Here is a 55098-nt window from a genome sequence, read left to right as displayed (position 1 = left end):
AAGATGGCGTCGAACAGGTCCAGCGAGGGATGGCGCATGTAGTGCGCCTCGAGCTTCTCCAGCCCTTCGTTGGCCGTACCGCGCGCCTCGTGATTGGCAAGGAACTGCTCGGCCACCAGGCCCGCGTATTCGGGATGCGCGGACAGCACGGACTCCAGGTGCAGGCGCTGCGCCCGCAAGTCGCCTTCGCGACTGGCCAGGTCGGCCCGCATCATGGCGACGCGCACGTGGGGGGCCGTGCCGCCGCCCCGCTGGGCCTGGACCGAGGCATGCGTGGCCGCGTCCAGCGCCGCATGGGCCGCGTCGGTGTTGCCGGCGGCCAGGGCGGCCGCGGCTTCCTCGCAATGGAAATGCACGGCCTGCGGCACCGGTTCGTCGATCAGCCCTTGCAGGGCCTGCACGGCCTGGATGGCATGCGGCCAGTCGCGCTCGGTCTCGTGGATGCGGATCAGCGCGCGCAGCGCGTCGGGCGCGAATCGCGTTCCCTTCAACTGGTCGAAGGCCGCCTCGGCCCGGTCCAGCATGCCGGCGCGCAGATAGTCCTGCGCCAGCTCGTGCAAGGCCTGTTCACGCTGGTTGTCAGGCAGATCGGCGCGCTGCAGCAGGTTCTGATGCACCCGTATGGCACGCTCGATCTCGCCCCGGCGCCGGAACAGGCTGCCCAGGGCGAAGTGCAACTCGGTGGTCTCGGGATCGAGCTTGGCCACTTCGATGAAGGCATCGATGGCGCGATCGTGCTGCTCGTTCAGCAGGAAATTCAGTCCACGAAAATAGGAATCGGGCACGCTGCGATGTTCGGACAACATCTGCCGGATATCCACGCGCGCGGCTACCCAGCCCAGTCCGAACAACAAGGGTATGGCAATCAGCCACCAGGGTTCGAAATCCACATCGCTCCCTTACAACGGGGTCACGGGCAGGATGACGTCGGGCGACGGCGGCGCATCCGCGGACGACCCGCCCTTCGCCACGGCCCGGGTCTGGTCCAGCTCGCGCCGCAGCGAGGCGATCTCGCGGCGGCGGCGCATCACGCCCGGCACGGTCAGCAACAGGCCGAACACCGCGCCGACCACGAAACTGGCCAGCATGACCACGATCAGCGGCACTTCGCTGATCAGGTGATCGGCGAAGAAATACACGTTCACCCGGTCGGTATTCTTGAGCGCGAACAGCAGGACGACCACGAATATGACCAGTCTCAGCGCCCAGACGAGATATCGCATGGTTTGCTCCAGGTGAGGAAAAAACAAATTGTATCGCCCCCCTACGCGCTTCGCGCCCTCCCGGGCGGCGATGCGGGGAGACTGGCGATTCTAACTACTTGCACTGCTGCCAGGTAACTGGAAGCCGGCTCCCGGAAAAAGAAAACCCCGGCAGCCGGAGACTGTCGGGGTTGTTCGGGCTTGCTGCGACCGGAGGTCCGGCCGAGTCAGTTCCCGGAAGGCTTTTGCACGGGGGCGTCGACCCGCTCGCGCAACTCCTTGCCGGCCTTGAAGTGCGGGACCCGTTTTTCGGGAACCAGCACCTTTTCACCGGACTTGGGATTGCGCCCGATACGCGGCGGACGTTTGGACAACGAAAAACTGCCGAAACCACGGATCTCGATGCGCTGCCCTTCCGAGAGGGACTGAGCCATCGCATCGAGGATGGTCTTGACGGCGTAATCGGCGTCCTTGGCGACCAGCTGCGGATACCGGGCGGCCAATCGGGCGATCAACTCGGACTTCGTCATTGAGTTCATGAAACCTCTTAGAACGCCGTACCGGGCTATACCGGACTACCAGGTAACTCCCCCCTGGGCACAGCGGATCCGGCTTTGCCGGTCCCGCCAGTGCCGCCGGGGCGCGCGTGAGCGCGTAGGGGGTGGGCCTATCAGCCGTTCTGCTGGTCGAGCTTGGCCTTCAACAGGGCGCCCAGGTTGGTGGTACCCGACGAAGCGCTGGCATCGGACATGCGCTGGATGGCCTCGGCCGTCTCGGCGCTGTCCTTGGCCTTGATCGAGAGCTGGATCGAACGCGTCTTGCGGTCGATGTTCAGGATCATGGCGTCGATGTTGTCGCCGGCCTTCAGCACCGTGGTGGCGTCTTCCACGCGGCCCGAAGAGATCTCGGAAGCGCGCAGGTAGCCTTCGACGTCGACCGACAGGGTCACGACAGCGCCCTTGGCCTCGACCGACTTCACGGTGCCCTGGACGACGGCGCCCTTGTCATGGGTGCCCACGAAGTTGTTGAACGGATCGCCTTCCAGCTGCTTGATGCCCAGCGAGATGCGTTCCTTCTCGGTGTCGATGCCCAGCACCACGGCCTCGACTTCGTCGCCCTTCTTGAAGTTGCGCACGGCTTCTTCGCCGGACTCGCTCCAGGACAGGTCGGACAGATGGACCAGGCCATCGATGCCGCCGGGCAGGCCGACGAACACGCCGAAGTCGGTGATCGACTTGATGGCGCCGCGGACCTTGTCGCCACGCTTGTGGTTGATCGAGAACTCTTCCCACGGGTTGGGACGGCACTGCTTCATGCCCAGCGAGATGCGGCGACGGTCTTCGTCGATCTCGAGAACCATGACTTCCACTTCGTCACCCAGGGTGACGACCTTCTTGGGGTCGACGTTCTTGTTGGTCCAGTCCATTTCGGACACGTGGACCAGGCCCTCGATGCCGGCTTCGACTTCGACGAACGCGCCGTAGTCGGTCAGGTTGGTAACCTTGCCGAACAGGCGGGTGCCTTGCGGGTAGCGGCGAGCCAGACCCACCCACGGATCTTCGCCCAGCTGCTTGACGCCCAGCGAGACGCGGTTCTTTTCCTGGTCGAACTTGAGGACCTTGGCCTGGATTTCCTGGCCGACGGACAGGACTTCCGAGGGGTGACGCACACGGCGCCATGCCAGGTCGGTGATGTGCAGCAGGCCGTCGATGCCGCCGAGGTCGACGAACGCACCGTAGTCGGTGATGTTCTTGACGACGCCGTTGACGATCGCGCCTTCGTGCAGGGTCTCGAGCAGCTTCTGGCGCTCTTCGCCCATGTTGGCCTCGAGCACGGCACGGCGCGACAGCACGACGTTGTTGCGCTTGCGATCGAGCTTGATGACCTTGAATTCGAGGGTCTTGCCTTCGTACGGGGTAGTGTCCTTGACGGGACGCAGGTCGACCAGCGAACCCGGCAGGAAGGCACGGATCGCATTGGTCATGACGGTCAGCCCACCCTTGACCTTGCCGGTGATGGTGCCGGTGACGAGATCGCCGGATTCCAGGGCCTTCTCGAGCTGCAGCCAGGCAGCCAGGCGCTTGGCGCGGTCGCGCGACAGCACGGTGTCGCCGTAGCCGTTTTCAAGCGCGTCGATGGCCACCGAGACGAAATCGCCTTCGGAGACTTCGAGCTCACCCTTGTCGTCGAGGAATTCCTCGAGCGGGATCAAGGCCTCTGACTTCAGGCCGGCATTGACCACGACGAAGTTATGGTCGATGCGCACCACCTCGGCGGTGATGACTTCGCCGGATTTCATTTCCTGGCGCTTGATGCTTTCTTCGAACAGGGCGGCAAAGCTTTCTTCGCCGGCAGGGGCTTGGGAAACCGAAGACATTGTTGAGTGTTACCGGGTTACGCACTTCATGGGGGCGGTCGAGACATTCGACCTGACACCGCACCAATCGGTGGAGTTGCAATACCTCATTGCTGAGGGCCTTTACTACGTGCTGCTAAGAATCGCTGCTGCGCTTTCAGGCACGCGATGCGCCCGAACGCTCGCTCCACCAGCTCATCACCTGTTCGACCGTCTGGTCGATGGTGAGGTGGGAGGAATCGAGCACCAGGGCATCGTGGGCGGCGGCCAGTGGCGCATTCGCCCGTTGCGTATCGCGCGCATCGCGCGCTTCCAGATCGCGCAAAAGGGTTAAGAGGTTAGCCGAAAAACCCTTTTCGATCAACTGTTTATAGCGTCGCTGGGCCCTCGCCTCGGCGCTGGCCACCAGGAATATCTTGAGGTCGGCGTCCGGAAAAACAACCGTCCCCATGTCCCGGCCGTCGGCCACCAGCCCCGGCGCGCACCGGAAGGCGCGCTGGCGGTCGAGCAGCGCGGCCCGCACCGGCGCCAACACCGCCACCTGCGAGGCCATGTTGCCGACTTCCTCGCGGCGGATGTCGGCGGTGACGTCGCGCCCGCCCATGGAGACCCCGTCGGCGACGAAGCGCACGTCCAGCGCCGCCGCCGCGGCCGCTGCGCCCTGGGCGTCAGTCGCGGCGATGCCCTGTTCCAGGCAGGCCAGCGCGGTCAGGCGGTACAACGCCCCGCTGTCCAGCAGGTGCCAGCCCAATTGGGCCGCCACTCGCGCCGCGATGGTGCCCTTGCCCGAGGCCGTCGGCCCATCGATGGCGATCATGGGAACCGTGGAACCATTCATTTACGAAACCTATCGTTTTTATCGCATCGATCAATTGGCGTCTCACCCCCGGGTCGGCGCACAATTCGAAAACGATTCTCATTACCAATCAAGGAAGACGGTGATGGCCAAGACCCTTGCCTTCGGCGGCCTGCACATCGTGACCTCGTTCAGCGTCACCTACATTATTACCGGCAGCGTGGCGCTGAGCGGCGCGGTCACCTTCATCGAACCCGCCGTCAACACGGTCGTGCACTATTTCTTCGACAGGTTCTGGGACCGGGGCCGGCGCGCCGGGGATCTGGCCGCCGCGGCTCAAGCCCCCACCAGTCCCGCGTAGACATCGAAATACGTGGGGAAGGTCTTGCTTACGCAACCCGGATCGAGGATGCGCACTCCCACGGGACCGAACGCGGCCAGCGAGAAGCACATGGCCATGCGATGGTCGTCCCAGGTGCCGATCTCGGCCGGCGTCCAGGTGGCGGGAGGCGTCACGGTCAGGCTGTCCGGCGTGGCCGCCACGGTCGCGCCCAGCTTGGCCAGCTCGGTCTGCATCGCGTGGATGCGATCGGTTTCCTTGACCCGCCAGCTCGCGATGTTGCGCAGGCGGCACGGTCCGTCCGCATACAAGGCCAGCACCGCCGCCGTCATCGCGGCATCCGGGATCAGGTTGAAATCGGCGTCGAAGGCCTTCAGGCGCCCCCCCTCGGCCACGTTGACGCCCCGCGTCTCTATCCAGTCCGGCCCCATCTCGACCTCGGCGCCCATCGCCGCCAGGGTGTCGGCGAACGCCACGTCGCCCTGGATGCTGTCGCGGCCGACGCCGGTCACGCGCACCGGCCCGCCGCCTATCGCACCCAGGGCCAGGAAATAGGAAGCCGACGAGGCGTCCCCCTCGACCAGCATGTGGCCCGGCGACCGGTAGGCGGCCTGGGCAGGCACGGTGAAGCGCCGCCAGCCATCGCGCCCGACCGTCACGCCGAAGCGGCGCATCAGGTTCAGCGTCATCTCGACGTAGGGCTTGGAAATCAGCTCGCCCTCGACCTCGATCACGAACTCCCGGCCGGTGGCCTGGGTAGCCAGCGGAGCGGCCAGCAACAGCGCGGTCAGGAACTGGCTGGAAACCGACCCGTTGACCTTGACCGGCCTGGACAGGTCCAGTTCGCCCCAGCCCAGCGACAGCGGCGGATAGCCCTCGCGGCCCTGGTAAGCCACGCGCGCGCCCAGCATGCGCAACGCGTCCACCAGGTCGCCGATGGGCCGCTCGTGCATGCGCGGCACGCCGTGCAGCACATAGTGGCCGCCCATCATCGCCAGCGCCGCGGTCAGCGGGCGGATGGCCGTGCCGGCGTTGCCCATGAACAGGTCGGCCTGGCCGACCGGAAAGCGCCGCGCGCCCTGGACCAGCACTTCGTCGGGACGCGGGCCCGCCGTGATCGTTATGCCCAGCTTGCGCAAGGCCGCCAGCATGACCTGGGTGTCGTCCGAATCGAGCAGGCCGGTCAGGCGGGTCGTGCCCTCGGCCAATGCCGACAACAGCAGCACGCGGTTGGAAATGCTCTTGGAGCCGGGAAGGTCGATGGCGCCCCGCGCGCGGCGCGCCGGAGCCAGGTCGAGGTACGGTGGATGGCGGGGGGAATCGGTCATGGCGGTCATTCGTTCGTATCGGGAGATGGCTGCCCTGCCCGCCAGGCGCGCCGGGACTTCGACACGGCTTCCAGCATGGCTTGCAGGCCCGCCGCGTCGCCCTCGCTCATGGCCCGCTCGAAGGCATCCAGGGCCCGCCGCACGGCGGCGGTCTCCTGCATCATGGCTTCGCGATTTGCCAGGAAGATGTCACGCCACATATCGGGCGAGCCGCCGGCGATGCGGGTGAAGTCGCGAAAGCCGCTGCCGGCCAGGTCCAGCCGCAGGCCCGCATCGGCGGCTTCCAGAACCTGCGTCATGTAGGCGAAGGCCAGCAGGTGCGGCACGTGGCTGACCGAGGCGAGCACGGTGTCGTGTTCGCCCGGGCGCATCGTCCGGATCTCGGCGCCGCAGGTGGCCCACGCCCGTTCGACCAGGCCGACGGCCGCGGGCGGGTTCTCGTCCAGCGGAGTCAGGATCACCGTGCGCCCGCGGTACAGGTCGGCAAAGGCGGCGGCCGGGCCGCTTTGTTCGCTGCCGGCGATCGGATGGCCCGGCACGAACTGGCCGATGCGGGCGCCCAACGCCTCGCGCGCAGCGCGCACCACGTCCATCTTGGTACTGCCGGCATCGGTAACGACGGTGCCGGGCCCCAGATGCGGCGCCAGGCCGTCCAGGGTCGCGCGCGTCGCGCCCACCGGCACGGCCATCAGGACCAGGTCGGCCCGCGCGGCTTCTTCCAGCGAGACCGCCCGGTCGATCAGGCCCAGCTTGCGCGCCTGCTCGAGCGTCCCGGCCTGGCGGCCGACGCCCCAGACCTCGCCGACCTGCCCCGCGCGCCGCAGCGCGGCGGCGAACGAACCGCCGATCAGCCCCACGCCCACCACCGCGAGTACCGGCACCAGGGGCTGCGGGGAACCAGGGGCTTCCCGAGCCGAATCCGGATGCGACATGGGTACGTCTCCGCTCAAGCAGATACCGGGTACGACCCCAGCACCTTGAGGAACGCCACGCGCGCCTGCAGCGCGGCCAGCGCCTTGGCGACCTTGGGGTCCTGGCGATGGCCTTCGATATCGACGTAGAAATAGTATTCCCACTGGCCGGTGCGGGCCGGGCGGGACTCGAAGCGCGTCATGGACACGTCGTTCTCGGCCAGCGGGGCCAGCATCTGGTAGACCGCGCCCGCTTCGTTGGGCACGGCCAGGATCAGGCTGGTCTTGTCGCGGCCCGAGGGCGTGGTCTCGAGATGGCCGATGGCCAGGAAACGGGTGCGGTTGTGCGGATCGTCCTGGATGCCCGAGGCCACGATCTTGAGCCCCCAGCGCTGCGCCGCCTGCTCGCTGGCGATGGCCGCCACGGCAGGGTCCTCGGACGCCAGGCGGGCCGCCTCGGCATTGCTGGCCGCCGACGCCCGGGCCAGCTCGGGATGATGGTCGGACAGCCAGCCCTGGCACTGCGCCAGCGACTGCGGATGCGAGCGGATGACGCTCACGCCGTCCAGCGTGCCGCTTTGGGTCATCAGGCACTGCACCACGGCGACCGAACGCTCGCCCAGCACCTTCACCGGCGAGGACAGCAGCAGGTCCAGCGTGCGGTTGACCGCGCCTTCGTTGGAGTTTTCCAGCGGGACGATGCCGAAGTCCGCGCGGCGGGTTTCCACCGAGCGGAACACTTCGTCGATCGTGCCGCACGAAATGGCCTCGACCGCGTGGCCGAAATGCGCCAGCACGGCCTGCTCGGAATAGGTGCCCTGTGGCCCCAGATAGGCGACGCGGGCGGGCTGCTCCAGCGCGCGGCACGCCGACATGATCTCCATCCAGATGGCCGACAGCGCCTGGCCGGGCAGCGGCCCGGCGTTGAGCTCCTGCAGCCGCCGGATGACCTGGGCCTCGCGTTCGGGCCGGAACACGGCCCCGGCGTGGTGCTCCTTGGCCATGCCCACCGCCTGCGCCGTGCGCGCGCGCTCGGACAGGAGTTCGAGCACCTGGGCGTCGATGGCGTCGATGCGCTGGCGCAGCGGCCCCAGCTTCTTTTGCAGATCGTCATCCATGGCTGCGCTCGAATTCCTTCATGAAGTCGACCAGGGCGCGCACGCCCTCGATGGACATCGCGTTGTAGATGGACGCGCGCATGCCGCCCACGCTCTTGTGCCCCTTGAGCTGCAGCAGATGCGCGGCTTCGGCCGCCTTCAGGAACGGCGCGTTCAGCGCATCGTCGCGCAGCATGAACGGCACGTTCATGCGCGAGCGGACGGGCCGGTGCACCGGATTGCGGTAGAACGAGGTGCTGTCGAGGTAGTCGTACAGCAGTCGGGCCTTGGCCACGTTGGCGGTTTCCATGCCCGCCACGCCCCCGCGCTGCTTGAGCCACTTGAACACCAGGCCGGCGATGTAGATCGCGTAGGTGGGCGGCGTGTTGAAGCGCGAGCGCTCTTTCGCCACGATGGCGTAGTCGAACGCCGACGGACAGATGGGCAGCGCCTGGCCCAGCAGGTCCTTGCGGACGATGACGATGGTCAGGCCGGCCGGCCCGATGTTCTTCTGCGCGCCGGCGTAGATCAGCCCCGCGCGGCGCACGTCCATCGGCCGCGACAGGATGTGCGAGGACGCGTCCACGGTCAGCGCGGTATCGGGCGCGCCCAGCGCGGCCAGGTCCGGCCAGTCCATGAACTCCACGCCGCCGATGGTCTCGTTGCTGCACAGGTGAAGGTAGCTCGCCTGCGGACGCACGCGCCAGGAGCCGGGGTCCGGCATATAGGTCCATGGGCCTTGCTGCGCACCGTCCACGACGGCGGCCTGCTCGGACGTGGCGGCCACGGCCACGTCGCCGTAGCGGCGCGCTTCCGCGCAGGACTTGACCGACCACGAACCGCTTACCACGTAGTCGGCCGCATGCGCCTCGCGGCGGCCGATCAGGTTCATCGGCGCGATGGCGTTCTCGCCCAGTCCGCCGCCCTGCAGGAACAGCACGGCGTAGTCGTCCGGAACCGAGAGCAGTTCGCGCAGGTCGGCCTCGGCCTCGTCGCAGATCTGCTCGAAGTGCTTGCCGCGATGGCTCATCTCCATCACCGACATGCCGCTGCCGTGCCAATCCAGCATTTCGGCCGCCGCCTGTTGCAGCACGGCCTCGGGAAGGACGGCCGGACCGGCCGAGAAGTTGTAGGGTCGATTCATGGCAGCCGCCTTATTCGGCCTCGCTGGAAGACGGGGCCTGCGGTTCGGCGTCGGCGCCGTCGCCTTCGGGCTCCTCGGTATCGGACTCGACCACGCGCTGCACGCCCGACAGGTGCGTGCCCTCGTCGATGTTGATGAGCGTGACACCCTGCGTGGCCCGGCCCATTTCACGGATCTCGCTGACACGCGTGCGCACCAGCACGCCGCCGGTGGTGATCAGCATGATCTCGTCGGTCGGATCCACCAGCACGGCGCCCACGACCTTGCCGTTGCGCTCGGACGTCTGGATGGCGATCATGCCCTTGGTGCCCCGGCCATGGCGGGTGTATTCGCCGATGGGCGTGCGCTTGCCGTAGCCGTGCTCGGTCGCGGTCAGCACGCTCTGGATTTCGTTCTCGGCCACCAGCAGCGAAATCACCGTGTGCGAGTCCTCCAGCATCATGCCGCGCACGCCGCGCGCGGTGCGGCCCATGGGACGCACGTCGTTCTCGTCGAAGCGCACGGCCTTGCCGGCATCGGAGAACAGCATCACGTCATGCTTGCCGTCGGTCAGCGAGGCGCCGATCAGGTAGTCGCCGTCGTCCAGGTCCACCGCGATGATCCCGGCCTTGCGCGGATTGGAGAAGTCGGACAGCGGCGTCTTCTTGACCGTGCCCTTGGCCGTGGCCATGAAGACGTAGTGGTCCTCGCTGTATGCCTTGACGGTCAGCACCACCGTGATCTTCTCGCCTTCCGACAACGGGAACATGTTGACGATGGGCCGGCCGCGCGAGTTGCGGGTGCCCTGCGGCACTTCCCAGACCTTCAGCCAGTACACGCGGCCGCGGTTGCTGAAGCACAGGATGGAGTCGTGCGTGTTGGCGATGAAGAGCTGGTCGATCCAGTCGTCTTCCTTCGTGGCCGTGGCCTGCTTGCCCCGTCCGCCGCGCTTCTGCGCGCGGTACTCGGACAGCGGCTGGCTCTTGATGTAGCCCGAATGGGACAGCGTCACCACCATGTCGGTCGGGGTGATGAGGTCCTCGGTGTCGAGCTCGGTGGCGTTCAGCTCGATGTGCGAACGGCGGATGTCCTTCGTGTCGGTGCCGAACTCGGCCTTGATGGCCGACAGTTCGTCGCCGATGATGGTGGTCACGCGCTCGGGCTTGGCCAGGATGTCGAGCAGGTCGGCGATGTTGGCCATCACGTCCTTGTACTCGCCCACGATCTTGTCCTGCTCCAGGCCGGTCAGGCGCTGCAGGCGCATGTTCAGGATTTCCTGGGCCTGCGTATCGCTCAGGCGGTACAGGCCGTCGGCCTGCATGCCGAAGTCCTCGGGCAGGCCCTCGGGACGGTAGGCGCTGCGGCCGCCGGCCGTATCGGTCTCGGCGCGCGTCAGCATCTCGCGCACCAGCGACGAGTCCCAGGTGCGGGCCATCAATTCCTGGCGGGCGATGGGCGGCGTCGGGGCCGCCTTGATGATGGCGATGAAATCGTCGATGTTGGCCAGCGCCACGGCCAGGCCTTCGAGCACGTGGCCGCGCTCGCGCGCCTTGCGCAGCTGGAACACCGTGCGGCGGGTCACGACCTCGCGGCGGTGCGCAAGGAAATACTCCACCATCTGCTTCAGGTTCAACAGGCGCGGCTGGCCTTCCACCAGCGCCACCAGGTTCATCCCGAAGGTGTCCTGCAGCTGGGTGTTCTTATAGAGGTTGTTGAGCACAACCTCGGGCACTTCGCCACGCTTGAGCTCGATCACGACACGCATGCCGTCCTTGTCGGACTCGTCGCGGATGTCGGAGATGCCCTCGACCTTCTTCTCGTTGACCAGTTCGGCGATGCGCTCGAGCAGCGAACGCTTGTTGACCTGATACGGGATCTCGTCGACCACGATGGCCTGGCGGCCACCCTTCTCGACGTCCTCGAAATGGGTCTTGGCCCGCATCACCACGCGGCCACGGCCGGTGCGATAGCCTTCGCGCACGCCGGACATGCCATAGATGATGCCGCCCGTGGGGAAGTCGGGGGCGGGAATGATCTCGATCAGCTCGTCCACCGTGCACTCGGGATTGCGCAGGCAGTACAGGCAGCCGTCGACGACTTCGGCCAGGTTGTGCGGCGGGATGTTGGTGGCCATGCCCACGGCGATGCCGGAGCTGCCGTTGACCAGCAGGTTGGGCAGGCGTGCCGGCAGCAACAGCGGTTCTTTCTCGCTGCCGTCGTAGTTGGGCCCGAAATCCACCGTTTCCTGGTCGATGTCGGCCAGCAGCTCGTGCGCGATCTTGGCCAGGCGGATTTCCGTGTACCGCATGGCCGCCGCGCCGTCGCCGTCGACCGAACCGAAGTTGCCCTGGCCGTCGACCAGCATGTAGCGCAGCGAGAAGGGCTGGGCCATGCGCACGATCGTGTCGTAGACCGCCTGGTCGCCGTGCGGGTGGTACTTACCGATGACATCGCCGACGATACGGGCCGATTTCTTGTAGGCCCGGTTCCAGTCGTTGTTCAGTTCGTGCATCGCGTACAGCACGCGCCGGTGCACCGGCTTCAGACCGTCTCTGACGTCGGGAAGGGCGCGGCCGACGATCACGCTCATCGCGTAATCCAGGTAGCTGCGGCGCATTTCCTCTTCAAGAGAGATCGGTAGTGTTTCCTTGGCGAAGGAATCCATGGGCAAGCTGCATCAAGAGGTGTTGTCCATCCCGCTCGCAAGGCATTTCGCGAGGGCAAAACAGCTTGCGAACGAACGGCGGGCGAAGCTTGGGAGTTTATCACCCCGGCCTGGCGTTATGCTTAGGGCCCCGCCCCCACCCGCCCCGTCCATGGCCTCGACCACCCTGCTGCTTCCCGACTGGCTGATTCCCGTCGAACCCGACCAGGCCGTCCTGGCCGGCCACGGCATTGCCGTCCGCGACGGCCGGATCGCCGACATCGCACCGCACGCCGTCCTGCGCAGCCGGCATCCGGACGCCGCCGAACAGGCCTTGTCCGGCTGCGCCCTGCTGCCCGGCTTCGTCAACCTGCATACGCACGCGGCCATGAGCCTGTTGCGCGGCGCCGGCGACGACCTGCCGCTCATGACCTGGCTGCAGGAACGCATCTGGCCCATGGAACGCAAGCTGATGTCCGCCGATTTCGTCTACGACGGCAGCGTCCTCGCCTTCGCCGAGATGCTGGCCGGCGGCACCACCTGCTGCGCCGACATGTACTTCTACCCCGAAGAGGTCGCGCGCGCCGCGCTGTCGATGGGGATCCGCGCGGCCGTGGGCGGCACGGTGTTCGAGATTCCCGACGCGCCCCCCGCCGAGCAGATGCTCGCCCAGGCCCTGGCGGCCCACGAAAAGTACCGCGGCGAACCCGGGCTGCGCTTCATGCTGGCCCCCCACGCCCCCTACACCGTGGGCGACGACATGCTGCGGCACCTGGCCGCCGTGGCCGAAGAGGCCGACCTGACCATCGCCATCCACCTGCACGAGACCCGCCAGGAAGTGGACGAGGCGCTGGCCATGCACGGCATGCGCCCCACCGAGCGCCTGGCCCACCTCGGGCTGCTGTCCCCCCGCCTGGTGGCCGTGCATGGCGTCCACCTGGACGCCGACGACATCGCGCTGCTGGCCGCCCATGGCGCCAGCCTGGCCCATTGCCCGGCATCGAACCTCAAGCTGGCCAGCGGCCTCGCCCCCGTCGCCCGCCTGCTCGAGGCCGGCGTCAACCTCGGCATAGGCACCGACGGCGCCGCCAGCAACAACCGCCTGGACATGCTGTCGGAACTGCGCCTGGCGGCCCTGCTGGCCAAGGGCGCGAGCGGCGACGCGCGCGCGCTGCCCGCCCACCGGGCGCTGCATGCGGCCACCCTGGGCGGCGCGAAGGCGCTGGGATGGGACCGCGAGATCGGCTCGATAACGCTGGGCAAATACGCCGACCTGGTGGCGATCCGGCTCGATTCCGCCCGGCTGGCGCCGGTGTTCGACCCGGTTTCCCACGTGGTCTACGCGGCCGGCAGGGAGGACGTGGAAGAGGTCTGGGTAGGCGGCCAATCAGTTGCGAAAAAGCTACAACTCACCAATTCACCATCAAAAAGCGATCTCGAAAGGATAATGTCCCGGTTATCGCAGTGGCGCTTGCGTGCAGCCGGTGTGATTTCTGGCACAAACACTTACTTATCCCAGGAGTGAGTGGCATGAGAGAACAACCGCAATGCTATACTGGGCATGTATATCCATGTTGCGGCGGGGGTTCGCTGCGAGTTTCATTTCAAGCTAAGAGGAGAAACATGAACAAACGCTCCAAAATTGGAATCTCTCTGGCGCTCGCCTTCGCTGCCGTGACGGCCTCGGGCGTGGCCTCTGCTCAAGCCGGTAAGGTCAACGACAACTGGCAATCCGCGTTCGGCGTGCAAGTCAAAAGCGCTGACGGCCTGTGCTGGCGCAATGGGTTCTGGACCCCCGCCACCGCTGATCCGTCCTGCGATGGCGCGCTGAAGGTCGCTGCGCCTGCCGCTGCCCCGGCTCCCGCCCCCGCTCCCCGCCCGGCACCGGCCCCCGTGCCCGTTCCGGTCAGCCAGAAGGTCACCTACTCGGCTGACGCCTTCTTCGACTTCGACAAGTCCGTCGTCAAGCCCGAAGCCAAGGTCAAGCTGGACGAGCTGGTCAACCAGATCCGCGGCATCAACCTGGAAGTCGTGATCGCCGTCGGCCACACCGACTCGATCGGTACCGACGCCTACAACCAGCGCCTGTCGGTCCGTCGTGCCGAAGCTGTCAAGGCTTACCTGGTCAGCAAGGGCATCGAAGCCAACCGCGTCTACACCGAAGGCAAGGGCGAGAAGCAGCCCATCGCCGACAACAAGACCGCCGCCGGCCGCGCCAAGAACCGCCGCGTGGAAGTCGAAGTCGTGGGTACGCGCAACAAGTAATCCACTGCCTGCCAGCTGGATTCCGGCGGTATCCTTCGGGGTACCGCCGGCTGAAACCCCGCTCTGCGGGGTTTGTTTTTTTGCCGCCGGGCCGCCCCAAGGCAAAAAGCGCCCCCTCGGGGGGCAGCCCCGCCGCGCAGCGGCAAGCGTGGGGGGCATTCTTGTGCCGTCACATGGAGTCCGTCATGACGACCACCGCCCAGGAGTCCCGGCCCGTCAATGCCGATGCGGCCGAATTGGCCAAGTTCAGTGCCCTGGCCTCGCGCTGGTGGGACCCGGAAAGCGAATTCAAGCCGCTGCACGCCATCAACCCCCTGCGCCTGGAGTGGATCAGCCAGATGGCGGGCGGGCTGGGAAACAAATCCGTGCTGGACGTCGGATGCGGCGGCGGAATACTGGCCGAAAGCATGGCCGCGCGCGGGGCAACGGTTACCGGCATCGACCTGGCCGAGAAATCGCTGAAAGTCGCGAAGCTGCACAGCCTGGAAAGCGGCGTGAAAGTGGAATACCGCAATATCAGCGTGGAACAGCTGGCCGCCGACCAGCCCGCCGCTTTCGACATCGTGACGTGCATGGAACTGCTGGAACACGTGCCCGATCCGGAATCCGTGATTCATGCGTGCGCCTCGCTGGTCAAACCCGGGGGCCGTGTCTTTTTCTCCACACTGAATCGCAATTTGAAATCGTTTACCTTCGCCATACTGGGCGCCGAATACATATTGGGCCTGGTACCGCGGGGCACGCACAGCTACGACCACTTCATCCGCCCCAGCGAGCTGCTGGGCGCCGCCCGGCAGGCGGGGCTCGAGGCGGTGGCCATCAAGGGGCTGGAATACAACCCCCTGACGAAGATCTACCGGCTGAGCGGCGACAGCAGTGTCAATTACATGGTGGCAACGATACGTTCATGAAACCGCTGGTTCTCTTCGACTTCGACGGCACCCTGGCCGATACCGCTCCCGATCTTGCCGCGGCCGCCAACCAGCAGCGCCTGCGCCGCGGCCTGCCCGCCCTGCCCTACGAGCAACTGCGCCCCATGGCCTCGCACGGCGCGCGCGGCCTGCTGGGCGTGGCCCTCGGGCTCACGCCCGACGCCCCCGAATACGAGGCGTGCAAGCAACAATTCCTGAACGACTACGCCGCCAACATCGCCGTGCACACGGTGCTTTTCCCCGGCGTGGAAGACCTGCTGGCCAACCTCGTCCAGGAAGGCTGGGCGTGGGGCATCGTCACCAACAAGGTCACCCGCTTCACCACGCCGCTGGTGCGCCATCTGGCGCTCGAGCAGCACAGCGCCGTGGTCGTCTGCGGCGACACCACGGCCTACTCCAAGCCCCATCCCGAGCCGCTGCTGCACGCCGCCCGGGAAGTCGGCGTCGCGCCGCAGCACTGCCTGTACGTGGGCGACGACCAGCGCGACATCATCGCCGGCCAGGCCGCGGGCATGAAGACCATCGCCACCGCGTACGGCTATTGCGGCAACGACGTGCCGGTCGAGTCCTGGGGAGCGGACACCGTGGTCGACTCGGTCCCGGCCCTGCTGCCCGCGATACGGCGCCTGCTGGCCGCGTAACGGTCCCCGGCTGGGGCGGCCCTCTTGAAAACCCGCCTCATGCCTCCATATGGGATACAATCCTCCTCAAGGGGCCGTACCGGTTTCGACGGGGGTCGCGAAGCAGCACAGGGCATGTCGAGCACCAGTAAGCTCGTTAAACCACTGGAAACGCAAATAAACGCCAACGACGAGCGTTTCGCTCTCGCCGCTTAAGCGGTGAGCCGCTGCACCGATCTGTCCTTGGGTCGGGCGGAGGAAGGGCAACTTTCCTAAGAATCCCTGTCTAGGGCCATAACCCCCGAAGCAGCTGATTCTGAACCGCAGCAGTGTCATTTTCAGGGAATCGGTATGGACTGGGGTCACACGGTTCATGCTTAAACTACGTGAATCGCTGTGTGCCGGCCTGTCGGTTGGCTAAGCACACGGTTAAATCCAAATAAATCGACTACACATGTAGAACTGTCTGTAGAGGGCTTCCGGACGCGGGTTCAATTCCCGCCGGCTCCACCAACTCCCCTGACAAACCCCGTAGATTCCCGTCTGCGGGGTTTTCTTTTGCGCGCCCACGCGGTTTCGGCGGCCAATGGCGAGAATCAAAAACTATCCTCGCGAATCGAAAACACCTCCCACACCGCCCCATGGGTTTTTCTTGATTATCTTGATGATTATTATCGGACCAGCATGCACCGCGGCGCCGCGCCGTTCGCGGTACGCCCAAACGGATTGATCCCGGGCCCCCTGCTCGAACAGCCAGCGGGGACGACGTTCCCCTGGAAGGCTCATATACTATCCGGCATGCCACGGCGGGCCGCAACGCGGCGGCCGCCTTCCCCAGGATCGCGCCCCCTCTTGCAGCCATGACGCCCATCCCGACACTCGCCCTGATCGCCGCCGGCCTGCTTACCGCGCACAATGCCCTGGCGGCATGCGCGCCGCGCGCCGACGATGAATTGAAGGCCATGAGCAACGACGACCTGAAGGCCGCTTATTGCGACGCGCGCGCGCAGTCGGTCATCCAGGCACCCACGCCGATGCCGTCGCTGCCCTCGCTGCCGGGTTCGCCGAATGCCCGGCCCCGCGCCGCGGCCCCCACCGGCAATGCCTGCCTGACCGCGACGGCGCAACTGGTGCGCGTCATGGAAACGCGCAAGATCGACATCGACAAGGCGCGCGAAAGCTGCGGCAAGTAACCCATCCCTCCGGAATCCGCGTTTCCAGGATCGCCATGAAACTCTTCGTCCCCCTGCTGTCCCTGGCCGCCCTGACGGCTCAGCCCGCGCTGGCCGCCGAACCCTGGACGGGCGCGTTCTGGAACGAGCAATGCGCTCCCGGCGCCGGCGGCGAGGCCTCGCTGGGCTGCTCGTCCTTCGTCATGGGTGCGATCGACGGCATGCGCGTCCAATCCATGGCCACCAAAACGCCCTTGCCGTTCTGCGCGCCCGGCAATGTGTCCACCGGACGCACGGTCGAACTCTTCCGGCAGCGGCTGGCCAGCCGGCCGCAGGATCACGGCCTGCCCGCCGTGGTGATACTGGTGAACGCGCTGGGGGAAGCCTACCCCTGCAAGCAGTAAGCATCGCGGAGCGAAAAAAAACCGCCCGGCCTGAAGCCGGGCGGCTGGAAGACTCCTGCCGGGGCGCTTAGAACCGCGCGCCCGAGCCGGAAATCGCGTCCAGGCTCCGGCGCAGTGCCTCGCGCGCCTGGGCGGCCTCTTCGGTCTCGCCGGCACTGGCCTTGGCCATGCGAGTAGCCGCCGCCGTGTCCTCGTAAGGCAGCGGCGGCTCGGCGCACGTACTGCTGCGCCCCGGCACCACGCCGTTGGCGAAGTAGGTACCGATCGTCGCATCGACGCAGGCATTGCTTTCCGGCACCACGCCGTGCGAGTAGGCGCCGGTGACCACGACCAGGTGCGCCTGCGGCAGCGCGTCGAAAGAGCGCCGGGCGCCTTCAGTCGCGGTCTGGGCATCGAACTCGCTCTGCAGCATCAGGATGGGGGCCGACGCGCCAGCGCGCGACAGCGGCGGCTTGGCAACCGAAGGACCGCCCCACGTCGCGCACAGGCTGCGGGTAACCGAACCGCCCTCGTAGGGATAGCTGGCCGCCATCTCGTTGCCCAGCTTCACCCAGTATTGCGGGTCGGTGCTCGTGGCCACCGTGTCGTTGCACACCACGGTGTTGAACACGGAGTTGAAGGTGCTGAGTTCCACGGGCGAAGGCGTTGGCGTGAAGGCCCGGAAATACGGCTCGATCATGGCCTGGGCCATGCCCCGGATCTCGATGTCGTCGCCGAAGGAGTCCGGCACGAACTCGTACTCCATCAGCTTCGCGTCCAGCTCCCTGGAATCATCGATGCCGGGGTTGTCGATCAGCACCTGGTTCATGCCACGCGCGGCGGCGATGAGTTGCGCCCCCTTGGCGACGCGGTTGGTCTTGCTCAGGATGGCGTGCAGCCCGGCCTGTTGGCCGAACGCCACCCGCATGGGTTCTGGCAACGCGCGGTAGACGTTCGCGATCTTGGCCGCGTCGGTGCCTATCCCGAAGCGGTCGGGATGGCGGGCCGCGAAGGGAGAGATGAACTCGTCCAGCACACGCTGCATGGCCATGGGCTGCATCACGACATTGACGTCGATATTGCCGGTGACGTCCATCGAGCTGTCCAGCACCACGCGCCCGACCCGCTCGGGGAACAGCGACGCATACCAGGCCCCCAGCCAGGTTCCGTAGGAAATGCCGACGTAGTTGAACTTGGGGTCGCCCAGCAGTTCGCGGATCAGGTCCATGTCGCGGACCGTGGCGTCGGTGTTGATGTACTTGACCAGCGGATTGCGCAGGCAGGCATCGCCCAGCGCATTGGCGTTGAACAGCATGGCCGCGACGTTGGCCTCGCTACGGTCCGAGCTGTGGTGCTCGGGCCTGAGCATGCCGCTCGTGCCGCAGTACATGCGGCTGCTGGCGCCGACGCCGCGCGGCGAAAAGCCGATCATGTCGTAACGCTGGGTGATCGTGCGAAGCTGCTGCCCCGTGGTCGTGGACTCGCTGGCGTTGCCCCACAGCGCGGCCAGGTTCAGCGACCAGGCCAGGCCGTCGCCGCCGGGGCCGCCCGGATTGACCAGGATGGCGCCCAGCCGCTGCGAGGGCTCGCCCGCCGCCACGCGGGACACGGCCACGACGGCGTCGCCCTTCGTGGGGTTCGAATAGTCGAGCGGCACGCGTATGGTCGCGCAGCTCAGACGCTTGTTCAGGGTGATATAGGCGGGAGATTCGCCGCCCACGGTTTCAGGATCGCATTCATGCCAACTCACGACCTGGTCGCGGTAGGGCTGCAGGGGGTCGACCGGAGCGGGAACGGCGCCGTCGCCGCCGCAGGCAGCCAGCGCGGCCAGCGCAGCGGCCGCCAGCCCTCCGGCCAAGGCACGTACTCGCAAATTCGAGAAATCACAATGTCGAATCAATTCGATACCCCCTGTTGCCTATTTATCAATTTGTTTCACTTATGCTTATTATCGGCGGGCACCTTATCAAGAGCAAGCACGCGGGTGTTTTGCCCCCCTCGCCGACTTGGATCTATGCTGGAAGGCTACGAAGGAGCCCATCATGTCCACTCCGCCCGCCGCTTCCGACACGGTCAGCCGTCCCCGCGACATTGAACGCATCGTTGCCGGCCGCGCCACCTCCGACGGGGCCGGCGTCAAGCTCACGCGAGTCATCGACCAGCACCTGCAGCGCCGCCTGGACCCGTTCCTGATGCTGGATGCATTCGGCACGGACAACCCCGATGACTACATCGCGGGTTTCCCGGACCATCCGCACCGCGGCTTCGAGACCATCACCTACATGATCGCGGGCCGCATGCGCCACCGGGACAGCGCCGGCCACGAGGGCCTGCTGGAGAACGGCGGCGTGCAATGGATGACCGCGGGCCGGGGAGTGATCCACTCCGAACTCCCGCAGCAGGAAGCAGGCGTCATGGAGGGCTTCCAGCTCTGGCTGAACCTGCCCGCGCGCGACAAGATGTCGACGCCCTGGTATCGCGACTTCCAGGCTGCGGACCTGCCCCGCGCCAGGACCGCCTCGGGCGTCGAGGCCACGGTCATCGCCGGCCGCAGCCATGGCGTCGAAGGCGCGGTGTCGCGGCCCGCGACCGACCCGTATTACCTCGACGTGCACCTGCCGGCGGACGCGCGGTTCGAGCAGCCCCTGCCCCCCGGCCACAACGCCTTCGTCTACGTGTATCGCGGCACTGTCGCCGTCGGCGCCACCACGGTCGAGGCCGGCCGCATGGCCATCCTGGCCAACACGCCCGATGCCGACGGCGCCGTCCTGGCCGCGCACGGCGGACCGGCCCGCGCGCTGCTGATCGCCGGCCATCCGCTGCATGAACCCATCGCGCAATACGGACCGTTCGTCATGAACGACCAGCAGGAAATTTTCCAGGCGCTGAGCGATTTCCGCGACGGCCGCCTGGCTTGAGAGACATTGCGATGAAACCCGAGATCGAACTGCACCGGGTCTACGACCACGCAGGCGTCGCATCAGGCCGCTACCGGGTCCTGGTGGACCGATTGTGGCCGCGCGGCGTCCGCCGCGAGGACCTGACGTACGACGCATGGCCCAAGGTCCTGGCGCCCAGCCCCGAACTGCGCCGCTGGTTCGGCCATCGCCCCGAACGATGGACCGAATTCCACGAACGCTACGCGGCCGAACTCAAGGGCGACGCGCAGCGGCAGGGCCTGTCCGCCCTGCTGCACGATGCCGGCGATCGCCCCATCACCTTGCTGTACGGCGCGAAGGACCCCGACCACAATCATGCGCTTGTGCTGCGCGACGCGCTGCTGCGAACCGCCCGCCATTCCTCATGACGACTCTGACACTGCTCGTGGAATACCGCCCCACTCCCGTGGGGCAGATGCTGATACTGACCGACGAAGACGGCCGCCTGCGGGCGGTCGATTGGGAAGACTACCAGCCGCGCATGCATGAACTGCTGGGCCATCACTACGGCAGGCAGGGCTATGCGCTGCGCGACCGCGGCGCCCCCAGCGAGGCGCGCCGGCGGCTGGATGCCTACCTGGAAGGCGAGTTGCCGGCCATCGACGATCTGGAAGTGGCCACCGCCGGGACGGCCTTCCAACGCGACGTCTGGCGCGAACTCCGGCGCATACCCGTGGGACAGACCATCAGCTATTCCGAACTCGCCCAGCGCATCGGGCGGCCCAAGGCCGTGCGCGCGGTGGGGCTGGCCAATGGCGCCAACCCGGTCAGCATCGTGGTCCCCTGCCACCGCGTCATCGGCGCCAATGCCAGCCTGACCGGCTACGGCGGCGGGCTGCACCGCAAGGTCTGGCTGCTGGAACACGAAGGCGTGCGGCTGGCGTCGCGCGCAAGCGGCCGCCAGCCGGGCCTGTTCTGACGCCCCCCGCCGGGGGGCGTTTCTTCAGGCGCTAACGCTTCATCTTGGCGTTGTCCTGGGTGGACTTGACCAGGCTTTTCAGTTCCTTGCCCTTGGCCAGATGCTGCTGCAGGCTGGGCAGCGTCTTGCTGGCGAAGGCCTTCACGTCCGAGTCCTCGGCATCCTTGGCCGCCTTCTCGAACAGCTTGACGGCATCCTCGTGCGCATCGACCGCGATGTCGTCGGCGTATTCCTTGTCAAAGTCCGGGCCGCTTTTCTTCTGCAGGTCGCTCAGCGACGAGCGGACCTTGCGGGTAGGCTCGGCTGGCAGTTGCACGCCCTTGCTGGAAGCCAGCGTCTTCAGCTCGCCGTCCACCTTCGTGTGATCGTCCACCATCATCTTGGCGAAGCTCTTCACGTCGGGATGCGAGGCGTTGCGCTCGGCGATCTGGCTGGCGCCGATCTCCAGCTGCCCGCTCTCGGCGGCGTCCTGTAGAAAGCGCGCGTCCTTGCGGGCAAGGTCGGCGGCTGCGGCCGAGCCGGCGCCGAACGCCAGCGCAGCGGCCAATACGGCGGTCTGCAATCGATGCATGGCAATTCTCCTGTGATCAAGACACCGGGGTCTCAGCAATCCCCGTACCCGGACGACGCAGCCATCGGCTGCGACGCCTTACCTGCGCCCTTCCCGCTTCTCCAGCACCGCGGGCGTATCGTCCTGCGGTGCGCTCAGGCCGGGCCGATCCTGCCGGGGGTCGGGCTGCGGCGATCCGTCGTAGCGGGTGGCGGGCTTGTGCTCCGCCCGCCTGGATGGCGGCGCACCTTCCTCGGCGCCGGTGCTCTCGGGCAGCGACGCGAGCTGTCCCACGCCCTGCTCGTTCGACGGGCGCTGTTTCTCGTCCTCTTTTTTCGATCCCATGGTGTGCTCACTCGATGTGCGGTTGGTCCCACCTGCCAGCAAGCCTCGTTCCCCGTGCAGGCGGTATAGTTGTCGCTCGCCCCGCTTTCACCCGAGACCCGATCCATGGCCAGACTCCTGTACGACCTTGCCGGCGCCAATCCCGACTTCCGCTTCAGCCCCTATTGCTGGCGCGCGCGGCTGGCGCTGGCGCACAAGGGCCTGGAGGTGGAGACCGTGCCATGGCGCTTCACGGAAAAGGACAAGCTCGCGTTCTCGGGCCAGGGCCGCGTGCCCGTGCTGGTCGATGGCGACCGGGTGGTGTCCGATTCGTGGCAGATCGCGCTGTATCTCGAAACGGCCTATCCCGACGCGCCGTCGCTGTTCGGCGGACCGCAGGCCCAGGCCATGGCCAGGTTCGTCAACAGCTGGGCCGATTCCGTGCAACTGCCCGGCCTGACGCGCCTGGTGCTGGTCGATATCCCCGCCACGCTGCACGAAGGCGACCTGTCCTACTTCCACAGCAGCCGCGAGCAGCGCCTGGGCATGCCGCTGGCTGCCGCCTGCGCCGACCGCGACACCCGCGTCGAGGATTTCCGGGCCGGCCTGATACCGCTGCGGCTGGTGCTCAAGGCCCAGCCCTTCCTGTGCGGCGACGCCCCCGCCTATGCCGACTACATCGTCTTCGGCGGCTTCCAGTGGGCCCGCTGCGTCAGCGACTTCCCCATCCTGGCCGACGACGACGTGGTCGCGCAGTGGCTCGAGCGCATGCTGGAGGCCGCCGGCCCGGTGGCGCGGCGCATGCCGTCGCTGCGCGCCTGAACCCGGCACGTCCAACTGCAACATCGCTTGTAAGCGGGCGGGCCGGCCTCATATCCTTTGCCATCCGGGCCGGCGCCGGACGGACGACCGCCTCTTCCGACATGCTCCTGAAGCATCCGTCGCCTACGATGGTTGATAGCATTTTACGATCGACCATATTAAATCAATCAATTTGATCAATTATCCAGTGACGTATACCATTCATATACGTCTTTTCAACCCAGCAAGAGAGGAAACTGCAATGTCTCTAGTCAATACTCAGGTCAAGCCGTTCAAAGCGACCGCCTTCAAGGAAGGCAAGTTCGTCGAAGTCACCGACCAGACCCTGAAGGGCAAGTGGGCCGTGGTGGTGTTCTATCCGGCCGACTTCACCTTCGTGTGCCCGACCGAGCTGGAAGACCTGGCCGACAACTACGCCGAATTCCAGAAGCTGGGCGTCGAGGTGTTCTCGGTCTCGACCGACACCCACTTCTCGCACAAGGCCTGGCACGACACCTCGCCCGCCATCGGCAAGATCAAGTACACGATGATCGGCGACCCCACCTGGGAAGTCACCCAGAACTTCGAAGTCCTGCGTGAAGGCCAGGGCCTGGCCGACCGCGGCACCTTCATCATCGACCCGCAAGGCGTGATCCAGGCCGTCGAAGTGACCGCCGAAGGCATCGGCCGCGACGCCAAGGAACTGCTGCGCAAGGTCAAGGCCGCCATCTACGTGGCCAACCACCCGGGCGAAGTCTGCCCCGCCAAGTGGAAGGAAGGCGAGAAGACGCTGGCTCCTTCGCTGGACCTGGTCGGCAAGATCTAAGTCACGCAACGGCAGTAGCAGAAACAAACGCAGTACCGCCCGGGGCGCCACAAGCGGCCCGGGCGCCATCCGAGAACACAAGATACGGAGCGAAGGGAGCGAAATATGTTGGACGCCAATCTCAAGACCCAGTTGCAGGCCTACCTGGAAAAAATCACGCAGCCGATCGAGATCGTCGCGTCCCTCGACGACGGCGACAAGTCTCGCGAGCTCGCTGAACTCCTGAAGGAAATCGCCGGACTGTCGGAACGCATCACGCTGATCGAGCGACGCGACGACGCCGAGCGCAAGCCCTCCTTCACCATCAACCGCCCCGGCCAGGACATCGGCATCCGCTTTGCCGCCATTCCCCTGGGCCATGAATTCACGTCGCTGGTCCTGGCCCTGCTCCAGGTCGGCGGCCACCCGATCAAGCTCGATGCCGACGTGATCGAGCAGATCAAGAACCTGGACGGCGACTTCTCGTTCGAGACCTATGTGTCGCTGTCCTGCCAGAACTGCCCCGAGGTCGTCCAGGCGCTGAACGTGATGTCGCTGCTGAACCCGCGCATCCGCCAGGTCACGATCGACGGCGCGCTGTTCGAGGACGAGGTCGAGAAGCGCCAGGTCATGGCCGTGCCCACGGTCTACCTGAACGGCGAAGTGTTCGGCCAGGGCCGCATGAGCGTGGAAGAATTCCTTGCCAAGCTCGACAGCGGCGCGGGCCAGCGCGACGCCGAGAAGCTGAGCGCGCGCGAACCGTACGACGTGCTGATCGTCGGCGGCGGGCCGGCGGGCGCGGCCGCGGCCGTCTACGCGGCGCGCAAGGGCATCCGCACCGGCGTCGTGGCCGAGCGCTTCGGCGGCCAGGTCCTGGACACGCTGGCGATCGAGAACTTCATCTCCGTCAAGGAGACCGAGGGGCCCCAGTTCGCCACCGCGCTGGAAGAACACGTCAAGGCCTACGACGTCGACATCATGAACGTGCAACGCGCCGAGGCCCTGGTGCCCGGCGCCAAGATGATCGAGGTCAAGCTGGCCAACGGCGGCGTGCTCAAGGGCCGATCCGTCATCCTGGCCACCGGCGCCCGCTGGCGCGAGGTGAACGTGCCGGGCGAGCGCGAGTACCGCAACCACGGCGTGGCGTACTGCCCGCACTGCGACGGCCCGCTGTTCAAGGGCAAGCGCGTGTCCGTGATCGGCGGCGGCAACTCGGGCGTGGAAGCGGCGATCGACCTGGCCGGCCTGGTCGAACACGTGACCCTGCTGGAATTCGCCCCCGAACTGCGTGCCGATGCGGTGCTGCAGCGCAAGCTCAACAGCCTGTCCAACGTCACGGTCATCACCCAGGCGCAGACCACCGAGATCACCGGTGACGGCAAGAAGGTGAACGGCCTGAAGTACAAGGACCGGCAATCGGGCGACGAGCACCACATCGAACTCGAAGGCGTGTTCGTGCAGATCGGCCTGGTGCCCAACACCGAATGGCTCAAGGGCACCCTGGCGCTGAGCAAACATGGGGAAATCGAGGTCGATGCCAGGGGCCAGACCTCGGTGCCCGGCGTGTTCGCCGCGGGCGACGTGACGACCGTGCCGTACAAGCAGATCATCATCGCCGCGGGTGAAGGCGCGAAGGCCGCGCTCAGCGCCTTCGACCACCTGATCCGCTCGTCGGTGGAAGCCGACGCGCCGGAAACGGCTGCAGTGCCCGCCTGATTCCGTTGCTGGGTTGGCGGTCCAAGGCCCGCGAGGTTCGCCTCGCGGGCCTTTTTTATTTGGTGGATGCCAAGGGCAAGGCCAGTGCCTTGATGATCGCGCGGGCCGCGTCCGCGGGCGCCAGCGCGCAGGTATCGATGGCGACGTGCGGCTCCGGCATGGCTCGCTCGGACGCGGCAAACTGCTCGCGCAATTCCCGCAGGAGATCGAGCGATCGAAGCTTCCCGAACTCGGCACGGCTGGGCGCGACCAGGCGCTTTTCCTGCTCGGCCACGGGAACGCTCAGTCGGACGAACCGTGTCCTGCCGCCGGCGGCCTTCACCACGTCGAGCGCCCGCCGGGGAAAGCCCGCGGCAACCGACGGCTCCGGCGCGAACGTGAAGACAAGGGAGCGCGCGGCCACAGCGGCCTCGTGCATCATTTCAAGCCACATGCGTTCCCGCAGCCTGACAAACGGTTCGGTACCGAAGGGGAACACGGAAGCCACGGCATCGACAATCAGGTGATTGTGGAAGACGGAAAAACCGGTCAGGCGACCGAGCTCCCGTGCAATGGTCAATTTGCCGGATGCGACGGGTCCATAGATAAAAACCATTTCCATGCCGGGCATTATGGCATCGACGCCCCCATGAATGCCTAGGCGGCTTCGTCGCCGGACTCCCATTGCTCGAGCAGGATGGCGATGTTGGCCGCCGTGCGCCCGATGTGCTGGGCCAGCAGTTCGCCCGCGCGCGCCTCGTCGCGGTCCAGGGTGGCGCGCAGGATGGCCTCGTGTTCGTCGGGAATGTCGCGGTCCAGCGGACGCTCGCGCAGGAAGATGCGGCGGTAGCGGTCGGAGAACGCCAGCAGCTTCTCGCAGAACTGGGCCAGCACGGGCATCTGGCCGCCGCCGATCAGCATCAGGTGGAACTCGCGGTGGCGGATCTCCCATTCGGCAAGCGCCTCGGGATCGGAAGCGGCCCGCTTCTCGACCTGCTGCAGGCGGTGGTGCGCCGCCAGCACCGCGACCTCCCAGTCTTCGCCGCCCTGCTGCATGGAAATCCGCAGCGCGTGCGGCTCCAGCATGGTGCGCAGCTCGGTGATTTCCTGGTGGTTGCGCACGGACACCGGCGCGGCCTGGTAGCCGCGCTGGTCCTGCGCGATCACCAGCCCCTCGGCCGCCAGCCGCGACAAGGCCTCGCGCAGCGGACTCAGGCTGACATGGAACTGCTGGCTGAGCTGGTTCAGCCGCAATTGCTGGCCCGGGCGGAAGGTGCCGTTCAGCAGTTCGTCGCGCAGCGACTGGGTCAATTGGGAGGTCAGGGATGTGCTCATGGACCGGTGTCAGCCATAAAATCGATATTGACTGTAAAATCGATTTAAATAAATATAAACGAAAATCGACAACCAGGAGGATTTTCCCATGCTGCCCAAACGTATCGACCGTGCCGCCGTCGACGCCCGCATCGGCCCCTACGCCGACACCGAACAGAGCCTGGACGAGCGCGCCGCCATCTACCAGGAACTGATCGGCTTCGTTCCGCCCCGCATCGAGGCCCGCTTGGCCGTGACCGGCGCGCTCGATCCCAAGCTGGTGGACCTGCAGGAGCAGATGCGCGAGCACGCGATGTACCCGAAGTGCTTCGACGTGAAAACCGCGCAGCTGATGCTGTTCGGCATGCTGCTGATGGACCTGAGCGACGCCGCCGTCCTGCATGGCATCGCCGCGCGCCGCGCCGGCGCGACCTGGGAGGAAATGCAGGCGGTCGTCAGCCTGTGCTTCCTGTTCCGGGGGCTCTCGGCCGCCAACCGCGGCGCCGAGCTGCTGGCCAACATCGCCGACCACGAAACCAAGAAGGAATCCCAGGGCTGATACAGCCGGCCGGCCTCGGCGACCCGGCCTTTTCATCCACACAATCGCCGCGTGGCATCGCCACAGACAATAACCAGGAGACAACATGACTTCCTTCTTCCGCCCCACCCGGCGGGCCGGCGTGCTCGCGCTGGCCGCCGCCTTCGGCTGGCCGCTGGCCGCCGCCGCGCAGGACTATCCCACCCGGCCGGTCCAGCTCATCGTCCCGTTCGCACCCGGCGGCGCCATCGACCAGATGGCCCGCGCGGTGGGTTCGGCGCTCAGCCGCGAACTCGGCCAGCCCGTCGTGATCGAGAACAAACCCGGCGCCGGCGGCAACATCGGCGCCGAGCAGGTGGCCCGCGCGGCCCCCACCGGCTATGTCCTGCTGGTCGGCACCTCGGCCACGCACGGCGTCAATCCCTCGCTGTACGCCAAGATGCCCTATGACGCGGTCAAGGACTTCATCCCGGTGGCCCATTGGGGTTCGGTGCCGAACGTGCTGGCGGTCAACGCCACGTCCAGCATCCGGTCGGTCGAGGACCTGGTCGCGCAGGCCAAGCGCGAGCCCGGCAAGCTGACCTACGGCTCCGCCGGCAACGGCACCTCGCTGCACCTGGCGGGGGAACTGTTCAAGCAGGCCGCGAAAGTCGATCTGGTGCACGTGCCCTACCGGGGCGGCGCCCCGGCCTCGCTCGATCTCCTGGCCGGCAACATCACCATGATGTTCGACACGGTGGCGGTCTCGCTGCCCAACCTGCGCGCGGGCAAGACGCGCGCGCTGGCGGTCGCGGCGCCCGCGCGCCACTTCGCCCTGCCCGACGTGCCGACCTTCGCCGAGAAAGGCTATCCCTCGGTGGTGTCGGCCACCTGGGCCGGCGTGTTCGCGCCGGCGGGTACGCCGGCGGCCGTCGTGCAGAAGCTCGAAGATGCCAATCGCCGCGCGCTGGAAGATCCGACGGTGGCCGAGGTCATGCGCAAGACCGGCGTCCAGGTGGCGTTCCGCGGCAGCCGCGATTTCACCACCTACGTGGCGAGCGAGATCGCGCTGTGGGGAAACATCATCCGGAGCAACAACATCCGCGCGGATTGACGCCCCGCGCGCGCAGGCCCCGTCCAGGCGGGGCCTGCGCGCGTCCCCTCGAACCACCGCAAGCACGAAACGTGGCACCATTACGACCGCCCTGCCCGTACCTTCTCGTCGAGCGGTGAAATCCATGCCACACATTCCAGAAAAAAAGCCTGAATCGCTAGGCCAGGCCGCCTATCGGCAATTGCAGGAAGCCATCGAGACCGGCGTTCTCAAGCCGGGCGACCGCGTCAGCGTGAACGCCCTGGCCGACCGGCTCGCCATCAGCCGCACGCCGGTGCGCGAAGCCATCGCCTGGCTCGAGACCGACGGCCTGATCGTGCACCAGCCCTATCTGGGCCGCGTGATCGCCGAACTCGACCATCAGATGGTGAACGAGCTCTATGCGCTGCGCTTCGTGATCGAACCGGCGGCGGTCGGCATGGCGGCCAAGAATGCGACCGATGCCGAGATCGACGTCCTGCGCGAGATGCTCGAGTTCGAACGCTCGGTCCTGAACGAGCCCATCGAGCGCGAGCGCCACAATCGGCGCTTCCACAACGCCCTGTACCGCACCGCGCACAACCGCTACGTGATCAGCACGCTGCGCGCCCTGCAGACGCCCATGATCCTGCTGGGACCGGCCACGGCCACCAACCCCAAGCGCCTGCAGGACGCCTATGCCGAACATGCCGAGCTGGTCGAGTGCATTGCCGCGCATGACGCCGACGGCGCCCGCGCGGCCATGGTCCGGCACCTGACCGGCGGGCAGCGTGCCCGCGTCAGCTACCTGCTCAACCGGCAGTCCGACTAGGGCCGCCGGCGTTCAGCCGCCCACGACGATACCCAGCTTGTCGATCAAGCGGGTCCATTGCTCCAGCTCGGCGCGAATGAAAGTCCCGAACTCGGCCGGCGTCGTCAGCGAGGGCTCGGCGCCATGCTCCATCATCTGCTTGACGATCTCGGGCTCGCGCAGCGCGGCATTCACGTCCTTGTTCAGCTTGTCGACCACCGCGGCGGGCGTGCCCACCGGGGCCAGCAGGCCGAACCAGCCCACCGCCGCGTAACCCGGCACCCCCGCCTCGGCCACCGTGGGCAGGTTGGGCAGGGCCTTGGAGCGTTCAGCGCTCGTCACGGCAAGCGCTTTCAGGCGGCCCGTGTCGACATAGCCCATCACCGTCTGCGCCGGCGCGAACATCAGGTTCAGCGTCCCGCCCAGGAGGTCGGTCACGGCCTGGCCCGTCCCCTTGTAGGGCACGTGCATCATCTCGATGCCCGCCACTTCCTTGAACAGTTCCACGGACAGATGCGAGGCCGCGCCTATGCCCGACGAACCGAAGGTCAGCTTGCCGGGTTCGGCCTTGGCCCTGGCCACCAGCTCCTTGATGCTGTTGATGCCCAGCCGGGGGTTGACCACCACCACGTAGGCGGAGGCCGACACCAGCGAGATGGGCGCGAACTGCCCGACGTTCTTCTTGTCGAGCGAGGCGGTCGAACTCATCATCAGCGTGTAGCCGTCGGCCGGCGCCCGCGCCACGAAGTTGGCCCCGATGTGTCCGCTGGCACCCGGCCGGTTGTCCACGATCACCTGGGTCTTCCAGACCTTGGTCAAGTGGGCGCCCAGTATGCGTGCCAGGGTATCGGCGCCGCCGCCGGGCGGGAACGGCACCACGATGGTCACCGGCCGCGACGGAAAGGCCTGCGCCTGGGCCGGGGCGGGCAGCACCGCGACCAGCGGCAGCAAGGCCGCCGCCGCGCAGGCCGTGCGGCGCGCCGTATCGATTGCACATTTCATGATCCATCTCCTCCAATGAAAACAGTCGCCAGGCGTTGTTATTGATCGTTCCCGGCGGGGTTCAGCGCGCCGCGACGATGCGCGTGCGCAAGGCCATGGCGGGTTCCTCGAACGCGCACTCGACCACGTCCCCCGGCTTCAGGAACAACTCGTCGGCATTGGGCTTGCCCACCGCCACGCCGCCGGGCGCGCCGGTGGAAAACATGTCGCCGGGCTTGAGCGGCAGCAGCCTGGAGAAATGCTCGATGATGTCCGGCAGCTTCCAGATCTGATCGGAGGTATTGACGCGCATGCGCGCTTCGCCGTTGACGCGGCAGGTCACCCAGATGTCGTAGGCGTCGCGCACCTCGTCCATCGTGATGAGGTACGGCCCCAGCGGCCCGAAGCCCGGTGCGTTCTTAGCCGTCCAGAAACGCGAGCCCGACGCGACCTCGCGCTTCTGGGTATCGCGGCAGGTCAGGTCGTTCAGGATGGTGATGCCGGCCACGTAGTTGAAGGCGTCCTCGCGGCGCGCGCGATAGGCGGGCTTGCCGATCACGAACACCAGTTCGGGTTCGTAGTCCAGGTGCGGCACATCGACCGGCCGCTCCACCTCGGCATCCTGCCCCACCAGGCAGGCGTTGAGCTTGATGAAACCCGTCGGTTCCTCGGGCAGTTCCTTGATGAGATCGGTGCGCTTGAGTTCTTCGAGATGGGTGCGGTAGTTCTTGCCCACGCACAGGAATTTCTCGGCATCGGGCACGGGCGGCAGCAGCCGGACCGCTTCCAGCGCGTAGGCATGGCGCTCGCGCAGCGCGGCGTCGCCCGAGGCCGCCTCGAGCAGCCGCCGGGCGCGCGCCAGGCCGGCGTCCCCCTCCTCCAGCAACGTACGCATCGAGCGCGGGAAGGCTCCTTCCCCCGGCTCCACGGCGGCCGCGCAGCGGGCCAGGTCGAGCATGCGGTCCTTGCACAGCACCCCGACGCGGGCGGCGGAGGATTCGGCAGGGACGGTAAAGGTGGCGAGTCTCATGCGGGGGCCTCAATCAGCGTATCGAAGTGGGCGATGCTATTCCTGAATTCAGTTAAATTCAACTGAATTCAATTGAATTCAACCATAAAAAACGCCGAGCCTCCTGGAGAGGACTCGGCGTGGCGGGAGGGAACCCGGCGTGTTTAGGGGGGCGTAGCGGCCTAGCCTTCGCGGCTTTCCAGCGTGAACGTGGCGCCGGCGTCCTGGGCCAGGACCTCGGTCAGCCAGGGCATGATTTCCTTCAGGGCCGACTCCAGCACCCACGGCGGATTGACGATGAACATGCCGCTGCCGTACAGGCCTAGGCCGTCGCTCGACGGCTTGCGCACGGTCAGGCTGACGTGCAGCCAGGCGCGCGCGGGCACGCGCGCCAGCCGCCCCGCCAGTTGCTGCGATTCCAGCCGCTGCACCTGCGGATACCAGACCGCGAAGCAGCCGGTAGCGAAACGCTTCAAGCCCTCTTCCAGGCAGTGAAGGACACGGGCGTAGTCGCGCTTGTCCTCGTACGACGGGTCGATCAGCACGATGCCGCGCCGCGTCGGGGGCGGCAGCAGGGCCTTCACGCCGTCGAAGCCGTCGGCGGCATAGATCATGGTGTGGCGCTCGATCTCCCGGCCCAGGTGGCGGCAGTTGCGCCGCAGGACGTCGATCTCGGTGGGGTGCAGCTCGAACAGCCGCAGGCGGTCCCGTTCGCGCAGCGCCTGCGCCGCGATGAAGGGCGACCCGGGATAGTGGCGCAGCAGATCGTCCTCGTTGAAGGCGGCGATCTCGTCCACGTATTCGGCCACGATGCCGGGCAGGTCGTCGCGCGTCCACAGGCGTGCGATGCCGGTCTCGAACTCGGCGTTCTTGCCCGCCCAGTCGCCTTCCAGCGCGTAGATCCCGGCGCCCGCGTGGGTGTCGATGTACCAGTACGGCGCGTCTTTCTGGGCGAAATAGCGCAGCAGCTGCACGAGGACGAGGTGTTTGAGCACGTCGGCATGGTTGCCGGCGTGGAAGGCATGGCGATAGCTGAACATGGACTTTCCAGAAGAGCGCCCATTGTAGGCGCCCGGCGTGAAGGACGCCCACGCGGCGTTACATGTGCCACGCATCCCTTGCAATCGTGACGGCTTGCACCGGGATCCGCGTGAAACCGGCCTGCGCTGGCATCACGCCTTACAAATGCACACAGCCTGCTTTGACACCCGAGCGGCCGCCCTCGTATGTTGAAAGCATCGGCCACCTCCACCCGCTGGAACGGCCGCTTTCAAGGAGAGATCGATGAGGACACGCAACCTGATGATCGCCGCCATGATTGCAGCCTTCTCAGCCGCCACGCCCCTGGCCATGGCTCAGAGCGACGGCCAGAGCACCAAGGAGTCGGCCAGCAGCTTCGCCGGCGACACGGTGATCACCACCAAGGTCAAGGCCGCGCTGCTGAAGGAACAGGCGACGCAGTCGCTCAGCATCAAGGTCAAGACGGTCAAGGGCGTCGTGCAGTTGTCCGGCTCGGCGGACGACTCCGCGCAGATCGATTCGGCCGTGCGGGTGGCGCGCGGCATCGACGGCGTCCAGGACGTCAGGAACGACATCCAGCTCAAGAAGACGGGCGACCGCTGATCGGTGCTCCACGGGCGGCGCCGTCGACCGCCGCCCGGCTCCAGGCGGAAAGCCCCGAACAGCCCGCCCGAAGTCCTGCCATACCTCGCTTTTCATTTTGATGAACCGCCCCTAATATGCGCCTGGGGGGACAGGCCGTAGACGGGGCCGGATCGGCACGCGCCAAGCCGCAGCGGCGGCGCGCGCCGCAACGGGCGCTGCGCATGGCTTCCCACTATCGTCCACGCACCTGGAAGCCACCATGCTAGAGCGCCTATTCAAACTCCACGAACACGGCACCAATGCTCGCACCGAGCTGCTGGCGGGAATCACCACGTTCCTGACCATGTCCTACATCATCTTCGTCAACCCGCAGATCCTGTCCACCACCGGCATGGACAAGGGCGCCGTCTTCGCCGCCACCTGCATCGCGGCGGCGATCGGCTCGCTGATGATGGCCTTCGTCGCCAACTACCCCATCGGCATGGCGCCCGGCATGGGGCTGAACGCGTTCTTCGCATTCACCGTCGTGGCCACGCTGGGCTTTACCTGGCAGCAGGCGCTGGGCGCGGTCTTCATCTCGGGCGTCATCTTCATCGTGCTGACCGTCACGGGCGTGCGAAGCTGGCTGATCGCGGGCATCGCGCCTTCCCTGCGCAGCGCCATCGCGGCCGGTATCGGCCTGTTCCTGGCCATCATCGCGCTCAGCAGCTCGGGCATCGTGGTCGCCAGTCCGGCCACGCTGATTACCATGGGCGACCTGCACAAGCCCGCCCCGCTCCTGGCGATACTCGGCTTCTTCATCATCGCCGTGCTGGACGCGCTGAAGGTCCGCGGCGCCATCCTGCTGGGCATCCTGATCATCACCGTGCTCAGCATGGTGCTGGGCATCAACGAATTCCACGGCGTGTTCTCGACGCCCCCCAGCCTGGCGCCCACCTTCCTGCAACTGGACATCCTGGGCGCGCTGCACATGGGCTTCGTGCACGTGGTGCTGGTGTTCGTGCTGGTCGAGGTGTTCGACGCCACCGGCACGCTGATGGGCGTGGCCAAGCGCGCCGGCCTGCTGGCCGAGGGCAAGAACCGCATCGGCCGCGCCCTGCTGGCCGACAGCACCGCCATCACCGCGGGCTCGCTGCTGGGCACCAGCAGCACCACGGCCTACGTCGAAAGCGCCTCGGGCGTCCAGGCCGGCGGCCGTACCGGCCTGACGGCCCTGGTGGTCGGCGCGCTGTTCCTGGCCGCGCTGTTCATCTCGCCGCTGGCCGGCTCGGTGCCCGCCTACGCCACCGCGCCCGCGCTGCTGTACGTGGCCGGCCTGATGATGCGCGAGCTGATCGACGTCAAGTGGGACGACATCACCGAAGCCATCCCGGCCGCGCTGACCGCGCTGGCCATGCCCTTCACGTACTCGATCGCCACCGGCCTCGCGTTCGGCTTCATCAGCTACGTCGTGCTCAAGGCTTGCACCGGCCGCGTCCGTGAAATTCATCCCGCGGCCTGGCTGATCGCCATCCTGTTCCTGATCCGCTTCGCCTTCTTCGCGGCCTGATCCGCGAACGGGAGCGGGAGCCTAATCCTCGTCGACGAACAAGGTGCAGGCTCCCTCCTCGGCCGCGCTGGCCGCCCGCCGCATGTGACCGAACAGGTCGCGTCCCACGCCGCGGCGATGCGGCCGCAGGTCGGGCACGGCCTGGGCCGGGCGGGCCGCCAGGTCCGCCAGTACCTCCAGCACGCCGCGCCCCGCATCCAGCCGCACCCGGTCTCCGGTCCGCACCCTGCCGATGGCACCGCCCTTCAAGGCTTCCGGCGTGACATGGATGGCCGCCGGCACCTTGCCCGAAGCCCCCGACATGCGGCCGTCGGTCACCAGCGCAACCTGGAACCCTCTTCCCTGCAACACGGACAGCGTGGGCGTGAGCTTGTGCAGTTCGGGCATGCCGTTGGCGGCCGGCCCCTGCCAGCGCACGACCGCGACGAAATCCCGCTCCAGCTCGCCACGTTGGAAAGCGGCCAGCACCTCGTCCTGGTCGTCGAACACGATGGCGGGCGCTTCCACCACCTGGTGCTCGGGCGCCACCGCCGAGATCTTGATGATGGAACGGCCCAGGTTGCCTTCCAGCACGCGCAGCCCGCCGTTGGGCGAGAACGGACGGTCCAGCGGACGCACGATGGTCTCGTCGCCCGGAACCTCGGCGCCGTCCCGCCAGGCCAGCCGGCCGTCCTGCAGATAGGGCTCGCGGCAATAGGCCTCTAGCCCCTTGCCCATGATGGTGGTGACGTCGTCGTGCAGCAGCCCTCCCATCCGCAGTTGGCGAATGACGAATTGCAGGCCGCCCGCGGCATGGAATCCGTTCACGTCGGCCTTGCCGTTCGGGTAGACGCGCGCCAGCAGCGGCACCACCTCGGACAAGGCATGGAAGTCGTCCCAGTTCAGCACGATGCCGGCGGCCCGCGCCATCGCCACCAGGTGCAGGGTGTGGTTGGTCGAACCGCCGGTGGCCATCAGCCCGACGATACCGTTGACGAAGGCCTTCTCGTCCAGGACGTCGCACAGCGGCGTGTACCGCCCGCCGCCGTGCCACAGCGACACGGCATGCCTGGCCGCCTCGCGGGTCAGGGCCTCGCGCATCGGAGTGTGGGGATTGACGAAGGAGGTTCCGGGCAGGTGCAGGCCCATGAACTCCATCAGCATCTGGTTCGAATTGGCGGTGCCGTAGAAGGTACAGGTGCCCGGCCCATGGTAGGCCAGGCTCTCGGCCTCCAGCAATTGCGCGCGGCCGACCTTGCCTTCGGCATACAACTGGCGGATCCTGGCCTTCTCGTCGTTGCCCACGCCAGTGGTCATGGGCCCGGCCGGGATGAACACGGCCGGCAGGTGGCCGAAGGACAGCGCGCCGATGACCAGGCCCGGGACGATCTTGTCGCACACGCCCAGGTACACCCCCGCGTCGAACATCTGGTGCGACAGGGCCACGGCCGTGGCCATCGCGATGACGTCGCGCGAGAACAGCGACAGCTCCATGCCCGCCTGGCCCTGGGTGACGCCGTCGCACATGGCCGGCACGCCGCCGGCGAACTGCGCCGTGGCGCCGGCCGCCAGCGCGGCTTCCTTGATCCAGGCGGGAAATTCGGCCAGGGGCTGGTGGGCCGACAACATGTCGTTGTAGGCCGACACGATGGCCACGTTGGGCTGCTCCTGCACCTTGAGCATGAGCTTCGCGCGATCGGGCATGGCCGCGAAACCGTGCGCCAGGTTGGTACACGACAGTTGGCTGCGCTCGACCTTCGTGCCGGCCCGCGCGCGGGTTTCCTCCAGCCACCGCGCGCGGCGGTCCCCGCCGCGCGCGATGATGCGGTCGGTGACTTCCTGTAAGACGGGATGCAAGGGCATGGCGGTCGACCTCCGGGATACTTGCGCGCGGCGGGCGCGCCCGCAAGTATCGGGCCCGCTAGCCTTCCAGCGACTTCAAGCGGCGCAACTGGGGAAACAATACCATCCACAGCAGGGCCACCGCGACCGTGCCCGCGCCGCCGATCAGCACCGCCGGCACCACGCCGAACAGCGCGGCCGTCACGCCCGACTCGAACTCGCCCAGTTGATTGGAGGTGCCGACGAACAGGGAGTTCACCGCGCTGACGCGGCCCAGCATTTCCGGCGGCGTCTGCAGCTGGACCAGGGTGAAGCGGATCACGACGCTGACCACGTCGGACGCCCCCAGCACGAACAGCGCCGCCATGGAGACGGCCAGATGCGTGGACAGGCCGAACACGACCGTGGCCAGCCCGAAGACCACCAGCGACGAGAACAGGATGCGGCCGACGTGGCGATGGATGGGGTGATGGGCCAGGAAGACCGACATGGCCAGCGCGCCCACGGCGGGCGCCGTGCGCAGCAGCCCCAGCCCCCATGGCCCGGTGTGCAGGATGTCGCGCGCGTAGATGGGCAGCAGCGCGGTGGCGCCGCCCAGCAGGACCGCGAACAGGTCCAGCGACAGCGTTCCCAGGATGACCGGGCGGCTGCGGATGAAAGCGATGCCCGAGAACACGGATTTGAGCGTGACCGGCTCGCGGGTGGACGCGGTGCGTTCCGCCCGTATCAGCGCCACCAGCCCGCCGCCGACGAAGAAGAACACGCAGGCCACCACGTAGGCGACCATGGACCCGAAACCGTACAGCAGCCCACCCATCGCGGGCCCGAGGATCTGCGCGGTCTGGGTGGCGGAGGTGGACCAGGCCGCCGCCTGGGGAATGAGGCTGCGCGGCACCACGCCCTGCACCAGGGCCGCCATCGTGGGCGATTCGAAGGCGCGCGCGGCGCCGCCCAGCGCCACCAGCCCCAGGATGGCGTCGCGCGTGAGCCAGCCCTCCCAGGTACCGAAGGCCAGGAGGCCCGCCGCGACCGACTCCACCACCATGCAGACGCTGGCGATGGCCCGCCGGTCGTAGCGGTCCGCCACCTGCCCCACGACGAAGGTCAGCAGCACCATGGGCAGGAACTGCGCCAGCCCGACCAGCCCGAGGTCGAAGGCGCTGCCGGTGATCTCGTAGACCTGCCAGCCCACGGCCACCGACAGCATCTGGAACGACAGGGTCGACATGACCCGGCTGAACCAGAACAGGACGAAGGGCGGGTGGCGCGCGACCGACTGGATGCCGGCGGGATTATCTGCCGAACTCATCACCCATCTCTTGCGCGCGATGGGCGGCGGCCTGCATGGCCCGGACCACGGCCTGGCGGAAATTCGCCTGCGCCAGCACGTCCAGCGCCGCGGCGGTGGTGCCCCCCTTCGAGGTCACGCGCTCGCGCAGCACCGACGGCGGCTCGGAAGATGCCGCGGCCAGGCTGGCGGCACCCGACAGCGTGGCCAGCGCCAGCGCGCGCGACTGCTCGTCGTCCAGCCCCACGGCCTTGCCGCCTTCGATCAGGGCCTCGATGAACAGGAACACATAGGCCGGACCGCTGCCGGACAGCGCGGTCACGCCGTCCAGGTCGGCCTCGCGCGCGACCCAGACGGTGCTGCCGACGGCTTCGAGCACGGCCTGGGCCTGCGCCCGGTCGGCCTCGCCCACGCCGTCGAGCGCGGCCAGTCCGGTTGCGCCCTGCCCGATCAGCGCCGGCGTGTTGGGCATGCAGCGCACCACGCGCGGCCAAGGCCGTGCCTCGGACCCCAGCCAGCGCGCCAGGTCGGCGGCCCGGATGCCGGCGGCGATGCTGATCACCAGGCTGTCCTTGAGCCAGGGCTGGCTGGCCGTCGCGACCTCTTTCATGACCTGCGGCTTGACCGCGTATACCCAGATGGCGCAGCGGGACAGGGCCTCGTCCGGCGCCGCCGCGACCGTGGCCCCGCGCGCCGCCCAGGCCTGCCGGGTGGACTCGTGCGGATCCACGACGTGGATGTTCCCCATGGGGCAGAACTTGCCGGCCAGGCCGGAGATCAGCGCGGCGGCCATGTTGCCGCCGCCGATGAATGCGATGGAAAGCGATTGGGTCATTGAGATTTCCTTGGATAGCGTTGCGGCCGCGCGGTCAGGACGAATAATCCCGGGCGCCGAAGATGGCGGTGCCCACCCGGACGATGGACGCTCCGGCCGCCACCGCGGCCTCCAGGTCGTCCGACATGCCCATGGACAGGGTATCCAGTCCGAAGCCTTCCCTGTTCAGGTCGCGCATGAGCGCCGCCAGGCTGGCGAAGACGGCCTGCTGGCGGCCGGGATCGTGCTGGGGAGCGGGAATGCACATCAGCCCGCGCAGCCGAACGCGCGGCAGCGCGGCGATTTCCCGCGCCAGCCCGAGCGCCTCGGCGGGCGCCACGCCGCTCTTGGTCGGCTGGTCGTCGATGTTGACCTGGATGCACAGCTGGAGGTCGGCCATGCCGGGCGGCCGCAGATCGGACAGGCGCTGGGCGATCTTCAGGCGGTCGACGCTGTGGACCCAGTCGAAATGGGCGGCGACCTGGCGCGCCTTGTTGCTTTGCAGGGGTCCGATGAAATGCCATTCGGTGCCGGCCCGCAGGTCTTCCAGCGCGGCCAGCTTGTCGACGGCCTCCTGGACGTAGCTTTCGCCGAAGGCCCGCTGCCCGGCCCCGTGGGCCTCGCGCACCGCCTGGGCGGGAAAGGTCTTGGACACCGCCAGCAGCGCCACCTCGCCCGGCGCGCGGCCGCAGGCCTGGGCGGCATGGTCGATACGCTGGCGGACGGCGCGTAGGTTGTCGGCGATGGACGACATGGCTTCGGGGGAAAAGCGACGATTATATAGGCCGGCCCACCCTGCCGAACCGCCCGCGCTAGCCCAGCAGCGTGGTCTGCACGAAGATGCCGGCGAACACCGAGAAGCCGAACCAGGTGTTGTGCAGGAAGGCGCGGAAACACGCCGCGCGGTCGCGATGGCGGATCCACCACAGGTGGCGCACGGCGATGGCGGCGGCGCCCGCCAGGCCCGCGGCATAGGCCCACCCGTAGTCCAGTATGGCACCGACCACGCCCAGCAGCGCCAGGGTCGCCGCATAGCACGCGCCCACGGCGGCCACGTCCCACTTGCCGAAGGTGACGGCGGAGGTGCGCAGGCCCAGCTTGAGGTCGTCGGGCCGGTCCACCATGGCGTACTCGGTGTCGTAGGCGATCGCCCAGAAGATGTTGGCGGCCAGCATGATCCAGCCTTCCAGCGGCACGGTCTCGAGCACGGCCGCGTAGGCCATGGGGATGCCGAAGCCGAAGGCGATGCCCAGGTAGGCCTGGGGAATGGCGAAGAAGCGCTTGAACTTGGGATAGGTGACGGACAGGAACACGGCCACCACGGACAGGGCCCAGACCAGGCGGTTCATGGGCAGGATCAGGAGCAGCGCCAGCAGCGTCAGCACCAGCGTCACGCCCAGCGCCTCGCGGCCCGAGATCAGGCCGGACGTCAACACCCTGTCGCGCGTGCGCTCGACGTGCAGATCGACGTCGCGATCGAAATAATCGTTGATGCCGCAGCCGGCCGAACGCATCAGCGCCGTACCCATCACGAACGCGAACACCAGGTACAGCGACGGCTCTCCGTTGCTGGCGGCCCACAGGGCCCACAGCGTGGGCCAGACCAGCAGCAGGATGCCGATCGGCTTGTCCAGGCGCACGAGGCGCATGTACAGGCCCAGGCGGTGGGAAAGAGAGACGGGAAGCGTAGGGTCCATGCCGTTATGGTAACAGCGCCTCTCACAGGATCGGGTGATGCGTGCCCACCCTCCGATTCCTAGAATGCGCGCATGAGAAAACTCCTGCTCGCACCCGCGCTGCTATGCGCAGCCCTCGCCGGCTGCGCCACGACAGACCCGGCGGATACCGCCCGTTCGCCCGAAGCCATCGCGGCGGCCCAGGCCGCCTTCCAACAGATCCAATGGGGCTTTTTGCAGCCTTACATCGGCCACTTGTACGTCAATGACGACGGCGACCAGTTGCGGGTAGCGGCAGAACCGGACAAGAGAGCGCTGGCCATCAGCCTTTACTCGGCCAACCGCCTGGTACATGCCAACTCGGTCCGGCTCCTGGTTCGCACCACGGCGACCCAGGACACCTACCACGTGCTGATCGAAAACTCCGGCATGTTCAGCGACGACGAGGCGACCATCCGCTTCGACCAGAGTGGTCGCATGCAGGTATTGAACGGCTCTCTCAACGATCTGCAATTGACCCTGACCGAGTCTGCGGCGCATTTTTCCTATGCGGCGTCGATCGGCCCGTTCAGCATGACGCCCAAGCCGCTGCGCCGCGACGTCTACACCCTGCCCGACGGCAGCACCGTTCCCGTCAGCCTCGATCCGGGCTCTCCCTACCAGCAGTTGCGCGCCGCCGGACCGTTCGGCATCTGGGAACACAGTGTGGGCCAGACCTTCGTCGGCCGCACCATCCTGCTCAAGGTCGACAAAGACGAGGCAGGCAACCTGGTTTTGGAATACAGCCTGCTCGACGGATCGCGCCCTGGCCGGGAAATCTACCGCCCGCCCTCCAAGACCGACCTCAAGGCTTTTCGCGCACTGAGCCTGCCGAACCGGTCCGGCGACGAGTTCGACAGCAGGCGGCTCGAGCTGACTGCGGACGATCGCCTGATTCACCACTACACGGGCACGGAGAATATTTTCACCTTCAACGGCGACTATCTCAACGTCTACACCAACCGCGGCACTTCCATCCGCATGATGGGACGATCGCAGGATCCAGACGATGACGAGTACTCGACCTGGAACAACATCTACCTTCCCGTGACACGCGAACGCCTGGCCGCGGCCATGGAAAACCGGGAAAAGGACCGGATCGAGCGCGAACGCGCCCGGGAATATGCCCAGCGTCGCGCCGCCGAACGGGCGGCCGAATCACAGGCCACGATGAACGCGATCATGAGCGGCCTGGCCAGCGGCTTCCAACAGGCCAACCAGACCAACATGCGCATGGCGCAGCAATCGCAGGACTTCGAACGCAACCTGAACCAGAAACTGCGGCAGATCGGGCAGCAGAAACAGCAGCGCGAGCGCGAAGCCGCCGAGCGCGCCGACCGGATCATGGCGGCGAACGCCGCGGCGGCGCAGGCCCGCGCGGCCTCCTCCCCGGCGCCCCCCGCCTCGTCCGCGCCGCAACGGACCGCGGCCGCGACGCCGGCGGCAAACCCCCAGGAGGCCCGGCGTCTGCAAGAAGCCCAGCGCAAGCAGGAAGAACAGCGCAAGGCCGAAGAAGCCCGCGCCGCGGAACAGGCCAGGCAGGCCAAGGAAAAACAGCGCGAGGAAGAAACCCGCAGGAAGGCGGAGCTCGCCCGCCAGGAACAGGAGCGCCGGACCCAGGCGCTGCTGGATCATCTCGCCGCCGAGCGGCGCGCCATACGCCTGCAGGCGGCCCAATGCCCCGCCAAGGGGGGACTGCCCTCGGTGATCGGCATCCGGCCCCGCGTGCAGCCCAAGGTCGCCAACTGCATCACGGTGCATTTCGAAGCCCGCTGCCCCGCCGACCGTCCCGGCACGGGAATGACCGGGTCGATCTGGGCCTACAACGGCATGGGCAATTGCACCGAAACCGGCGACCTGCCGCGCAAGCTGGCCTGCGACGTGCGGGAAGCCCTGGTCGAGGTCACGAACGTGACCACCTGCCAATAACAGCGGCGGGGCCCTGCCGGGCCCCGGACACCGCTAGTTCAGCCCGCGCAGCGCGAAACGCTTGAGCTTGCCCGTTTCGGTACGGGGCAAGGCATCGACGAAGCGGATGACGCGCGGGTACTTGTAGGGAGCGATGGTGCGCTTGACGTGCTCCTGGAGAATCTTGGCCAGATCGTCTCCAGGCGCGAAGCCGGGACGCAGCACGACGAAGGCGGTGACGACCTGGCCTCGCTCGTCGTCCGCAACGCCGATCACGCCGCATTCGGCCACGGCCTCGTGCTGGAGCAAGGCGCTTTCGACCTCGGGGCCGGCGATGTTGTAGCCGGCCGAGATGATCATGTCGTCCGTGCGGGCCTGGTAATACAGGTAGCCGTCCTCGTCCATCATGAAGGAATCGCCGGTCAGGTTCCATCCCTGGCGCACGGCGTTGGCCTGGCGATCGTCGGCCAGGTATTTGCAGCCGGTGGGGCCGCGCACGGCCAGGCGGCCGACGGTGCGAGGCGGCAGCGGCTGCATGGATTCGTCGACGATGCAGACCTCGTAGCCGGGCACCACCTTGCCGATGGCGCCCCGGCGCACGTCCTGGCCGGCGCTGGAGATGAAGATGTGGATCATCTCGGTACTGCCGATGCCGTCGGTCATTTCCACGCCGGTGGCCTGCTTCCAGCTCTGGCGCGTGGCGTCGGGCAGGGCCTCGCCGGCCGAGACGGAATGGCGCAGGCTGGAGATGTCGTAGCCCGATGCCAGCGCCGCCATCTGGCGGTAGAAGGTGGGCGCGGTGAAGACGATGGTGGCGCGGGTGGCCTGGATGGTTTCCAGCAGCGAGGCCGGGGTCAGCTTCTCGGACAGCACGGTGGAAGCGCCGGCGCGCAGGGGGAAGCACAGCATGCCGCCCAGGCCGAAGGTGAACGCCAGCGGCGGCGTGCCGCAGAAAATGTCGTCGGGCGTGGCCTGCAATATCGAGCGCGGGAACAGATCGCACATCGCCAGCACATCGCGGTGGAAGTGGATGCAGCCCTTGGGGCTGCCCGTGGTGCCGCTGGTGAAGGCGATCAGGCAGACGTCGTCGCTGGCCGTATCGCAGGCGGGGAAAGGTACGGCCTTGCCACGCGCCAGGGTCTCCAGCGACTCAGGGCCGTCGTCGTTGAAAAAGCGAGCCTGTGCCAACGTGGGGCATTGGGTGGGGCCGGGCCGCATGCAGGCGTCGATCTCGTCGCGCAGGCGCACGTCGCACAGCGCCGCGCTGACCTGCGCCTTGTCGATGACGGGCTTGAGTTCCACCGCGCGCAGCAGCGGCATGGTGGGCACCGCCACCAGACCCGCCTTGATCGTGGCCAAGAGGGCGGTCGCCATGGCCGGATTGTTCGGTCCGCGCAGCAGGACCCGGTTGCCGGGCACCAGGCCCATGTCCTCGACCAGGACGCGCGCCAGGCGGTCCACCCGCTGCTGCAGTTCGAGATAGGTGATGGCAGACGGCTTGCCGTCGGTCACCGTCCAGATGGCCGGACGCTGGCCGTGCCCCGCCGCCACCGCGCCGTCGACCAGCTCGGCCGCGCAGTTCAAGCGGGCGGGATAGCGGACGGCGGGATGATCGAGCAGGAATGCCGGCCAGGCCTCGGGCGGCGGAAGATGATCGCGCGCAAAGGTATCGAGATGCCCCGAGCGTTCCATGAGTGGTCTCCAGCGGTATGCGCGGCCTCGCGGCCGGCAGTGACGGGTCGAAGATTAATTTAACTTAAAATTTTTAAACCTCAAATAATTTTCCGCATCCAGGCAGGGAAAGAACCTAGAAAAAAATCCCTGCATCGCGTCGCCCGCGAGGCAGGGATTTCCATGACACGGCGCCGGGAACGGCGCCCGGGCCTCGGGGTTATTGCAGCAGGCTGCGCAGCATCCAGGCGGTCTTCTCGTGGAATTCCAGGCGCTGGGTCAGCAGGTCGGCGGTCGGCTCGTCGCTGGCGGCGTCGGCCACCTTGAGGATGTTGCGGGCGGTCTTGGCCACCGCCTCGTGCCCCACCACCAGCTGGCGCACCATTTCCAGCGCCTCGGGCACGTCGGCCGGTTCGCTGATCGTGGTGAGCTTGGCGAACTCGCGGTAGGTGCCCGGCGCGACGTGTCCCAGCGCGCGGATGCGCTCGGCCACGTCGTCGATGGAGTTCCACAGGTCGGTGTACTGGGTCATGAACATGGCATGCAGGGTGTTGAACATCGGCCCCGTCACGTTCCAGTGGAAGTTGTGCGTCATCAGGTAGAGCGTGTAGGTATCGGCCAGCAGCTTGGACAAGCCCCCGGCCACCGCGGCGCGGTCCTTGTCCGAGATGCCGATGTCGATGCGCAGCGCACCGGCGGCCGAACGGGCCGCGCCACCATTGCTTGCGGGTTTCTTGGCAGTTGCTTTCTTCACCATAGCTGACTCCTTGTCAAAGTCGAAACCGACGTCACAGGATACTAGATTGGGATGAATCGCGGCATGACAAGCGCCGTGGCCTCAGGCCGTCTGCGCGCTGGCCTCCAGCATGGTCACGCCATTCAGCCGACAGTCGTGGATCGCGGCGATCAGGGTGTCGATGGCGGCCGTGCGCGGGAAGCTCTTGCGCCATGCCAGCACCACGCGCCGGTCGGGCACCGGTGCCTCGAAGGGAATGTAGCGCAGCAGGTCGCGGTCGTCGGGCTGGGCCGGGATCGACGACATCGGCAGCACCGTGATGCCTATGCCCGAGGCCACCATGTGCCGGATGGTCTCCAGCGACGATCCCTCGAAGGTCCGCTGGATGCCTTCGGTGGTCGCCGAAAAGCGCGACAGCTCGGGACAGACCTCCAGCACCTGGTCGCGGAAGCAATGGCCCGTGCCCAGCAGCAGCATGGTTTCGCTCTTGAGTTCCTCGGCCTTGACGTGGCTGCGGCTGGCCAGCGGATGCCCCTTGGGCACCGCCACCACGAAGGGCTCGTCGTACAGCGGCTGGATGGTCAGCCCGGCGTCGGGCAGCGGCAGGGCCATGATGGCGCAATCGATCTCGCCCTGGCGCAGCAGCTCCAGCAGCCGCGTGGTGAAATATTCCTGCAGCAGCAGCGGCATCTGCGGCGCGCTCTCGATCAGGCGCGGCACCAGTTGCGGCAGCAGATAGGGGCCGATGGTGTAGATCACGCCCACCCGCAGCGCGCCGGACAAGGGATCATGCCCCTGCTTGGCGATCTCCTTCAGGTTGGCGCTTTCCTCCAGCACCTTCTGGGCCTGGGCCACGATGCGCTCGCCGATGGGGGTCACGCCCACCTCGGTGCCGCCCCGCTCGAACAGCGTCACGCCCAGCTCGTCCTCCAGCTTGCGGATGGCCACCGAAAGCGTGGGCTGGCTGACGAAACAGGCTTCGGCGGCACGGCCGAAGTGCCGCTCCCGCGCCACCGCCACGATGTACTTCAGTTCTGTCAGGGTCATCTCTCGCCTCTTTTCAAGCCTTGAGGAAATCTTCCCGCCCGCGCATCCATCGCGCCAGGTGGGCGGACACCACGTCCTGCGCGTGCGCCTGCAATTCGGCGGCGGCATCGTGCGCCTGCTCGGCGATCTCCAGGTCGGCGTCCAGGTCGGCGAACCGCATCAGCGCCAGGCCCGATTGCCGCACGCCCAGGAACTCGCCCGGCCCGCGCAGCTCGAGGTCGCGCCGCGCGATCTCGAAGCCGTCGGTGGTTTCGTGCATGGTGCGCAGCCGCGCCTTGGCGACCTGCGACAGCGGCGCCTGGTACAGCAGCACGCACACCGATTCGGCCGCGCCCCGCCCTACCCGGCCGCGCAACTGGTGCAACTGCGCCAGGCCGAAGCGTTCGGCGTGCTCGATCACCATGAGCGAGGCATTGGGCACGTCGACGCCGACCTCGATCACGGTGGTGGCCACCAGCAGGTCGAGATCGCCGTCCTTGAAGGCCTGCATGACCGCCGCCTTCTCGGAGGTCGGCAGCCGGCCGTGCACCAGTCCCACGCGCAGTTCCGGCAGCGCCTGCCGCAGCGTCTCGAAGGTATCGACGGCGGTCTGCAACTCCAGCGTCTCGCTTTCCTCGACCAGCGGACACACCCAGTACACCTGGCGGCCCGTGCGGGCGGCCTCGTGGATGCGCGCCACCACCTCGTCGCGGCGCGTATCCGACAGCAGCTTGGTGATGACCGGCACGCGGCCCGGCGGCAGTTCGTCGATGACCGAGACGTCCAGGTCGGCGAAGAAGGTCATCGCCAGCGTGCGGGGGATGGGCGTGGCCGACATCATCAACTGGTGGGGGAATACCTCGTCCTCGCCGCCCTTGTTGCGCAGGGCCAGCCGCTGGCCCACGCCGAAGCGGTGCTGCTCGTCGACGATGGACAGGCCCAGCCGCGCGAACTGCACGTGCTGCTGGATCAGGGCCTGCGTGCCCACCGCCAGCGGCGCCTCGCCGCTTTCTATCAGCGCGGCCGCCTCGCGCCGGCCCTTGGGCGTCAGGCTGCCGGTCAGCCAGGCCACCTTCACGCCCAACGGCTCGAGCCAGCCCACCAGCTTGCGGAAATGCTGTTCGGCCAGGATCTCGGTGGGCGCCATCAGCGCCGCCTGATAGCCGTTGTCGATGGCCTGCGCGGCGGCCAGCGCCGCCACCACCGTCTTGCCGCTGCCCACGTCGCCCTGCAGCAGCCGCTGCATGGGGTGCGGCCGGGTCAGGTCGGCGGCGATCTCGTCCCGCACCCGCTGCTGGGCGCCGGTCAGTTCGAACGGCAGCGCGCGCAGCAGCCGCGCCACCAGTCCGTCCGCCGCGGTCGAGCGCGCCAGCGGCGGGGCCCGCTTGTCCAGCCGGGCGGCGCGCGCCCGCGCCAGCGACAACTGCTGGGCCAGCAGTTCGTCGAACTTGATGCGCAGCCAGGCCGGATGCGCGCGATCGACCAGGGGCTGCGTGGCCACGTCGGGCGGCGGCGCGTGCAGCAGCCGCACGGCCTGGCCGAAAGGCATCAGGCCATAGCGCTGCAGCAGCGCCTCCGGCAGCGTGTCGCGCAGGTCCGCCTGCGCCAGCGCCGCGGCGATGGCCTTGCGCAACGTGGCCTGGGGCAGCCCCTCGGTGGTGGGATAGACCGGCGTCAGGCGGTCGGGCAAGGGCGTGTCGCCGTCGGCGACCGTGGTACGCGGATGCACCATCTCCATGCCGAAGAAACCGCCGCGCGCCTCGCCCCGCGCGCGGATGCGGCGCCCCACCGCCAGTTGCTTCTGCTGGCTGGGGTAGAAATTCAGGTAGCGCAGCGCGAGTTCGCCGGTGTCGTCCTCGATCGCGGCCACCAGCTGGCGCCGCGGCCGGTAGGCGACTTCGCAGCGCGTGACCACGCCCTCGACCTGCGCCCACATGCCCGGCAGCAGCCGCTTGATCGGCGTCAGCTGCGTCTCGTCCTCGTAGCGGATGGGCAGGTGCAGGACGAAGTCGTCCGCGACGCGCAGCCCGAGCTTGCGCATCTTGCGCTGCTGCGGCGTCAGCTCGGCCTCGTCCTGGGCGGCGGTGCGCGCGCTCATGGCTGGACCCGGATCAGATGACCAGGATCGCCTCGACCTCGAACTCGGCGCCCTTGGGCAAGGCAGCCACGCCCACCGTGGAGCGGGCGGGGAAAGGCTGGGGGATCAATTGCGCCATGATGTCGTTGGCCGTGCCGAACTTGGACAGATCGGTCAGGAACAGCGTCAGCTTGACGACCTGATCCAGCGTGCCGCCCGCCTGGCGCACCACCGCTTCCATGTTGGCGAAGGCCTGGCGCACCTGGGCCTCGAAACTGCCCGTCTCCAGTTGGCCGGTGGCGGGAATCAGCCCGATCTGGCCCGACAGATAGACGGTCTTGCCGGAGGCGGGTACGGCCACGGCCTGGGAATACGGGCCGACGGCCGCCGGCGCGGCATCGGTGTGGATGATCTGCTTGCTCATGCTTGCCTCGAGGAATGGGGAATCCGCGCCCATGGGCGCCTATGCATAAAGCTATCAGAAATTCGTTTGTCATAGTGCCTGCCCCGCCCCAGGGTAACAATTTCCCTGTTGCTAGAATGGCCTTCAAAGCGCGATTTCCTCCAAAAGCGTACGCTGCGCGCCGCGCGATCAAGAAGCCACCCGACACCAGGCAGCAGGAATCCCTTCGTATGAAAGCAACCTCATGGCGCGAGCGTCTGCTGGGCAAGGCCCGGGACCCGCTGTCCCCGGACACCCGGCATTCCCTCGCGCTGGCGGCCTTCCTGGCCTGGGTGGGACTGGGCGCGGACGGCCTGTCTTCCTCGTCCTACGGCCCCGAGGAAGCTTTCCGCGCGCTGGGCTCCCATACCCACCTCGCCCTCTTCCTGGCCATCGCCACCGCCATCACGGTGTTCGTCGTCGCGCTTGCCTACAACCAGGTCATCGAGCTGTTCCCCACCGGCGGCGGCGGCTACCGGGTCTCGACCGCGCTCCTGGGTCCCACGGCCGGGCTGGTGTCCGGGTCGGCGCTGATCGTGGACTACGTGTTGACCATCGCCATCTCCGTGGCCAGCGGCACCGACGCGCTGTTCTCGCTGCTGCCGGCAAGCTGGCAGACGTTCAAGCTGTGGACCGCCTGTGTGATGGTGCTCCTGCTGATATGGCTGAACCTGCGCGGCGCCAAGGAAAGCATCAAGGTCCTCTTGCCCATCTTCGCCGGCTTCGTGGTCACGCATGCCATCCTGATCGCCTGGGGCATCTTCGCCCACGCCGAGGGCCTGCCGCTGCTGATTCCGGACACCATCCGGGAAGTGCGCGAGTTCTCACAGGAGGCCGGCTGGTTCTTCGTGCTGGCGGTGTTCCTGAAGGCCTATTCGCTGGGCGGCGGCACCTATACCGGGATCGAGGCGGTCTCCAACAACGTCGATCGCCTGGCCGAGCCGGTGGTCCATACCGGCAAGGCGACCATGCTGCTGATGGCCACCAGCCTGGCCTTCACCGCCGGCGGCATCATCCTGCTGTACCTGCTGTGGAACGCGGCGCCGGTGGAGGGCCAGACGCTGAACGCCGTGGTGTTCGGCAACGTGCTCGGTGAAATGGGCTTCGGCGGCGGCAACCTGGTCGTGGCGCTGACCGTGGTGCTGGCCTTCGAGGCGGGCCTGTTGTTCGTAGCCGCCAACACCGGCTTCCTGGGCGGCCCCTCGGTGCTGTCCAACATGGCTTCCGACTCCTGGATGCCGCACCGCTTCCGCTACCTGTCGAACCGGCTCGTTACCGAGAACGGCATCCTGCTGATGGGCATCTCCGCCTTCGCCATCCTGCTGCTGACGGGCGGCAAGGTATCCGTCCTGGTGGTGCTGTATTCGATCAACGTGTTCCTGACCTTCACGCTGTCGCTGGCGGGCCTGTCGCTCTTCTGGATACGCAACCGCCACAAGCCCCTGCACAAGAAGCACTGGCGGCAGCGCCTGGCCCTGTCGCTGGTGGCCGTCACCATCACCAGCTCCATCCTGGTCGTCACCATCGTCGAGAAATTCTTCGAAGGCGGCTGGGCCACGCTGCTCATCACCAGCGTGCTGATCCTCATCTGCCTGGGGATACGGTCGCACTACCGGGAAACGCGGCGCCGCATCGCCGCGATCGACGACATCTTCGCCGACCAGGCCTTCGGCTCGGACTGCTCGCCGCCCGCGCTCGACCCCTACGCCCCCACGGCCGCCTTCCTGGTCGGCTCCAGCCGCGGCGGCGGCCTGCACGCGCTGCTGTGGGTGCAGCGCATGTTCCCCGATCACTTCAAGAACTTCATCTTCATCAACGCACGGACCGTGGACGCGCAGGTCTACGGCGGCCCGGAAGCGATGGAGGCGATGAAGCTCCAGGCGACGACCTCGCTGAAATTCTTCGAGCGTTTCTGCAACAGCTACGGCATGGCCGCGACCAGCCGCCTCCGCTTCGGCACCGACGCCGTGCGGACCCTGGAAAAGGAAATCACCGAAGTCCTGCAGGAATATCCCAACACCATCGTCTTCGCCAGCAAGCTGGTGTTCAAGCGCGAGAATTTCGTCACCCGCCTGCTGCACAACCAGGCGATCAACTCGCTGCAACGGCGCATGCACGTCAACGGCCAGCAACTGATGGTGCTGCCCATGCTGATCGACTAGCGCCCGGGCGCGCCGGAGCGCGGTATCCTTAGGAGAACACTCCGGGAACCGCGCTCTCCATGCTTCGCTTCGAACACCTCATCCAGATCAACGACCCGCTCGTCCCCCTGCTGACGCCGCTCACCCGCGAGCAGATCTGGCGCGGGCTGTTCATCCGGGCCCACGAGCCCACGGAATTCGTCATGGGGCTGGAAAGCTGCACCATCGAGGCGGAAGCGGTCGGGCAGGAGCACACCGTGCTCAAGCGCGTGCTCGACTTCGGACCGTTCCAGGTCCACGACGAGGTCACGCTGACGCCCATGCGGCAGGTCAGGGTGCTGGCCACCGCCACCGAACTGTGGCCGCGCAGCGAAGCCACGGTCCGCATCGAGGAACCCGAACCCGACGTGCTGTTCCTGCGCTTCATCTACGAGCTGGACCTGCAGGAAGGCCACAGCGAGCTGGACGAAACCGTGGTGGCCCTGCGCAAGCAGGCCTATATCGCCGCCGACATGGACACGGTCCAGCGCATCCGGGAGCTGGCCGAGTCCGGCCGGCTCGTGCACTGATCCGGATTACTTCTCGACGAAGGCGCGCTCGACCACGTAGTCCCCGGCATGGCCGGTGTGCTCGGACGCCTTGAAGCCCAGGCCGTCCAGGATGGCGGTGACGTCGGCCAGCATGTGCGGGCTGCCGCACAGCATGGCGCGGTCATGCTCGGGATTGATGGGAGGCAGGCCGATGTCCGCCGCCAGCTTGCCGCTGGTCAGCAGATCGGTGATGCGGCCCTGGTTGCGGAACGGCTCGCGCGTGACCGTGGGATAGTAGATCAGCTTGTCGCGCACCATGTCGCCGAAATATTCGTTGCCCGGCAGTTCGCTGCCGATGTAGTCCGAATAGGCCAGTTCGCTGACCCAGCGCACGCCGTGCACCAGCACCACTTTCTCGAAGCGCTCGTAAACGTCGGGATCCTTGATGATGCTCATGAAGGGGGCCAGGCCCGTGCCCGTGCCGAACAGATACAGGTTCTTGCCGGGCAGCAGGTCGTCCACCACCAGGGTACCGACCGGCTTGCGGCTGACCAGGATGGAATCGCCTTCCTTCAGGTGCTGCAGGCGCGACGTGAGCGGACCGTTGGGCACCTTGATGCTCAGGAACTCGAGGTGTTCCTCGTAGTTGGCGCTGGCGATGCTGTAGGCGCGCATCAACGGCTTGCCCTCGACCTCCAGGCCGATCATGACGAAATGGCCGTTATGGAAACGCAGCGCGGGATCGCGCGTGGTCTTGAAGCTGAAAAGCGTCTCGTTCCAGTGATGAACGCTCGTGACGCGTTCGGTATTGAAAGCGGCCATGGCCTGTCGGATCCCATCTAGATAGTCGGGCCAGTTTACCAAACCATGACTGGCCGTCGGACGTAAACCTTAGATTTTATGCGGATTAGCGGGCAGTAAGGCGAAATTGACCGCATCTTATGAACATGGGTTTTAAGCATATTTCCGCCGGCCGGGGTAACCCGCTGTTTCCTTCCCATCATGACCGCGACTGACCTGGATCAATCAAACTGTCCCGGATCTCCTGTGTAATGGTTCCATCCCCCTCACCTTCCGGAGGCCGAACGATGACTGCCATGATGAAAGCCGCCGTGTTCGTTGCGCCCGGGCGCATCGAGATCGCGGACAAGCCCATCCCCGGCGTGGGCCCGAACGACGCCCTGGTCCGCATCACCACCACGACCATCTGCGGGACCGACATCCACATCCTGAAAGGCGAATACCCCGTCGCGCCGGGCCTGACCGTGGGCCACGAGCCGGTGGGCGTGATCGAGAAACTCGGCAGCGCCGTGGCCGGCTACCGGGAAGGCCAGCGCGTCATCGCCGGCGCCATCTGCCCCAATTTCAATTCCTACGCCGCCCAGGACGGCGTGCCGTCGCAGGACGGCAGCTACCTGGTCCCGCAGGGCCTGTGCGGCTGCCACGGCTACAAGGCCACCGCCGGCTGGCGCTTCGGCAACCTCATCGACGGCACCCAGGCGGAATACGTGCTGGTGCCCGATGCCCAGGCCAACCTCGCCCCCATCCCGGACGGCCTGACCGACGAACAGGTGCTGATGTGCCCGGACATCATGTCCACCGGCTTCAAGGGCGCCGAGAACGCCAACATCCGCATCGGCGACGTCGTGGCAGTGTTCGCCCAGGGCCCCATCGGCCTGTGCGCCACCGCCGGCGCCCGGTTGTCGGGCGCGACGACCATCATCGCCATCGACGGGAACCCGCACCGGCTCGACATCGCCCGCAGGCTGGGGGCGGACGTCGCGCTGAATTTCCGCGAATGCGACGTGGTGGACGAGATCATGAAGCTGACCGGCGGCCGCGGCGTGGACGCCTCGATCGAGGCCCTGGGCACCCAGTCGACCTTCGCGTCCGCGCTGCGCGTGCTCAAGCCGGGCGGCACCCTGTCCAGCCTGGGCGTCTATGCCGAGGACCTGACCCTGCCGCTATCGGCCTTCGCCGCCGGACTGGGCGACCACAAGATCAATACCGCGCTGTGCCCCGGCGGCAAGGAACGGATGCGGCGGCTGATCAACGTGCTGGAATCCGGGCGCCTGGACCTGGGGCTGCTGGTGACCCACCAGTTCAAGCTGGACGACATCGTGGCGGCCTACGAGTTGTTCGCGAACCAGCGGGACAATGTGCTGAAGGTGGCGGTCAAGCCGCATTGAGGGATATGGCGCGAGGCGTGCCCCGCGCCTATCCGCGCAATGGAACGGGAACGGTTTTTCCAGGCTTGGCGTCGGGCCTGATATCGGCCAGCCCGGTACCCCAGGCGGCCAGCATGCCCTGCGCGACATCGCGAAAGCCCGGGTAGCGCGCGGCATGGTCGGTGATCATCGGCGCGATCCCGTGCACGGCTTGCGTGATCCGTTCGCGCGCTTCGTCCATGTCCGCCTTGCTCAGGCCCAGCCACGTGGCCCCGTAGATCGCCAGCATGCTGCCCGACGCCCACACGCGCTTGCCCTGCAAGGGCAGCGCAGGCAGGCTCGTCGCGAATCTCGGATAGACGGTGCTGCTCAGGACGTCGTAGACCGGCGCCAGCCGGACATCGTCGATATCGGTATAGACCAGTGCGAAATTCTTCAGATGCGCATCGGCATTGCGGATGGCGTAATTCAGCAATATCAACACATAGAGGCGACGCGCCGCATCCTTGAATGCCGCGCGCGGCACGTAGGCACGGGTGAGCCTGGCCAGATCCTCCAGCGTCCCCTTGTACTTGTTGACGGCGTCATTGGGCTTGAGCGCGCAGTAATCCTCGACCGCCAGCATCCGACCGTCCGCGGTACGGTCGAAGCGCCGTACCGCCAGCACCTGCCCGTCGGTGGACAGCCGTGCCTCGGGCACCTCGAGGCCGGCCGCACGAGCGACTTCCAGGCAAAGGAACTCGTTGATCGCGAGTCCCGGCAGATCCTCGAAACCCGTCTTCAGGATGAACTCGTCCGTCCAGACCGTCGCCCTGTCCTCGGGCCGCACGAGCGCCTTGGGCATGACGCCGGACACCCCTTCCGCCACCCCGCCTTCCAGCAGCCGCAACAGGTTTTCCCGCGAATTGGCCGACGCGAGCAATCCCGCCATGTCGGCCTTGCTGGAGGCCGCGGCAAGCGTGGCGCCTCGCGGCACCACCTGGACGCGTCCGATCGTGTTGGCGCCCGTCAGCGCAAGCAGACCGAAATCGCTGACGTCGGCATGCGGGCCCAGGCGGCGGATCATCAGATTCTTCTTGAACCCCTCGGGCAGATTCATCTGGAAGAAGGGATGCAGCGTCTTCCAGTCGTACGACGCCGCGCGCACCGGCATGAGCAGCGAAACAAAGCGATTCGGCGGCACGTCGGGCAGGTAGCCGAAGACATACCGGGCGGCTTCCTCGGCAAGCGTTCCCACCAGTTCGCCGCTCACATGGACATCGAGCGTCGCGCGGCTCATGGCTGGCGCTTCGTCGCTTTCGGACCGCGCGCGGAACGCTTGCGCACCCGCTGGCGCGTGGGGATATCGCCCGCCTCGGCAGGCTCGGCCAGGACGTCGTCGAGCGTGCGCTGATGCCCTGGCCGACGCGCGATCAACTCCAGCCCCACGGCATCGAAAAGGCTCAGCATCTTGACGGCGCCGATTTCGGGCAAGGCCCCCGTCTCGAACATGCTGATGCGGCCGCGCGCCACGCCGCTCATCTCGGCGACCTGCTGTTGAGTCAGATCGGCCGCCATCCGGGCACTACGGAAGGCTTCTCCCAGCTCGGCAAGGTTCATGTTCTATATCCGGAACATTATTGGCGAAATCCTAGATAATGAATCGTATATGGAACACTACGCCATCGCAAGTCCATATCTCTTATTCGAGACATTAAAAGAAGAAACTCATTTAATGCATCATATTCATTACATTAAATCAGAGGCTCGCCCAAAACAAAAACGACGTCCGCATCGCAAGATGCAGTACGTCGTTTTTGAATGAAACCCTGGTGGAGCGGAGGAGGATCGAACTCCCGACCTTCGCATTGCGAACGCGACGCTCTCCCAGCTGAGCTACCGCCCCACGTGCAGACCGCAACTATACCGTATTTTTTTGATACGTGCGTGGCGCCTCGAACAGCAGATCCGGACCGATCTCGGCCACGCGGCGGGCGCCGCAAAGCTGCATGCCGCGCTGGAACTCTTCCCGCAGGATGTCCAGTGCCCGAACGGCGCCCGCCTCGCCCGCGGCGATCGCCCCCCACAGCGTGGCCCGCCCCACCAGCACGGCGTTGGCCCCCAGCGCCAGCGCCTTCAGGATGTCGCCGCCGCGCCGCACGCCGCCATCCACCAGCACTTCCATGCGGCCGGCGGCGGCCTGCGCAACGCCGGGCAGCGCGTCCAGCGTCGCCGCGGCGCCGTCCAGCTGCCGGCCGCCGTGGTTGGACACGACCACGGCGTCGCAGCCCAGGCGCGCCAGCCTGTCGGCGTCGTCCGGACGCAGCACGCCCTTCACGATCAGCTTGCGCGGCCACTGGTCGCGCAGGGCCTCCAGGCGCGCCCAGTCGAACGAGGGATCGTAGCTGCGGCCCACCGACGAGGCCAGGCGCGTGGCATCGGCGCCGGGCGCCTCCAGGCCCTTCAGGCTTTCCATCACGGGCAGGCCGCGGCACAGCATGTCCAGCGCCCAGGCCGGCCGGCTGGCAAAGTCGCGCAGGTTGCGCGCGGTGTAGTGGAACGGGAAGGACAGGCCGTTGCGGAAGTCGCGCTCGCGCTTGCCGCCCACGGGCAGGTCGACGGTGATCATCAGGCCTTCGTAGTCCGCCGCCCGCGCGCGGGCGATCAGCGACTCCAGCAGCGGCCGGTGGCGCAGGATGTAGGCCTGGAACCACAGGCGCCC

54 protein-coding genes, 1 tRNA gene and 1 other RNA gene (2 of these 56 running past the window's edge) are annotated in these 55098 nt (G+C 67.1%); 23 read left to right on the top strand and 33 right to left on the bottom strand.

Going from position 1 to position 55098, the window contains the following annotated elements; genetic code table 11:
• The 5 genes from lapB to cmk form a co-directional block, all read right to left on the bottom strand.
• Nucleotides 1-890, bottom strand: the 5' portion of a protein-coding gene (lapB, locus tag EGT29_RS08775; RefSeq protein WP_124688661.1) for a lipopolysaccharide assembly protein LapB. It extends 388 nt beyond the left edge of the window; only the first 890 of its 1278 coding nucleotides appear in the window; the start codon lies at nt 888-890; its stop codon lies beyond the left edge, outside the window.
• Nucleotides 891-899: 9 nt separating this feature from the next.
• Nucleotides 900-1223 (bottom strand): lipopolysaccharide assembly LapA domain-containing protein, encoded by a 324-nt coding sequence (locus EGT29_RS08770; RefSeq protein ID WP_124688660.1) that lies wholly within the window; start codon nt 1221-1223, stop codon nt 900-902.
• 206 nt (nt 1224-1429) lie between these two features.
• Nucleotides 1430-1732, bottom strand: coding sequence for an integration host factor subunit beta (locus tag EGT29_RS08765; RefSeq protein ID WP_124688659.1), 303 nt, complete (start codon nt 1730-1732; stop codon nt 1430-1432).
• A gap of 140 nt (nt 1733-1872) precedes the next feature.
• Entirely contained in the window at nt 1873-3579 is a 1707-nt protein-coding gene (gene rpsA / locus EGT29_RS08760) for a 30S ribosomal protein S1 (protein WP_124688658.1), read from the bottom strand.
• A gap of 136 nt (nt 3580-3715) precedes the next feature.
• Nucleotides 3716-4396: a (d)CMP kinase gene (gene cmk, locus EGT29_RS08755; protein WP_124688657.1), complete on the bottom strand. Its 681-nt coding sequence runs from the start codon at nt 4394-4396 to the stop codon at nt 3716-3718.
• 103 nt (nt 4397-4499) lie between these two features.
• Here cmk and EGT29_RS08750 point away from each other — a divergent pair, with 103 nt between their 5' ends.
• Complete coding sequence (locus EGT29_RS08750; protein ID WP_124688656.1) at nt 4500-4715, top strand: DUF2061 domain-containing protein; 216 nt, start codon at nt 4500-4502, stop codon at nt 4713-4715.
• Here EGT29_RS08750 and aroA read toward each other — a convergent pair.
• Genes aroA through gyrA form a run of 5 tightly spaced genes read right to left on the bottom strand, consistent with a single transcriptional unit; the run spans nt 4691 to nt 11818 of the window.
• The gene (aroA, locus tag EGT29_RS08745; RefSeq protein WP_124688655.1) at nt 4691-6022 is read right to left on the bottom strand and encodes a 3-phosphoshikimate 1-carboxyvinyltransferase; all 1332 of its coding nucleotides are present in this window, start codon (nt 6020-6022) and stop codon (nt 4691-4693) included. The two genes, EGT29_RS08750 and aroA, sit on opposite strands and share 25 nt — an antisense overlap.
• 5 nt (nt 6023-6027) lie before the next feature.
• The gene (locus EGT29_RS08740; RefSeq protein ID WP_124688654.1) at nt 6028-6954 is read right to left on the bottom strand and encodes a prephenate dehydrogenase/arogenate dehydrogenase family protein; all 927 of its coding nucleotides are present in this window, start codon (nt 6952-6954) and stop codon (nt 6028-6030) included.
• A gap of 14 nt (nt 6955-6968) precedes the next feature.
• On the bottom strand, nt 6969-8051 hold the full coding sequence (pheA, locus tag EGT29_RS08735) for a prephenate dehydratase (protein ID WP_124688653.1): 1083 nt from the start codon (nt 8049-8051) through the stop codon (nt 6969-6971).
• The gene (serC, locus tag EGT29_RS08730; RefSeq protein WP_124688652.1) at nt 8044-9174 is read right to left on the bottom strand and encodes a 3-phosphoserine/phosphohydroxythreonine transaminase; all 1131 of its coding nucleotides are present in this window, start codon (nt 9172-9174) and stop codon (nt 8044-8046) included. Before serC ends, pheA begins: the two co-directional genes overlap by 8 nt.
• A 10-nt stretch (nt 9175-9184) precedes the next feature.
• Nucleotides 9185-11818 carry a DNA gyrase subunit A gene (gene gyrA / locus EGT29_RS08725; RefSeq protein ID WP_124688651.1) on the bottom strand — a complete coding sequence of 878 codons (2634 nt, stop codon included), beginning with the start codon at nt 11816-11818 and terminating at the stop codon, nt 9185-9187.
• A gap of 151 nt (nt 11819-11969) precedes the next feature.
• On the opposite strand from gyrA, the gene EGT29_RS08720 reads away from it, so the two are divergent.
• The 7 genes from EGT29_RS08720 (at nt 11970) to EGT29_RS08690 (ending at nt 17190) form a co-directional block, all read left to right on the top strand.
• Nucleotides 11970-13322, top strand: a complete 1353-nt coding sequence (locus tag EGT29_RS08720) for a TRZ/ATZ family hydrolase (RefSeq protein WP_124688650.1) — start codon at nt 11970-11972, stop codon at nt 13320-13322.
• A 98-nt stretch (nt 13323-13420) separates the two neighbouring features.
• A complete protein-coding gene (ompA, locus tag EGT29_RS08715; protein WP_124688649.1) occupies nt 13421-14062 on the top strand; it encodes an outer membrane protein OmpA in 642 nt (213 codons plus the stop codon).
• Between the two features lie 185 nt (nt 14063-14247).
• Nucleotides 14248-14973 carry a bifunctional 2-polyprenyl-6-hydroxyphenol methylase/3-demethylubiquinol 3-O-methyltransferase UbiG gene (gene ubiG, locus EGT29_RS08710; protein WP_124688648.1) on the top strand — a complete coding sequence of 242 codons (726 nt, stop codon included), beginning with the start codon at nt 14248-14250 and terminating at the stop codon, nt 14971-14973.
• Complete coding sequence (gph, locus tag EGT29_RS08705; RefSeq protein ID WP_124688647.1) at nt 14970-15635, top strand: phosphoglycolate phosphatase; 666 nt, start codon at nt 14970-14972, stop codon at nt 15633-15635. Before ubiG ends, gph begins: the two co-directional genes overlap by 4 nt.
• Before the next feature lie 70 nt (nt 15636-15705).
• Nucleotides 15706-16127, top strand: a transfer-messenger RNA (tmRNA) gene (gene ssrA, locus EGT29_RS08700).
• 347 nt (nt 16128-16474) lie between these two features.
• Nucleotides 16475-16807, top strand: coding sequence for a hypothetical protein (locus EGT29_RS08695; protein WP_124688646.1), 333 nt, complete (start codon nt 16475-16477; stop codon nt 16805-16807).
• A gap of 35 nt (nt 16808-16842) precedes the next feature.
• Nucleotides 16843-17190: a Rap1a/Tai family immunity protein gene (locus EGT29_RS08690; RefSeq protein WP_124688645.1), complete on the top strand. Its 348-nt coding sequence runs from the start codon at nt 16843-16845 to the stop codon at nt 17188-17190.
• A gap of 67 nt (nt 17191-17257) precedes the next feature.
• Here the strand turns inward: EGT29_RS08690 and EGT29_RS08685 are convergent, their stop codons facing one another.
• Entirely contained in the window at nt 17258-19027 is a 1770-nt protein-coding gene (locus EGT29_RS08685; RefSeq protein ID WP_124688644.1) for an alpha/beta hydrolase, read from the bottom strand.
• 184 nt (nt 19028-19211) lie between these two features.
• On the opposite strand from EGT29_RS08685, the gene EGT29_RS08680 reads away from it, so the two are divergent.
• Genes EGT29_RS08680 through ogt form a run of 3 tightly spaced genes read left to right on the top strand, consistent with a single transcriptional unit; the run spans nt 19212 to nt 21027 of the window.
• Nucleotides 19212-20087: a pirin family protein gene (locus EGT29_RS08680; RefSeq protein WP_124688643.1), complete on the top strand. Its 876-nt coding sequence runs from the start codon at nt 19212-19214 to the stop codon at nt 20085-20087.
• A gap of 11 nt (nt 20088-20098) precedes the next feature.
• Entirely contained in the window at nt 20099-20476 is a 378-nt protein-coding gene (locus tag EGT29_RS08675) for a DUF488 domain-containing protein (protein WP_124688642.1), read from the top strand.
• A complete protein-coding gene (ogt, locus tag EGT29_RS08670) occupies nt 20473-21027 on the top strand; it encodes a methylated-DNA--[protein]-cysteine S-methyltransferase (RefSeq protein ID WP_192901804.1) in 555 nt (184 codons plus the stop codon). The genes EGT29_RS08675 and ogt overlap by 4 nt, the downstream gene beginning before the upstream one ends.
• A gap of 31 nt (nt 21028-21058) precedes the next feature.
• Here ogt and EGT29_RS08665 read toward each other — a convergent pair whose 3' ends face one another.
• A complete protein-coding gene (locus EGT29_RS08665; RefSeq protein ID WP_124688641.1) occupies nt 21059-21598 on the bottom strand; it encodes a DUF4142 domain-containing protein in 540 nt (179 codons plus the stop codon).
• A gap of 78 nt (nt 21599-21676) precedes the next feature.
• Complete coding sequence (locus tag EGT29_RS08660; protein ID WP_124688640.1) at nt 21677-21922, bottom strand: hypothetical protein; 246 nt, start codon at nt 21920-21922, stop codon at nt 21677-21679.
• A 105-nt stretch (nt 21923-22027) separates the two neighbouring features.
• Here EGT29_RS08660 and EGT29_RS08655 point away from each other — a divergent pair, with 105 nt between their 5' ends.
• The 3 genes from EGT29_RS08655 to ahpF all read left to right on the top strand — a co-directional run bounded on the left by EGT29_RS08655 (nt 22028) and on the right by ahpF (nt 25223).
• The gene (locus EGT29_RS08655; protein ID WP_124688639.1) at nt 22028-22723 is read left to right on the top strand and encodes a glutathione S-transferase family protein; all 696 of its coding nucleotides are present in this window, start codon (nt 22028-22030) and stop codon (nt 22721-22723) included.
• A gap of 241 nt (nt 22724-22964) precedes the next feature.
• A complete protein-coding gene (gene ahpC, locus EGT29_RS08650) occupies nt 22965-23528 on the top strand; it encodes an alkyl hydroperoxide reductase subunit C (protein WP_124688638.1) in 564 nt (187 codons plus the stop codon).
• Between the two features lie 105 nt (nt 23529-23633).
• Nucleotides 23634-25223 (top strand): alkyl hydroperoxide reductase subunit F, encoded by a 1590-nt coding sequence (gene ahpF / locus EGT29_RS08645; RefSeq protein WP_124688637.1) that lies wholly within the window; start codon nt 23634-23636, stop codon nt 25221-25223.
• Between the two features lie 55 nt (nt 25224-25278).
• On the opposite strand, the gene EGT29_RS08640 is transcribed toward ahpF, so the two are convergent.
• Together EGT29_RS08640 and EGT29_RS08635 are read right to left on the bottom strand one after the other, a co-directional pair.
• A complete protein-coding gene (locus EGT29_RS08640; protein WP_238160328.1) occupies nt 25279-25833 on the bottom strand; it encodes an AAA family ATPase in 555 nt (184 codons plus the stop codon).
• A 26-nt stretch (nt 25834-25859) separates the two neighbouring features.
• Complete coding sequence (locus tag EGT29_RS08635; protein ID WP_124688636.1) at nt 25860-26537, bottom strand: GntR family transcriptional regulator; 678 nt, start codon at nt 26535-26537, stop codon at nt 25860-25862.
• 88 nt (nt 26538-26625) lie between these two features.
• Between EGT29_RS08635 and EGT29_RS08630 the strand changes: the two genes are divergently transcribed.
• The 3 genes from EGT29_RS08630 (at nt 26626) to EGT29_RS08620 (ending at nt 28937) form a co-directional block, all read left to right on the top strand.
• On the top strand, nt 26626-27075 hold the full coding sequence (locus EGT29_RS08630; RefSeq protein WP_124688635.1) for a carboxymuconolactone decarboxylase family protein: 450 nt from the start codon (nt 26626-26628) through the stop codon (nt 27073-27075).
• 85 nt (nt 27076-27160) lie between these two features.
• Entirely contained in the window at nt 27161-28147 is a 987-nt protein-coding gene (locus EGT29_RS08625; protein WP_124688634.1) for a tripartite tricarboxylate transporter substrate binding protein, read from the top strand.
• Between the two features lie 124 nt (nt 28148-28271).
• Entirely contained in the window at nt 28272-28937 is a 666-nt protein-coding gene (locus tag EGT29_RS08620; protein ID WP_124688633.1) for a GntR family transcriptional regulator, read from the top strand.
• A gap of 12 nt (nt 28938-28949) precedes the next feature.
• On the opposite strand, the gene EGT29_RS08615 is transcribed toward EGT29_RS08620, so the two are convergent.
• The 3 genes from EGT29_RS08615 to EGT29_RS08605 all read right to left on the bottom strand — a co-directional run bounded on the left by EGT29_RS08615 (nt 28950) and on the right by EGT29_RS08605 (nt 31946).
• Nucleotides 28950-29918: a tripartite tricarboxylate transporter substrate binding protein gene (locus tag EGT29_RS08615; protein WP_124688632.1), complete on the bottom strand. Its 969-nt coding sequence runs from the start codon at nt 29916-29918 to the stop codon at nt 28950-28952.
• A 61-nt stretch (nt 29919-29979) separates the two neighbouring features.
• A complete protein-coding gene (locus tag EGT29_RS08610; protein WP_124688631.1) occupies nt 29980-30927 on the bottom strand; it encodes a fumarylacetoacetate hydrolase family protein in 948 nt (315 codons plus the stop codon).
• Between the two features lie 161 nt (nt 30928-31088).
• The gene (locus EGT29_RS08605; RefSeq protein ID WP_124688630.1) at nt 31089-31946 is read right to left on the bottom strand and encodes a 23S rRNA (adenine(2030)-N(6))-methyltransferase RlmJ; all 858 of its coding nucleotides are present in this window, start codon (nt 31944-31946) and stop codon (nt 31089-31091) included.
• 244 nt (nt 31947-32190) lie between these two features.
• On the opposite strand from EGT29_RS08605, the gene EGT29_RS08600 reads away from it, so the two are divergent.
• A complete protein-coding gene (locus EGT29_RS08600) occupies nt 32191-32529 on the top strand; it encodes a BON domain-containing protein (RefSeq protein ID WP_202865602.1) in 339 nt (112 codons plus the stop codon).
• Nucleotides 32530-32770: 241 nt separating this feature from the next.
• Nucleotides 32771-34060 carry an NCS2 family permease gene (locus EGT29_RS08595; protein ID WP_124688629.1) on the top strand — a complete coding sequence of 430 codons (1290 nt, stop codon included), beginning with the start codon at nt 32771-32773 and terminating at the stop codon, nt 34058-34060.
• A gap of 21 nt (nt 34061-34081) precedes the next feature.
• Here EGT29_RS08595 and edd read toward each other — a convergent pair whose 3' ends face one another.
• From edd to ubiA, 5 genes are read right to left on the bottom strand one after another with little or no spacing between them, the layout of a single operon-like run.
• Nucleotides 34082-35902: a phosphogluconate dehydratase gene (gene edd / locus EGT29_RS08590; RefSeq protein WP_124688628.1), complete on the bottom strand. Its 1821-nt coding sequence runs from the start codon at nt 35900-35902 to the stop codon at nt 34082-34084.
• A gap of 58 nt (nt 35903-35960) precedes the next feature.
• Complete coding sequence (locus tag EGT29_RS08585) at nt 35961-37190, bottom strand: MFS transporter (RefSeq protein WP_124688627.1); 1230 nt, start codon at nt 37188-37190, stop codon at nt 35961-35963.
• Nucleotides 37174-38004 carry a pyrroline-5-carboxylate reductase gene (gene proC, locus EGT29_RS08580; protein WP_124688626.1) on the bottom strand — a complete coding sequence of 277 codons (831 nt, stop codon included), beginning with the start codon at nt 38002-38004 and terminating at the stop codon, nt 37174-37176. The genes EGT29_RS08585 and proC overlap by 17 nt, the downstream gene beginning before the upstream one ends.
• 34 nt (nt 38005-38038) lie before the next feature.
• Nucleotides 38039-38737, bottom strand: a complete 699-nt coding sequence (locus tag EGT29_RS08575) for a YggS family pyridoxal phosphate-dependent enzyme (RefSeq protein ID WP_124688625.1) — start codon at nt 38735-38737, stop codon at nt 38039-38041.
• Between the two features lie 58 nt (nt 38738-38795).
• Nucleotides 38796-39680: a 4-hydroxybenzoate octaprenyltransferase gene (ubiA, locus tag EGT29_RS08570; protein ID WP_124688624.1), complete on the bottom strand. Its 885-nt coding sequence runs from the start codon at nt 39678-39680 to the stop codon at nt 38796-38798.
• A 72-nt stretch (nt 39681-39752) separates the two neighbouring features.
• On the opposite strand from ubiA, the gene EGT29_RS08565 reads away from it, so the two are divergent.
• Nucleotides 39753-41627, top strand: coding sequence for a hypothetical protein (locus EGT29_RS08565; RefSeq protein ID WP_124688623.1), 1875 nt, complete (start codon nt 39753-39755; stop codon nt 41625-41627).
• A 33-nt stretch (nt 41628-41660) separates the two neighbouring features.
• On the opposite strand, the gene EGT29_RS08560 is transcribed toward EGT29_RS08565, so the two are convergent.
• From EGT29_RS08560 to EGT29_RS08540, 5 genes are all read right to left on the bottom strand, one after another.
• Nucleotides 41661-43298, bottom strand: a complete 1638-nt coding sequence (locus EGT29_RS08560; RefSeq protein WP_124688622.1) for an AMP-binding protein — start codon at nt 43296-43298, stop codon at nt 41661-41663.
• Between the two features lie 199 nt (nt 43299-43497).
• A complete protein-coding gene (locus tag EGT29_RS08555) occupies nt 43498-44034 on the bottom strand; it encodes a Dps family protein (RefSeq protein WP_124688621.1) in 537 nt (178 codons plus the stop codon).
• Between the two features lie 81 nt (nt 44035-44115).
• Nucleotides 44116-45060, bottom strand: a complete 945-nt coding sequence (locus EGT29_RS08550; RefSeq protein WP_124688620.1) for a LysR substrate-binding domain-containing protein — start codon at nt 45058-45060, stop codon at nt 44116-44118.
• 13 nt (nt 45061-45073) lie between these two features.
• Complete coding sequence (recG, locus tag EGT29_RS08545; protein WP_124688619.1) at nt 45074-47137, bottom strand: ATP-dependent DNA helicase RecG; 2064 nt, start codon at nt 47135-47137, stop codon at nt 45074-45076.
• Between the two features lie 13 nt (nt 47138-47150).
• Entirely contained in the window at nt 47151-47540 is a 390-nt protein-coding gene (locus EGT29_RS08540; RefSeq protein WP_124688618.1) for a Rid family detoxifying hydrolase, read from the bottom strand.
• Nucleotides 47541-47749: 209 nt separating this feature from the next.
• On the opposite strand from EGT29_RS08540, the gene EGT29_RS08535 reads away from it, so the two are divergent.
• Nucleotides 47750-49720 (top strand): APC family permease, encoded by a 1971-nt coding sequence (locus tag EGT29_RS08535; protein ID WP_124688617.1) that lies wholly within the window; start codon nt 47750-47752, stop codon nt 49718-49720.
• Nucleotides 49721-49779: 59 nt separating this feature from the next.
• Nucleotides 49780-50268 carry an SRPBCC family protein gene (locus EGT29_RS08530; RefSeq protein ID WP_124688616.1) on the top strand — a complete coding sequence of 163 codons (489 nt, stop codon included), beginning with the start codon at nt 49780-49782 and terminating at the stop codon, nt 50266-50268.
• Nucleotides 50269-50274: 6 nt separating this feature from the next.
• Here the strand turns inward: EGT29_RS08530 and EGT29_RS08525 are convergent, their stop codons facing one another.
• On the bottom strand, nt 50275-51051 hold the full coding sequence (locus EGT29_RS08525) for a ferredoxin--NADP reductase (RefSeq protein ID WP_124688615.1): 777 nt from the start codon (nt 51049-51051) through the stop codon (nt 50275-50277).
• A gap of 266 nt (nt 51052-51317) precedes the next feature.
• Here EGT29_RS08525 and EGT29_RS08520 point away from each other — a divergent pair, with 266 nt between their 5' ends.
• On the top strand, nt 51318-52418 hold the full coding sequence (locus tag EGT29_RS08520; RefSeq protein WP_124688614.1) for an NAD(P)-dependent alcohol dehydrogenase: 1101 nt from the start codon (nt 51318-51320) through the stop codon (nt 52416-52418).
• Between the two features lie 28 nt (nt 52419-52446).
• Here EGT29_RS08520 and EGT29_RS08515 read toward each other — a convergent pair whose 3' ends face one another.
• The 4 genes from EGT29_RS08515 to EGT29_RS08500 all read right to left on the bottom strand — a co-directional run.
• Nucleotides 52447-53676 (bottom strand): type II toxin-antitoxin system HipA family toxin, encoded by a 1230-nt coding sequence (locus EGT29_RS08515; RefSeq protein WP_124688613.1) that lies wholly within the window; start codon nt 53674-53676, stop codon nt 52447-52449.
• A complete protein-coding gene (locus EGT29_RS08510; RefSeq protein WP_124688612.1) occupies nt 53673-53996 on the bottom strand; it encodes a helix-turn-helix transcriptional regulator in 324 nt (107 codons plus the stop codon). The genes EGT29_RS08515 and EGT29_RS08510 overlap by 4 nt, the downstream gene beginning before the upstream one ends.
• 210 nt (nt 53997-54206) lie before the next feature.
• Nucleotides 54207-54282: transfer RNA gene (locus tag EGT29_RS08505), tRNA-Ala, on the bottom strand.
• Between the two features lie 15 nt (nt 54283-54297).
• A protein-coding gene (locus EGT29_RS08500) for an alpha-hydroxy acid oxidase (RefSeq protein WP_124688611.1) crosses the window boundary here: on the bottom strand, nt 54298-55098 show its 3' portion. Its footprint extends 375 nt past the window's final position; the window shows 801 of its 1176 coding nt (coding positions 376-1176); its start codon lies beyond the right edge, outside the window; its stop codon occupies nt 54298-54300.

The organism is Pigmentiphaga sp. H8 (assembly GCF_003854895.1).
Classification (GTDB): Bacteria; Pseudomonadota; Gammaproteobacteria; order Burkholderiales; family Burkholderiaceae_B; genus Pigmentiphaga.
This window is presented reverse-complemented; position numbering and strand designations above follow the sequence as displayed.

Coding starts and splice junctions, on each gene's coding strand:
- cmk (WP_124688657.1), bottom strand. CDS start 4,396: ATGAATGGTTCCACGGTTCCCATGATCGCCATCGATGGGCCGACGGCC.
- EGT29_RS08660 (WP_124688640.1), bottom strand. CDS start 21,922: ATGGGATCGAAAAAAGAGGACGAGAAACAGCGCCCGTCGAACGAGCAG.
- aroA (WP_124688655.1), bottom strand. CDS start 6,022: ATGACCGATTCCCCCCGCCATCCACCGTACCTCGACCTGGCTCCGGCG.
- EGT29_RS08640 (WP_238160328.1), bottom strand. CDS start 25,833: ATGCCCGGCATGGAAATGGTTTTTATCTATGGACCCGTCGCATCCGGC.
- gyrA (WP_124688651.1), bottom strand. CDS start 11,818: ATGGATTCCTTCGCCAAGGAAACACTACCGATCTCTCTTGAAGAGGAA.
- EGT29_RS08555 (WP_124688621.1), bottom strand. CDS start 44,034: ATGGTGAAGAAAGCAACTGCCAAGAAACCCGCAAGCAATGGTGGCGCG.
- EGT29_RS08635 (WP_124688636.1), bottom strand. CDS start 26,537: ATGAGCACATCCCTGACCTCCCAATTGACCCAGTCGCTGCGCGACGAA.
- EGT29_RS08610 (WP_124688631.1), bottom strand. CDS start 30,927: ATGAGACTCGCCACCTTTACCGTCCCTGCCGAATCCTCCGCCGCCCGC.
- EGT29_RS08615 (WP_124688632.1), bottom strand. CDS start 29,918: ATGAAATGTGCAATCGATACGGCGCGCCGCACGGCCTGCGCGGCGGCG.
- ogt (WP_192901804.1), top strand. CDS start 20,473: ATGACGACTCTGACACTGCTCGTGGAATACCGCCCCACTCCCGTGGGG.
- EGT29_RS08720 (WP_124688650.1), top strand. CDS start 11,970: ATGGCCTCGACCACCCTGCTGCTTCCCGACTGGCTGATTCCCGTCGAA.
- serC (WP_124688652.1), bottom strand. CDS start 9,174: ATGAATCGACCCTACAACTTCTCGGCCGGTCCGGCCGTCCTTCCCGAG.
- EGT29_RS08525 (WP_124688615.1), bottom strand. CDS start 51,051: ATGGCCGCTTTCAATACCGAACGCGTCACGAGCGTTCATCACTGGAAC.
- EGT29_RS08530 (WP_124688616.1), top strand. CDS start 49,780: ATGCTTCGCTTCGAACACCTCATCCAGATCAACGACCCGCTCGTCCCC.
- ompA (WP_124688649.1), top strand. CDS start 13,421: ATGAACAAACGCTCCAAAATTGGAATCTCTCTGGCGCTCGCCTTCGCT.
- EGT29_RS08690 (WP_124688645.1), top strand. CDS start 16,843: ATGAAACTCTTCGTCCCCCTGCTGTCCCTGGCCGCCCTGACGGCTCAG.
- EGT29_RS08510 (WP_124688612.1), bottom strand. CDS start 53,996: ATGAACCTTGCCGAGCTGGGAGAAGCCTTCCGTAGTGCCCGGATGGCG.
- EGT29_RS08585 (WP_124688627.1), bottom strand. CDS start 37,190: ATGAGTTCGGCAGATAATCCCGCCGGCATCCAGTCGGTCGCGCGCCAC.
- EGT29_RS08630 (WP_124688635.1), top strand. CDS start 26,626: ATGCTGCCCAAACGTATCGACCGTGCCGCCGTCGACGCCCGCATCGGC.
- EGT29_RS08620 (WP_124688633.1), top strand. CDS start 28,272: ATGCCACACATTCCAGAAAAAAAGCCTGAATCGCTAGGCCAGGCCGCC.
- ahpC (WP_124688638.1), top strand. CDS start 22,965: ATGTCTCTAGTCAATACTCAGGTCAAGCCGTTCAAAGCGACCGCCTTC.
- recG (WP_124688619.1), bottom strand. CDS start 47,137: ATGAGCGCGCGCACCGCCGCCCAGGACGAGGCCGAGCTGACGCCGCAG.
- rpsA (WP_124688658.1), bottom strand. CDS start 3,579: ATGTCTTCGGTTTCCCAAGCCCCTGCCGGCGAAGAAAGCTTTGCCGCC.
- ubiG (WP_124688648.1), top strand. CDS start 14,248: ATGACGACCACCGCCCAGGAGTCCCGGCCCGTCAATGCCGATGCGGCC.
- EGT29_RS08515 (WP_124688613.1), bottom strand. CDS start 53,676: ATGAGCCGCGCGACGCTCGATGTCCATGTGAGCGGCGAACTGGTGGGA.
- EGT29_RS08605 (WP_124688630.1), bottom strand. CDS start 31,946: ATGTTCAGCTATCGCCATGCCTTCCACGCCGGCAACCATGCCGACGTG.
- proC (WP_124688626.1), bottom strand. CDS start 38,004: ATGACCCAATCGCTTTCCATCGCATTCATCGGCGGCGGCAACATGGCC.
- EGT29_RS08665 (WP_124688641.1), bottom strand. CDS start 21,598: ATGCATCGATTGCAGACCGCCGTATTGGCCGCTGCGCTGGCGTTCGGC.
- EGT29_RS08600 (WP_202865602.1), top strand. CDS start 32,191: ATGAGGACACGCAACCTGATGATCGCCGCCATGATTGCAGCCTTCTCA.
- EGT29_RS08595 (WP_124688629.1), top strand. CDS start 32,771: ATGCTAGAGCGCCTATTCAAACTCCACGAACACGGCACCAATGCTCGC.
- EGT29_RS08655 (WP_124688639.1), top strand. CDS start 22,028: ATGGCCAGACTCCTGTACGACCTTGCCGGCGCCAATCCCGACTTCCGC.
- EGT29_RS08565 (WP_124688623.1), top strand. CDS start 39,753: ATGAGAAAACTCCTGCTCGCACCCGCGCTGCTATGCGCAGCCCTCGCC.
- EGT29_RS08740 (WP_124688654.1), bottom strand. CDS start 6,954: ATGTCGCATCCGGATTCGGCTCGGGAAGCCCCTGGTTCCCCGCAGCCC.
- edd (WP_124688628.1), bottom strand. CDS start 35,902: ATGCCCTTGCATCCCGTCTTACAGGAAGTCACCGACCGCATCATCGCG.
- EGT29_RS08770 (WP_124688660.1), bottom strand. CDS start 1,223: ATGCGATATCTCGTCTGGGCGCTGAGACTGGTCATATTCGTGGTCGTC.
- EGT29_RS08680 (WP_124688643.1), top strand. CDS start 19,212: ATGTCCACTCCGCCCGCCGCTTCCGACACGGTCAGCCGTCCCCGCGAC.
- ubiA (WP_124688624.1), bottom strand. CDS start 39,680: ATGGACCCTACGCTTCCCGTCTCTCTTTCCCACCGCCTGGGCCTGTAC.
- EGT29_RS08535 (WP_124688617.1), top strand. CDS start 47,750: ATGAAAGCAACCTCATGGCGCGAGCGTCTGCTGGGCAAGGCCCGGGAC.
- EGT29_RS08575 (WP_124688625.1), bottom strand. CDS start 38,737: ATGTCGTCCATCGCCGACAACCTACGCGCCGTCCGCCAGCGTATCGAC.
- EGT29_RS08765 (WP_124688659.1), bottom strand. CDS start 1,732: ATGACGAAGTCCGAGTTGATCGCCCGATTGGCCGCCCGGTATCCGCAG.
- pheA (WP_124688653.1), bottom strand. CDS start 8,051: ATGGATGACGATCTGCAAAAGAAGCTGGGGCCGCTGCGCCAGCGCATC.
- EGT29_RS08560 (WP_124688622.1), bottom strand. CDS start 43,298: ATGGAACGCTCGGGGCATCTCGATACCTTTGCGCGCGATCATCTTCCG.
- EGT29_RS08675 (WP_124688642.1), top strand. CDS start 20,099: ATGAAACCCGAGATCGAACTGCACCGGGTCTACGACCACGCAGGCGTC.
- EGT29_RS08520 (WP_124688614.1), top strand. CDS start 51,318: ATGACTGCCATGATGAAAGCCGCCGTGTTCGTTGCGCCCGGGCGCATC.
- gph (WP_124688647.1), top strand. CDS start 14,970: ATGAAACCGCTGGTTCTCTTCGACTTCGACGGCACCCTGGCCGATACC.
- EGT29_RS08625 (WP_124688634.1), top strand. CDS start 27,161: ATGACTTCCTTCTTCCGCCCCACCCGGCGGGCCGGCGTGCTCGCGCTG.
- EGT29_RS08750 (WP_124688656.1), top strand. CDS start 4,500: ATGGCCAAGACCCTTGCCTTCGGCGGCCTGCACATCGTGACCTCGTTC.
- EGT29_RS08550 (WP_124688620.1), bottom strand. CDS start 45,060: ATGACCCTGACAGAACTGAAGTACATCGTGGCGGTGGCGCGGGAGCGG.
- EGT29_RS08695 (WP_124688646.1), top strand. CDS start 16,475: ATGACGCCCATCCCGACACTCGCCCTGATCGCCGCCGGCCTGCTTACC.
- EGT29_RS08540 (WP_124688618.1), bottom strand. CDS start 47,540: ATGAGCAAGCAGATCATCCACACCGATGCCGCGCCGGCGGCCGTCGGC.
- ahpF (WP_124688637.1), top strand. CDS start 23,634: ATGTTGGACGCCAATCTCAAGACCCAGTTGCAGGCCTACCTGGAAAAA.